Origin of the sequence: Embleya sp. NPDC127516, from assembly GCF_044765325.1 — a bacterium.
GTDB lineage: Bacteria > Actinomycetota > Actinomycetes > Streptomycetales > Streptomycetaceae > Embleya.
Genome location: NZ_JBIWJT010000037.1, coordinates 55,938 through 104,907, shown reverse-complemented (window position 1 = coordinate 104,907; position 48,970 = coordinate 55,938). Strand labels below are relative to the sequence as shown.

Annotated in this window: 46 protein-coding genes and 7 pseudogenes (1 of these 53 running past the window's edge); 31 read left to right on the top strand and 22 right to left on the bottom strand. The window is 69.9% G+C overall.

The genetic code is table 11. From position 1 onward, the window contains the following. Positions 1-528 precede the first annotated feature (528 nt). The 3 genes and pseudogenes from ACIRL2_RS43655 to ACIRL2_RS43645 all read right to left on the bottom strand — a co-directional run bounded on the left by ACIRL2_RS43655 (position 529) and on the right by ACIRL2_RS43645 (position 4,255). A complete protein-coding gene (locus ACIRL2_RS43655; RefSeq protein WP_402240141.1) occupies positions 529-1,221 on the bottom strand; it encodes a hypothetical protein in 693 nt (230 codons plus the stop codon). A gap of 419 nt (positions 1,222-1,640) precedes the next feature. After that, a pseudogene (locus ACIRL2_RS43650) lies at positions 1,641-2,087 on the bottom strand (Tn3 family transposase); the annotation flags it as partial. A gap of 725 nt (positions 2,088-2,812) precedes the next feature. Next, a complete protein-coding gene (locus tag ACIRL2_RS43645) occupies positions 2,813-4,255 on the bottom strand; it encodes an erythromycin esterase family protein (RefSeq protein ID WP_402240138.1) in 1,443 nt (480 codons plus the stop codon). A gap of 630 nt (positions 4,256-4,885) precedes the next feature. Here ACIRL2_RS43645 and ACIRL2_RS43640 point away from each other — a divergent pair. Continuing rightward, complete coding sequence (locus tag ACIRL2_RS43640; protein ID WP_395871110.1) at positions 4,886-5,176, top strand: hypothetical protein; 291 nt, start codon at positions 4,886-4,888, stop codon at positions 5,174-5,176. Positions 5,177-5,984: 808 nt separating this feature from the next. On the opposite strand, the gene ACIRL2_RS43635 is transcribed toward ACIRL2_RS43640, so the two are convergent. The 3 genes from ACIRL2_RS43635 to ACIRL2_RS43625 all read right to left on the bottom strand — a co-directional run bounded on the left by ACIRL2_RS43635 (position 5,985) and on the right by ACIRL2_RS43625 (position 9,687). Further along, a complete protein-coding gene (locus ACIRL2_RS43635) occupies positions 5,985-6,686 on the bottom strand; it encodes a DUF899 domain-containing protein (RefSeq protein WP_402240135.1) in 702 nt (233 codons plus the stop codon). Between the two features lie 958 nt (positions 6,687-7,644). Next, positions 7,645-8,013 carry a peptidase inhibitor family I36 protein gene (locus tag ACIRL2_RS43630; RefSeq protein ID WP_402240133.1) on the bottom strand — a complete coding sequence of 123 codons (369 nt, stop codon included), beginning with the start codon at positions 8,011-8,013 and terminating at the stop codon, positions 7,645-7,647. Between the two features lie 180 nt (positions 8,014-8,193). Further along, positions 8,194-9,687: a BTAD domain-containing putative transcriptional regulator gene (locus ACIRL2_RS43625; protein ID WP_395871116.1), complete on the bottom strand. Its 1,494-nt coding sequence runs from the start codon at positions 9,685-9,687 to the stop codon at positions 8,194-8,196. A gap of 133 nt (positions 9,688-9,820) precedes the next feature. Here ACIRL2_RS43625 and ACIRL2_RS43620 point away from each other — a divergent pair, with 133 nt between their 5' ends. Both ACIRL2_RS43620 and ACIRL2_RS43615 read left to right on the top strand, forming a co-directional pair. Then, positions 9,821-10,021, top strand: coding sequence for a hypothetical protein (locus ACIRL2_RS43620; protein WP_395871118.1), 201 nt, complete (start codon positions 9,821-9,823; stop codon positions 10,019-10,021). 440 nt (positions 10,022-10,461) lie between these two features. Then, on the top strand, positions 10,462-11,181 hold the full coding sequence (locus tag ACIRL2_RS43615; RefSeq protein WP_402240130.1) for a GGDEF domain-containing protein: 720 nt from the start codon (positions 10,462-10,464) through the stop codon (positions 11,179-11,181). Positions 11,182-11,288: 107 nt separating this feature from the next. Here the strand turns inward: ACIRL2_RS43615 and ACIRL2_RS43610 are convergent, their stop codons facing one another. Beyond that, positions 11,289-11,546, bottom strand: a complete 258-nt coding sequence (locus tag ACIRL2_RS43610; RefSeq protein ID WP_402240128.1) for a hypothetical protein — start codon at positions 11,544-11,546, stop codon at positions 11,289-11,291. A gap of 415 nt (positions 11,547-11,961) precedes the next feature. Between ACIRL2_RS43610 and ACIRL2_RS43605 the strand changes: the two genes are divergently transcribed. Beyond that, entirely contained in the window at positions 11,962-12,087 is a 126-nt protein-coding gene (locus ACIRL2_RS43605; RefSeq protein WP_402240125.1) for a hypothetical protein, read from the top strand. 482 nt (positions 12,088-12,569) lie between these two features. Here the strand turns inward: ACIRL2_RS43605 and ACIRL2_RS43600 are convergent, their stop codons facing one another. After that, positions 12,570-12,929, bottom strand: coding sequence for a hypothetical protein (locus tag ACIRL2_RS43600; protein ID WP_395871128.1), 360 nt, complete (start codon positions 12,927-12,929; stop codon positions 12,570-12,572). Between the two features lie 264 nt (positions 12,930-13,193). Then, a complete protein-coding gene (locus tag ACIRL2_RS43595) occupies positions 13,194-13,916 on the bottom strand; it encodes a DUF6193 family natural product biosynthesis protein (RefSeq protein ID WP_395871131.1) in 723 nt (240 codons plus the stop codon). A gap of 1,625 nt (positions 13,917-15,541) precedes the next feature. Between ACIRL2_RS43595 and ACIRL2_RS43590 the strand changes: the two are divergent. Next, a pseudogene (locus ACIRL2_RS43590) lies at positions 15,542-15,682 on the top strand (IS5/IS1182 family transposase); the annotation flags it as partial. A gap of 48 nt (positions 15,683-15,730) precedes the next feature. On the opposite strand, the gene ACIRL2_RS43585 reads toward ACIRL2_RS43590, so the two are convergent. Continuing rightward, positions 15,731-16,066, bottom strand: a complete 336-nt coding sequence (locus tag ACIRL2_RS43585; protein ID WP_395871135.1) for a hypothetical protein — start codon at positions 16,064-16,066, stop codon at positions 15,731-15,733. 277 nt (positions 16,067-16,343) lie between these two features. Between ACIRL2_RS43585 and ACIRL2_RS43580 the strand changes: the two genes are divergently transcribed. From ACIRL2_RS43580 to ACIRL2_RS43560, 5 genes and pseudogenes are all read left to right on the top strand, one after another. Further along, a complete protein-coding gene (locus ACIRL2_RS43580) occupies positions 16,344-16,547 on the top strand; it encodes a hypothetical protein (RefSeq protein ID WP_402240121.1) in 204 nt (67 codons plus the stop codon). Then, positions 16,544-17,035 carry a hypothetical protein gene (locus tag ACIRL2_RS43575; RefSeq protein WP_395871139.1) on the top strand — a complete coding sequence of 164 codons (492 nt, stop codon included), beginning with the start codon at positions 16,544-16,546 and terminating at the stop codon, positions 17,033-17,035. The genes ACIRL2_RS43580 and ACIRL2_RS43575 overlap by 4 nt, the downstream gene beginning before the upstream one ends. Continuing rightward, on the top strand, positions 17,028-17,249 hold the full coding sequence (locus ACIRL2_RS43570; RefSeq protein ID WP_402240118.1) for a hypothetical protein: 222 nt from the start codon (positions 17,028-17,030) through the stop codon (positions 17,247-17,249). Before ACIRL2_RS43575 ends, ACIRL2_RS43570 begins: the two co-directional genes overlap by 8 nt. A 163-nt stretch (positions 17,250-17,412) precedes the next feature. Beyond that, on the top strand, positions 17,413-18,504 hold the full coding sequence (locus ACIRL2_RS43565; protein WP_395871143.1) for a tyrosine-type recombinase/integrase: 1,092 nt from the start codon (positions 17,413-17,415) through the stop codon (positions 18,502-18,504). Positions 18,505-18,525: 21 nt separating this feature from the next. Next, positions 18,526-19,140, top strand: a pseudogene (locus ACIRL2_RS43560) (tyrosine-type recombinase/integrase); the annotation flags it as partial. A gap of 110 nt (positions 19,141-19,250) precedes the next feature. Here ACIRL2_RS43560 and ACIRL2_RS43555 read toward each other — a convergent pair. Further along, positions 19,251-19,841: a DUF6891 domain-containing protein gene (locus ACIRL2_RS43555; protein WP_395871145.1), complete on the bottom strand. Its 591-nt coding sequence runs from the start codon at positions 19,839-19,841 to the stop codon at positions 19,251-19,253. A gap of 216 nt (positions 19,842-20,057) precedes the next feature. On the opposite strand from ACIRL2_RS43555, the gene ACIRL2_RS43550 reads away from it, so the two are divergent. The 4 genes and pseudogenes from ACIRL2_RS43550 to ACIRL2_RS43535 form a co-directional block, all read left to right on the top strand. Beyond that, positions 20,058-20,258 carry a DUF5131 family protein gene (locus ACIRL2_RS43550; protein ID WP_395871286.1) on the top strand — a complete coding sequence of 67 codons (201 nt, stop codon included), beginning with the start codon at positions 20,058-20,060 and terminating at the stop codon, positions 20,256-20,258. Positions 20,259-20,750: 492 nt separating this feature from the next. Beyond that, positions 20,751-21,230: a hypothetical protein gene (locus tag ACIRL2_RS43545; protein WP_402240114.1), complete on the top strand. Its 480-nt coding sequence runs from the start codon at positions 20,751-20,753 to the stop codon at positions 21,228-21,230. Positions 21,231-21,317: 87 nt separating this feature from the next. Next, the gene (locus ACIRL2_RS43540; protein ID WP_402240111.1) at positions 21,318-21,740 is read left to right on the top strand and encodes a hypothetical protein; all 423 of its coding nucleotides are present in this window, start codon (positions 21,318-21,320) and stop codon (positions 21,738-21,740) included. 5 nt (positions 21,741-21,745) lie between these two features. Further along, positions 21,746-21,858: pseudogene (locus ACIRL2_RS43535) on the top strand (AAA family ATPase); the annotation flags it as partial. Positions 21,859-22,342: 484 nt separating this feature from the next. On the opposite strand, the gene ACIRL2_RS43530 reads toward ACIRL2_RS43535, so the two are convergent. Further along, positions 22,343-22,723 (bottom strand): hypothetical protein, encoded by a 381-nt coding sequence (locus tag ACIRL2_RS43530; RefSeq protein ID WP_402240109.1) that lies wholly within the window; start codon positions 22,721-22,723, stop codon positions 22,343-22,345. A gap of 189 nt (positions 22,724-22,912) precedes the next feature. Here ACIRL2_RS43530 and hisC point away from each other — a divergent pair, with 189 nt between their 5' ends. Continuing rightward, the gene (gene hisC, locus ACIRL2_RS43525; protein WP_402240107.1) at positions 22,913-24,082 is read left to right on the top strand and encodes a histidinol-phosphate transaminase; all 1,170 of its coding nucleotides are present in this window, start codon (positions 22,913-22,915) and stop codon (positions 24,080-24,082) included. 52 nt (positions 24,083-24,134) lie between these two features. Here the strand turns inward: hisC and ACIRL2_RS43520 are convergent. Then, positions 24,135-24,560: pseudogene (locus tag ACIRL2_RS43520) on the bottom strand (IS481 family transposase); the annotation flags it as partial. An 11-nt stretch (positions 24,561-24,571) separates the two neighbouring features. Here ACIRL2_RS43520 and ACIRL2_RS43515 point away from each other — a divergent pair. Further along, positions 24,572-25,309: pseudogene (locus ACIRL2_RS43515) on the top strand (serine/threonine-protein kinase); the annotation flags it as partial. Positions 25,310-25,558: 249 nt separating this feature from the next. Here the strand turns inward: ACIRL2_RS43515 and ACIRL2_RS43510 are convergent. Together ACIRL2_RS43510 and ACIRL2_RS43505 are read right to left on the bottom strand one after the other, a co-directional pair. Next, positions 25,559-26,608, bottom strand: coding sequence for a CU044_5270 family protein (locus tag ACIRL2_RS43510; protein ID WP_402240104.1), 1,050 nt, complete (start codon positions 26,606-26,608; stop codon positions 25,559-25,561). Then, a complete protein-coding gene (locus tag ACIRL2_RS43505) occupies positions 26,605-27,255 on the bottom strand; it encodes an RNA polymerase sigma factor (protein WP_395871155.1) in 651 nt (216 codons plus the stop codon). The genes ACIRL2_RS43510 and ACIRL2_RS43505 overlap by 4 nt, the downstream gene beginning before the upstream one ends. Before the next feature lie 142 nt (positions 27,256-27,397). Here ACIRL2_RS43505 and ACIRL2_RS43500 point away from each other — a divergent pair, with 142 nt between their 5' ends. Both ACIRL2_RS43500 and ACIRL2_RS43495 read left to right on the top strand, forming a co-directional pair. Then, positions 27,398-28,273 (top strand): hypothetical protein, encoded by an 876-nt coding sequence (locus tag ACIRL2_RS43500; RefSeq protein ID WP_402240101.1) that lies wholly within the window; start codon positions 27,398-27,400, stop codon positions 28,271-28,273. A gap of 42 nt (positions 28,274-28,315) precedes the next feature. Next, positions 28,316-29,005, top strand: a complete 690-nt coding sequence (locus tag ACIRL2_RS43495) for a TSUP family transporter (protein WP_402240099.1) — start codon at positions 28,316-28,318, stop codon at positions 29,003-29,005. A gap of 463 nt (positions 29,006-29,468) precedes the next feature. On the opposite strand, the gene speB is transcribed toward ACIRL2_RS43495, so the two are convergent. Beyond that, positions 29,469-30,536: an agmatinase gene (gene speB, locus ACIRL2_RS43490; protein WP_395871159.1), complete on the bottom strand. Its 1,068-nt coding sequence runs from the start codon at positions 30,534-30,536 to the stop codon at positions 29,469-29,471. 2,667 nt (positions 30,537-33,203) lie between these two features. Here speB and ACIRL2_RS43485 point away from each other — a divergent pair. Next, entirely contained in the window at positions 33,204-33,866 is a 663-nt protein-coding gene (locus ACIRL2_RS43485) for a ParA family protein (RefSeq protein WP_395871161.1), read from the top strand. Next, positions 33,866-34,918 (top strand): ParB/RepB/Spo0J family partition protein, encoded by a 1,053-nt coding sequence (locus tag ACIRL2_RS43480; protein WP_402240097.1) that lies wholly within the window; start codon positions 33,866-33,868, stop codon positions 34,916-34,918. The genes ACIRL2_RS43485 and ACIRL2_RS43480 overlap by 1 nt, the downstream gene beginning before the upstream one ends. Positions 34,919-35,819: 901 nt before the next feature. Here ACIRL2_RS43480 and ACIRL2_RS43475 read toward each other — a convergent pair. Beyond that, complete coding sequence (locus ACIRL2_RS43475; protein WP_402240149.1) at positions 35,820-36,029, bottom strand: 4a-hydroxytetrahydrobiopterin dehydratase; 210 nt, start codon at positions 36,027-36,029, stop codon at positions 35,820-35,822. Positions 36,030-36,231: 202 nt separating this feature from the next. Here ACIRL2_RS43475 and ACIRL2_RS43470 point away from each other — a divergent pair, with 202 nt between their 5' ends. The 6 genes and pseudogenes from ACIRL2_RS43470 (at position 36,232) to ACIRL2_RS43445 (ending at position 41,817) form a co-directional block, all read left to right on the top strand. Next, positions 36,232-36,795, top strand: coding sequence for a hypothetical protein (locus ACIRL2_RS43470; protein ID WP_402240095.1), 564 nt, complete (start codon positions 36,232-36,234; stop codon positions 36,793-36,795). A gap of 498 nt (positions 36,796-37,293) precedes the next feature. Beyond that, positions 37,294-38,271 (top strand): tyrosine-type recombinase/integrase, encoded by a 978-nt coding sequence (locus ACIRL2_RS43465; RefSeq protein ID WP_402240092.1) that lies wholly within the window; start codon positions 37,294-37,296, stop codon positions 38,269-38,271. Positions 38,272-38,405: 134 nt separating this feature from the next. Then, positions 38,406-38,734 (top strand): annotated as a pseudogene (locus tag ACIRL2_RS43460) (helix-turn-helix domain-containing protein). Between the two features lie 504 nt (positions 38,735-39,238). Next, positions 39,239-39,793, top strand: coding sequence for a hypothetical protein (locus ACIRL2_RS43455; RefSeq protein ID WP_402240090.1), 555 nt, complete (start codon positions 39,239-39,241; stop codon positions 39,791-39,793). Between the two features lie 786 nt (positions 39,794-40,579). Beyond that, positions 40,580-41,311: a hypothetical protein gene (locus ACIRL2_RS43450; protein WP_402240088.1), complete on the top strand. Its 732-nt coding sequence runs from the start codon at positions 40,580-40,582 to the stop codon at positions 41,309-41,311. A 344-nt stretch (positions 41,312-41,655) separates the two neighbouring features. Further along, positions 41,656-41,817 carry a hypothetical protein gene (locus tag ACIRL2_RS43445; protein ID WP_402240085.1) on the top strand — a complete coding sequence of 54 codons (162 nt, stop codon included), beginning with the start codon at positions 41,656-41,658 and terminating at the stop codon, positions 41,815-41,817. A gap of 517 nt (positions 41,818-42,334) precedes the next feature. Here the strand turns inward: ACIRL2_RS43445 and ACIRL2_RS43440 are convergent. Then, a complete protein-coding gene (locus ACIRL2_RS43440; RefSeq protein ID WP_395871180.1) occupies positions 42,335-42,592 on the bottom strand; it encodes a hypothetical protein in 258 nt (85 codons plus the stop codon). Positions 42,593-42,758: 166 nt separating this feature from the next. On the opposite strand from ACIRL2_RS43440, the gene ACIRL2_RS43435 reads away from it, so the two are divergent. Continuing rightward, complete coding sequence (locus tag ACIRL2_RS43435; protein WP_402240083.1) at positions 42,759-43,235, top strand: hypothetical protein; 477 nt, start codon at positions 42,759-42,761, stop codon at positions 43,233-43,235. A gap of 1,031 nt (positions 43,236-44,266) precedes the next feature. After that, on the top strand, positions 44,267-44,698 hold the full coding sequence (locus ACIRL2_RS43430; protein WP_402240081.1) for a GNAT family N-acetyltransferase: 432 nt from the start codon (positions 44,267-44,269) through the stop codon (positions 44,696-44,698). A gap of 7 nt (positions 44,699-44,705) precedes the next feature. On the opposite strand, the gene ACIRL2_RS43425 is transcribed toward ACIRL2_RS43430, so the two are convergent. Both ACIRL2_RS43425 and ACIRL2_RS43420 read right to left on the bottom strand, forming a co-directional pair. Further along, on the bottom strand, positions 44,706-44,843 hold the full coding sequence (locus ACIRL2_RS43425) for a hypothetical protein (RefSeq protein ID WP_395871294.1): 138 nt from the start codon (positions 44,841-44,843) through the stop codon (positions 44,706-44,708). Between the two features lie 397 nt (positions 44,844-45,240). After that, positions 45,241-45,780, bottom strand: a complete 540-nt coding sequence (locus tag ACIRL2_RS43420) for a hypothetical protein (protein WP_402240079.1) — start codon at positions 45,778-45,780, stop codon at positions 45,241-45,243. Between the two features lie 206 nt (positions 45,781-45,986). On the opposite strand from ACIRL2_RS43420, the gene ACIRL2_RS43415 reads away from it, so the two are divergent. Beyond that, positions 45,987-46,244, top strand: coding sequence for a hypothetical protein (locus ACIRL2_RS43415; RefSeq protein WP_402240076.1), 258 nt, complete (start codon positions 45,987-45,989; stop codon positions 46,242-46,244). 15 nt (positions 46,245-46,259) lie between these two features. On the opposite strand, the gene ACIRL2_RS43410 is transcribed toward ACIRL2_RS43415, so the two are convergent. After that, the gene (locus ACIRL2_RS43410; protein WP_402240073.1) at positions 46,260-46,406 is read right to left on the bottom strand and encodes a hypothetical protein; all 147 of its coding nucleotides are present in this window, start codon (positions 46,404-46,406) and stop codon (positions 46,260-46,262) included. Positions 46,407-46,667: 261 nt separating this feature from the next. Between ACIRL2_RS43410 and ACIRL2_RS43405 the strand changes: the two genes are divergently transcribed. After that, positions 46,668-46,790, top strand: a complete 123-nt coding sequence (locus ACIRL2_RS43405) for a hypothetical protein (protein ID WP_395871187.1) — start codon at positions 46,668-46,670, stop codon at positions 46,788-46,790. Positions 46,791-47,154: 364 nt separating this feature from the next. Here ACIRL2_RS43405 and ACIRL2_RS43400 read toward each other — a convergent pair whose 3' ends face one another. Further along, complete coding sequence (locus ACIRL2_RS43400; RefSeq protein WP_395871188.1) at positions 47,155-47,391, bottom strand: hypothetical protein; 237 nt, start codon at positions 47,389-47,391, stop codon at positions 47,155-47,157. A gap of 378 nt (positions 47,392-47,769) precedes the next feature. On the opposite strand from ACIRL2_RS43400, the gene ACIRL2_RS43395 reads away from it, so the two are divergent. Then, on the top strand, positions 47,770-48,970 hold the start of the coding sequence (locus tag ACIRL2_RS43395) for an NACHT domain-containing protein (protein ID WP_402240070.1). 1,292 nt of this gene lie beyond the right edge of the window; the window shows 1,201 of its 2,493 coding nt (coding positions 1-1,201); its start codon is at positions 47,770-47,772; its stop codon lies beyond the right edge, outside the window.

The window sequence follows — 48,970 nt, the reverse complement described above, 5'->3', positions numbered from 1 at the left end:
GCTCGAACAACTCCCACAACTCGTCCGGCACCAGCCGCTCCACAAGCGTCGTCACACCCGCCAGAATAGCGAACACCCCAAATGAAACGACTTCTTAAGGCCAAGGGGCGGGGCGTGCCGCACGAGGCCCACCACGCACCGGCTCGCCACATCGATCGCCGCGCCCAGGTACGGCCGCCCGACCGGGCGGGGCGGCTCGCCCCGGGTCCGCGTCTCGGCTAGCCCTCCCGGGGCGGTGAAAACCGGCACCGGGGAAGGGGGCCGGCCGCAGTCGGATCCCTCCGCAGGCGGCCCGGCGACCGCGCCCGGCAGCACCCCAATGCACGCACCAGGACCGGATAACTCCGGTCCTCGAAAAGTCACGCTGATCAATGCCGGACCAGATGCAAAGTCAAGCTGACCTTTGCAAGGTTCTGTCGGACGCGAAGAAATCGGCGATTCGGTCGGCATCCGCGATATACGCCGGCCGAGCCTGGCGGCAGGTGTGTCGTCGATCGAATGTCGGACACCGGCCCGCCCTGCCCGTGTTCACAGTCTTTCGCGCAACCGGGCTTCCAGAGACGAGTAATCCTCGTCCGGGAAGAGCCTCGGAAGCGTGTGCAGCATCGTGGTCAGACGTCGCCGGGTGTGCACGTGTGCCGGGTCGGCGAGGGAGACTTCGGCGAAGAGCAGCTGCCACCCGTAGACCCCTTTCGCGACGAGGAGATGATCGAAGTACTCGCAGTAGTCGATGTCCAGTTTGTTGAGTCCATGGGCGATGGAGAAGTACCACAGTTCCGGGATCGTCACGCCCGGGAACAGGCGGATCGCGGTGAAAGAGTTGCCCGCCCATCTCGATTGGTCCTCGATCAGGCGCAACTGGGAGAACACCTCGACCTCGTCGCTCGTCGCACTCGCGGGCGCATTCGTGGGCGCACCGGCGTCGATCGAGTCGAGCAGGTGACCCGTCCAGAACTCTCCGGTCAGGGGAACGGTGTCCCGGGTTTGCCAGGAGACTCCGAGCCCTAGGAAACGCGCAAAGCGGGGACCCAGTGACCCGCCCAGATCGAAGCCGTCGCCTTTCGCGATCTCTTCAAAAATCTCGGATGGTTCGCCCGCCCCGGTCGCCACCCCGTTTTCCTCGATATCGAGTATCGAGATGGCACTCGTGTGGGTCAGGTCGGCAACCATGGCGAGAAGCTTCCGCTCGTATGGTGTGAAACTCGGCACCGCGGTATCCATGGTCTACTCCCCGTTCGTTGGTCGTGTGGCCCGGCGATGTAACCGTGTCGCAGTCGGACCATGTACACCGCACACCGCGCGGGGGCGTCCGGCGCCGGGCCATCCGCACACGATCGCACCTCGTGATTCACCAAGAATGTTGGGGTGGTTCGGCACGAGCGGCTGATCGCCGAGGGTGCCGCCCGCCCGGAGTCGACCACTACCGAACCGACCCGCCGACCCGGCCGACTTCCTGTAAGCCGCCGGGGAGCGTGACCTTCCCGCACAGATGGAAGCCGGCTCGGCTGATCCCGACGTGAAGGTCGAAAGCCAAGCTGACGGGCTGTCACAAATCTCCCCGATCGGCCGGGTTGAAAGGCGTCCGGCGGGCACGCACCGCCGGGCGGCGCCGCCCTTCGGCGTGCCCGCCCGGCGGTTCCTCACCCGTGGTCGGCGTTCGGTTCGCGCAACGGCCGCAACTCGTCGGGCAGTTCGGGCAGGGCGAAGGAATACCGCCCGAGCATGTTCACGTGGTCACGCACGAACGGTGAAAGACGGGCCACGTCCACGTCCCGGACATCGAAACCGTCGGCCCGCAACCGCTTGACCGCGGCGTCCATGTAGCGGGTGTTGAACAGGACCAGGGCGTTGAGGACCAGGCCGAGCGCCCCGAGTTGGTCCTCCATGCCGTCCTGGTAGTTCTGGTAGAGCTGCCCGGCCTTGCCGTGGAAGATCTTCCGGGCGAGCGAGTGCCGGCCCTCCTGGAGGTTGGCCTGGGCCTTGATCTGTCGCCGGTAGCCGGGCTCGTCCGCGAGCCGCAGGATGTGCAGGGATTTGGAGATGCGGCCGTAGTGCGCGATCGCGTCGCCCAACGGTGCGGGAGCCCCTGCAGTTGCCGGCACCTGCACTCCGGTGGCAGAGAGGCCACACCGCCCCTTCGGCCAGGACGAGGGAACATCCCCGCGGACGCGCGGGAACCCCGTGCGACACCAAGGTGGTTCAACCGATGATCCCCTCGATGCCTCTCGAGCGGTGATCGATCCGGGCCGGCCGGGGAACGCAAGGATCGGCACCGCCTCGGCCCTCGATGGCATGGCCGGCATCGGCAGGTACCGGAGGCATCCCGCACTTCCTCGGAACGTGCAAAGCACCCACCGCCACGGCTCCACGGCGACGGAGGCGTGGTGGCGGTCGCCGCCTGTACGGATTCCGCTGGTGACGGCCCCAGCCCGGGCGATCCTGTCGATCGTCGACTCGACGGCCACCCTGCTGGGCCACGCGCCGACACGTCTGCGCGTTCCCCACGCGTCACCATCCGACCGCCCGGCCCGGTGTCCTCGAGTCGAGGCCACCGGGCGCGGACGCGGCATATCGGCGAAACACGTCTCACCGTCGTTGAGGTCGGTGCCGCCGATCACGACGACGCGCCGGCGCCGACGGCGGGAGCTGTCGGGATGCGCTCCCGTTGTGCCCGCGGCCTCGACGGGCTCGCCGGGCGGAGACCGGCGTCGCGGACGGGCACGGTCCCCGGCCCGGGCTGTTCGGCGTGGGCGACGGCACCGGACCGCAGGGTGAACGGGCGACGATGGGTCGCGGCATCCGGCGGTGTGGATCAGCGCCGGTGCGAGGCGCTGATGTTGTGGAGATGGATCACGATGTCGTAGGTGGAGCGCAGCCGGGTGTTCTCGTACGCGTCGACGGGCCAGGAGGCGCCGATGTTCCGGATGGGGTGTGCGGTGGTGAGCCAGTTGCGGGCGGTACCGGGGGCCGCGGTGCGCGTGTCGAGGTACCAATCGCGTCGGGACACCTTCTCCAGGGTGTTCTCCCCGCTGCCCTCGCGGGTGGGGCCGACGTCGACGCGGCGCCAGGTCGATCCGGAGGCGGTGGGGTCGATGGCGTTGAAGGATCCTCGGCCGAAGGTGAATCCGGCGTTGACGTAGCGTGTTCCGAGCCGTTCGCGCAGGAATTGCCCCTGCGTCTTCGGCTGGCTCTCGGGTGCCGCGCTCTCGCCGGCGACGTGGGAATTGTGGGCGGAGAGGAACACCTTGGTGCCGGTGTGCCGCTGCCACCAGGCGGTGTTGTCGGCCATGACCTGGTCGCGGTATGTCAACGCGGCGGCGGCGTCGTTGGCGATGTCGAACCCGAAGAGGGTGGCGTTCTGGGCGATGGCTCGGGCGTGTTGGAGCATGAGGTCGTGTTCCTTGGCGGTGATGCCCGCGGGACGGTGCTCCAGGAGGGACAGGACGCGCCGGGTGTCCTCGCGCATGCGTGTGCGGTCGGCGAGGGGCAGGGCCAGGCGCGCGTTGAAGGTTTCCTCCATGGAGGCCGTGGGTCGGGACTCGCGGTACAGCCGTCGGACCTCGGGCAGCAGGTCGGGACGTGTGCGGGCGACGTAGGACGTGACGGTGTCGAACAGGGCGGGCCCGGCGAACTCGGGGCCGTCCCCGGCGACGCGGACGGGGCTCTGGGGGTGGCGCAGGTTCCAGGCTCGTATCCACCGGAACAGGTCCCGGGTCTCGGTGGTGTTCCACAGGCTGCCGCCGGCCTGGAACTCCTCGTCCATGATCGTGTCCAGGTCGCCCCCGCCGTGGCGGACCCACTCGTCCAGGCGCACCCCGGCGCTCCACTGGATCTCCAGGACGAAGCTCCGGAAGCCTTGGCGCTCCACCAGGTGCCGGAAGAGGCGGTGTTTGACGGTGTAGAACTCGCTCGACCCGTGCGTGGCCTCGCCCACGCCGACCACGTCCGCGCCGCGGATCATCGTGTCGAACGCCCGCAGATCCGCGTCGGAGCCGCCCGGGACGGTGCTGCCCAGCGGGTGCGCGGTACGCGCCAAGGCGCGCGCGGGACCCTCCTGCGACGAGGAGGAGTCGGCGGACACCGCCGAAGAGGCCGGCGCGGCCTGAGCGGGCGTCCCCGAGACGGTTGCCGCCAGGCACAGCAACGGCAGGACGGGAAGCAGGATTCGGCTCAGCCGCCCCGACCTGGGCCCGCAACGGCGAGTGGCCACCGGGATGTCGGTGTCCCCGGACGAGTGCAAAAAGTGTGATCCCATGACTCAGACGCTAGGCAACCAACCACGCTCGGCGCCTCGTTCGCGAGGCCCAGGACTCCGGTACCACCCGATGCGACACCCCCAGTACCCACACCATCCGGAAGACCGCAGGCGACGACGGCCACCGAGGACAGGCCACCCGGCGCCGCGCTCCACCCGCATCGTGATTTCAAAGTGACAACCGATCCAATCCAGGAACATCCCCGCGCTCGCGGGGCCGACGCCTCCTCAAATGACCAGGTGGGCGGTTACTCGAGGAACATCCCCGCGTTCGCGGGGCCAACAACGCGGAACCTACGTCTACGAGACTCTGGAGAGGCTCATCCCCGCGTTCGCGTGGCCGACCACCCGCGCGCCCGGCGCGTCCTCGTGGCCATGGGCTCATCCCCGCATTCGCGGGGCCGACCCGTATCGGAGATACCTGAAAGCATCGCCGGAATGATGTTCAAGATTTCTGAAGATACTTGAGCTGGAACATGCGGGTCCAGTGGCCTCGTGAGGGGCCTCGGAGCGTGGGTTCGGGTCGGACTTCAGGTGGGGCTGGACGGCTCCCGTCGGTCACCAGAGCCATATCGTGAGCGCGTCCGGACCGAAACGTCCCGGACGATCACGAGAACGGAGAACCGTGAAGTGGCGACACATCAGGCGCGATTGGGCTACATCCGGGAGAGCGTGGCCGAGTTCCGAGAGGGAAAGACCTCCCTCCGCCGGCTCGTCGACGACATCGAGTACGCCGTGGAATCACTGGAGCCCGGACCTGTACGTGACGACTTGCGTCCACTGGCCGGAACACTGGAGACGATCTACGCGATCGCGCTCGACCGTGGGGAACTCGACGAACTTCCCACGAGCACGGTCACGACGCTCAACGAGCTGATATCCACGATCACCTCCCTTGTCGACGCAGAACCGAGCCCGTAGTCACACAGGGACGAGGCCGGGGCAACGTGGGCGGACACTGGCTGGCCGGTGGGCATCGACGCGGACGCCGACCGCTACCGACACATTCTGTGTCGCCATCGACTGACAAGCCCGTGTCGCCCGACACCAGTGGCCTTGTAAGGCGCCTCGGGGCGTGGGTTCGGCATTCGCAGGGGAGCATCCCCGCGTTCGCGGGGCCGACTTTCCGTCGATCTCGATTCCGAGTCGCCTCACAGGAGCATCCCCGCGCTCGCGGGGCCGACACTGGATGCCCTGGGCATCTACCAGCGGGTAACGCACTTTTCGTACGGTTGCATCCTGCTACCCATGCGTTAGCTTCCGCAAGATCGACTTCCCTCGTCTCCGAGGTAGTTCACCCGACGGACCTCCCACGTCGACGCCCGCCAAGACGGTGGCCGGTCCTCGAGCCGGCCGGGGACCGCCACGATCAACACCGACCCCCTCTCAACGCCGGCACCGGCAAGCAGCGGAAACACCCCATGTCCTCCCGGACCTACCCAAGCCATGAACGGCCGCAACTCCACGGCGACTCACACCGCCGACCGAGCAAAGTCCCCCGCGGACACCGAAGGGCCGGCCGGCCGGTCCGCCGCCGCGCCGGCTCTGCCCGGCCGCGAAGGCCGACACCCACGGCTTCATCGACTCGGTACCCATGAACGCGCCGGGAATGAGCAGCAAAGGAGGCGTCCCCGACGTACCGAGTTCGCCGTACACCTCGTGGTAGAGGCTCAGGCCGTTGATCGCCAGGTGCCCTTGGTGCGTGGGCTTCGTCGTCATCAGCGCGACCTCACGCCTCACGCCGTCGGCCGTAGAGCCGCGCGACATCGGGAGAGTCGAGCCACTTGGAGTAGGTGGGCGACTGCGGCCAGCCGTCGGGCGAATCCTGCCATTCCTCCTGGCGGCCCCACGGCAGGAATTCGACCAACGGGAAGGTGTGGCTGAGCTGTTCCGTACCGCGGCCGGAGGTGTGCCAGGTCCGGTATACGGTGTCCCCGTCCCGGAGGAACACGTTCACCGCGAACCCCCCACCGGGCGGCGCGTCCACGTCGGCCCCGAACGAGCTGTCCGACGACGAGTACCATTCCATGGTGTTCCCGACTTCGGCCTTGTACGCCAGCGCTTCCGCGATCGGCCCGTTGGTCACGATCACGAAGCGCGCATCGTAGTTGTCGAGGAATCCCAGCCGAACGTACTGAGACGTCAGGCTGGTGCACCCGCCGCACTGCCACTGCGCGCCGTCGGACCACATGTGGTTGTAGACAATGAGCTGCGAACGCCCGTCGAAGACCTCGACCAGCCGAACCGGCCCATCCGGCCCGATAAGCGTGTAATCCGGCAGCTTGACCATCGGCAACCTGCGACGCTGTGCCGCAACGGCGTCGAGCTCCCGCGTGGCGGCCTTCTCCCGCACCCGCAACTCGTCAACCGCCGCCTGCCACGTTTCCCGGTCGACAACAGGCGGCAGGGCCTTGGCAGTCTGCTCGGTCATGGTTCCTCCCGGCATCAGATGAACGTACCTCTGATGTGTAGACCGAACCCACCGCCCGAACTCATCGCTGCCGGGTCGGATTCATCAAACCGAGTTCCGCGGCCAGCCACCCAGCCGAGCGGTCCCCCGGCTCATGGGAGTGGCGCCATGGTCCTCAGGGCCACTAGAGATGTTCAACGCGGAACCATCCCCGCGGACGCGGGGCCGACCCCGCGCTGCGCCCGTCGGCGCTCCTCTCACCGGAACCATCCCCGCGGACGCGAGGCCGACACCGCCACCCCGGTGGGGATCCGGTTGCCCGGGAACCATCCCCGCGGACACGGGGCCAACGTGACTTCCCGGGTGCCGTTGCCGTGGCCGCCGAAACCATCTCCGCGCTCGCGGGGCCGACTCGGGGGTGGACGGATCCGGCTTCGGGGAGAGGAACATCCCCGCGCTCGCGAGGCCGACGCCTGCATGCTCACACCCACATTGCGTTCGCTCCCCCGCAGAGCAATCGCGGCACGTACGAATACTGCACCCCGCACGCCGAAGCGCTGGAGCGCGAGAACCAGCGCAAGCACCTCGGCTGCCTCGTGCCGTGGCTCTGACCGCCCGCTCGCCACGCCCGGGACACACGTGTCCGGGGCGCTCCCGTCCCGGATGTCCGGGCACCGAACCCCCGGGGCGGGCCAGCATCACGCCCGGCGGGTGGGGGCGAACGGCGAACCCGGCGGCGCGGAACGGTGGTTTCGTCCGGTCCGTCGACGAGGCGAGGCCGCCCTTCGCCGGTGGCGGGGGCGGCCTCGGTCGTGCGGCGGTGGTGCTTCGACGGTTTCGGGATACGGACATCGAAGACGTTCGCGCGCGTCGGTGGACGGTGCTGCTTCAAGGCCCGGCAGGAGGGTCGGAGGGATGACGCCGCCCACGATTGGGGGACGGTACCGACGTTGGTCGAACCGCCTCCGGGGGTTTTCGGCTAGACGGCGGTGACCTTGTAGGCGCTGACCCAGGCTCCGATGCTGTAGTAGCCGGATCCGTCGATCACGATCCCGCCACCCTCGCAGTTCCAGGTGTCCCACAGCTCCACCCTGGTGGTGGCGCTTGCGCTTTTGGCCGATCGGATTTTGTCGTTCCAGTTGTCGCCGACGTAGATGCACGAGCCGACTTCTCCGGACCACGTCCTGTCCAGACCACTGAAATTGGTACTGGCCCAGCCCGTCCAGCTCCCGGACGCGAGCCGCGCGGAGGACGACGGGGCGGATGCCGGTTGAGCGGATGCCGGTTGAGCGATGACGAACGTGCCGGCCAGAGCCGTGGCCGCGGCCGCGAGCAGAGTCTTGCGCATGGCAGGCATGGAATCTCCTTTTCGATTCGTGTCGTGTCCACCGGAGCGGGAGCCGAGGCTTCGCTCCCGTCGACACGTCCACCGGGTGGTCCGTCCGCGCCGGGCCGGGTGGGACCGACGGCGCGGAGCCCCGGTACATCGGGTGCGGCAAGACTCTGTCCGATCACGCTTACCGTTCGCTTACCGCTCGGCCGCGCCCGGGGGTTCGCCGTCAGCCGCGAGGATGTGCGCACGCGTACCCTCGACGAAGCGCCGGGCCGCGTCCCCTCCCCGGTCGGGTATCCAGGCCACTCCCGCCGTGCACGGCGGGAGTCCCGTGACGTCGACGTACGCGATGCCCGGCCTGGGGTACAACCGGCGGCTGGCGGCGGGTACGAACGCGACGCCGTTCCCGGCGGACACGGCGGCGAAGAGGGCCTCCACATTGGAGACACGGTCGTCGCTGTACACCACGCGCCCGCCGTCGGGGCGAGGGTCGACCGCCCAGAAGTCCCGCCACTCCCCCGGCACACGGGGATCGACGCTCACCACCGCGCGATCCGCGAGATCCGCGAGCGCGACCTCGGAGCGTGCCGCCAACGGATCCGTGGCGGCCACACACGCGACCCGTGGTTCCACGGCCAGGGGCTCCGCCCGAATCCCGGGTGCGACCGGCAGATAACACAGAACGACGTCGACCTCCCCGGACAGCAGAGCGGCGGTCTGTCCCACGAAGTCGAGATGACGAACCTCGACGACGACCTCGGGGCGGCGCTCCCGTGCCCCCGAGATCAACGCGCGCACGTGCGGCAGGGCCAGTTGGGCCTCGAACGAACCGAGTACCACGCGGCCCTCCCGCGCCGCCGACACGGAACCCCGGGCATCCGCCGGAGCATCCGCCCGAGACCTGGACCCCACCACCGGCGCGGGAGCGGAATCCCGCAACAGCTCCGCCTGCGCCTCGGCCAGGATCACGCCCGGTCCGACACCGAGTTCGTCGGCGAGCATCCGCCGCACGGACTCCAATCGGCGCAGCGCCTCCGCTCGCCGGCCGCCGAGTCGCAACCCGTCGAGCAGGGCCGCGTACACGCGCTCCTCGTACGGGTATTCCCTCGTCAGATTCTCGAGGCGCCCGACGACCGGATCCGTGGGATCACCGGCCTCGACCGTCGCCTCGGCGAGTTCCAGCGCCACCGCGATGCGGGACGTCTCCCATCGCACCACCAGCGGATCGTCGCGTAATCCGTGTGGTCCGTTCGCGAACAGGGGCCCGCGCCACAGGCCCAGGGCGCGATGCAGCAGCCGCGCCCGTTCTCGGGGATCGTCCGGGCGGGGCCCGTCCACCAGGCGCCGATATTCGCGGAGATCGCTGTCCGCGTGGACGTAGTCCAGGCGGTAGCCGCGCTCGTTCCTGCTGACGGTCACGGAATCACCACAGTGTTCCGCGAGCCATTCCCGTAATCGCGAGACGGTCGTGTGCAGTGTGCCCGGACTGCACCCTTCGGGGCCCCACACCACGGTGGACAGGCATTCGACGGAGAGCGTCTCCTCCGCGCTCAGGAGGGTCCCCAGGAGATTGCGTACAACCGGTCGCGTCAAGGTCATCGACGTCCCGTCGGACCGCACGTACAGGTCGCCCAGGATCCCGAAGTTCACATACGACCGGGCCACCGCGTCCTCCAGGCACTCGTCCATACCGCCGACCACCGCTCGCGCCCGCGCGAAGGTATCAACCGCCCGGCCGGGGCGCGGTGGATTTTTTCCGGCCATCACACGGCCCGCCGCCCTCACACAGGACACGAAACCGAGAACACGAAACGGAGAACACATGTACGCCACCCCCACGACCAGCTACGGCTTCGAGCTCACCATCGGCGACGAGTTCGACCCGGCAGACATCCCCCTGTGCTGCGACGCCGACATGACCGGGGTCGACGACGACGCCGACCACCTCACCCACAGGTGCGGCATCTGCGACACCACCGTCATGGTGACGCGCAGCGACGAATTGATCTTCGACATCAGCTGACCCGCCCCGGCCGCGTCGACCGACCCGGAAACCGACCCTGCCCCGGGCACCGGCCGCCGCACTCCACCAGGGAGCAGCGACCGGCGCCGCAGGCCCGGGACGGCGAGCAAACGAACAACCCGAACCACCACCACCACCATTACGACGACTGGTTGAACCCAAGGAAGACACCTGTGTCCAACGACCCCCGGTCCGACGACCGCATCCCACCGCCGCCCCCGCCCCTCGGACCCCTCGACGACGACGAGAGGAGGAGGAGATCGACATCACCCTCTGCCGATGTGCCGGCGAGGGGCGCGACGCCTGCGACAACACCGGTGTCGTCCACCCCTGACCTGTGACCGGATCCACGAATCAAACGACGAGGAGGCGCCCCCACGCCTGGACAGCCGGGTGCGCCTCCGTGACCCGCCCCACCACGAGACGGGATCGCCACCATCATGCTCATCCACACCCCGCAACGACAGCGCTCCCGCGCCCTGTTGCTCACGGCCGCCGCCCTACCGCCGGCCCTCGCGGTCGCCGACGACGTCCGCCTGCGCCGCCGCCTCGAGGCCGCCGGACGCGACGAACTCACCGGCATCCACCGCCGCCAGGCCCTCACCGACCGCGGCAACCGACTCCTCCTCACCGACCACCGTGCCGACGACGTCCTGGTCCTGCTCGTGGACTGCGACCGCTTCAAGCAGATCAACGACCGCCACGGACACGACGCCGGGGACCGGGTCCTGGTCGCACTCGCGGGGCGCCTGCACCGCTGGTGCGCCGCCCGCCGCGGCCTGGCCGCACGCCTGGGCGGCGACGAATTCGGCGCGATCGTCCGCGTACCGCGCACCGACACCGGCCGTGAACTCCTCGCCCTGCGCGCCCGGTTGAACAAGCCCGCCCCGCACGCCGAGATGCTCCTGGAGGTCTCCTCGTCCATCGGCGCCACGCACGCCGCCGACCTGCCCGGGAGGCCGTGGACCGCGCTGCTGCGCGCCGCCGACGTCGCGATGTACCGCGTCAAATCCGGCGAGACGAAGTTTCCGTACCTCGGCACGCAGGCCGACGCGACCGTCGCGTCGATCCACGGCCGCCGCCCCGGGCGCCCGGGCACGCACCTGGCCGTCCCACACATCGCCGCCGACCGGCATGACGGCCTCACCCGCTCCCCGTGATGCGTCGGGTCGCCTCCGTGCCGGTCAGGCCGCTGAAGACGAGGCGGGCTGCGGACAGGTGCGCGTAAGGCGAGGGCGAGGATCTCGGACGCGCCGGCTGCCGATCGCTACCCCTTGCGGGGCATGAGGCGGTCACACCAGGAGTATCCGAGGTCGTAAAGACTCGTGACCATGGCTGTTCTCTTGCCGCGGCGCAGAAAGTCGGCGACGGCTTTCGCGGAGCCGAAGACGCTCAACCACACAAGATCGTCCCTGTCGTACGTTCGTGTGTTGGGCAATTCACCCTGCCCTGGTCGAACGCAGTGAACGGTGCCGACGATCTGATACTTGATCTTGTTGCCCATCGGCGTCAGGAGAACCTTCACGCGTCCATCCACACAATCACCCCACCCATGGCGAACATGTCGACGACGTCGGCTCCGGACCACCTGTCGCGCCGGTGGGCGCACGTCGTGGAACAGACGCGCGATGGCGGCGCCTTCGTGGGCGTGCGGGTCGAACCCGGGTCGGTGCATGGGTGGTATCCAGGTGTTGCGGCTCCGGACCATCGTCGCGCGGCCCCATCGGCGGCCGACACATCGTCACCAACGGCCGCGTCGTCGCCTCTCATGACGTCCGCGCCCACACGGGGCCGAGCCGACCACGATCAACCTCGAGGTGCGGCTGCCCGCTTGGGCGAACCCGTCGCGGACAGGGATCTCACGGTGCCGTGCTCGGCGTCCGTCGGCGCTGCCCACGCCGCCAACCTGCCCGGCCGGCCCTGGGCCACGCGCCGCCGACGTGGCGATGTACCGGGTCAAGTCCGGCGGGAGCGCGAGCCCGGGCATGCAGGCCGACGCGGCCGTCGTCACCGTCAACGGCCGGCGCTCCGGTCGGGCCGGCACGCACCCGGCCCTCACCGCATAGCCGTCCGATGGCACGGCTGCTCCCCCAGAACCAGGGATCACACCGCCCGGGTCCTCGGAGGACGACCGACCGTCGCCCGCATCACCCGACCCACCGATCGAAGGGGCACATGATGACGATCATCGAACGCGCGACCTCCCACACGACCACCGGCGGCATGGCCGTGGTCCTCACACCCGGCGTCGACTTCGGCCGACTGGTCGTCGACGGCTGCTGCAACTGCTGCGACGCCGGACACACACCTGGGACTCCTCCGGCAGCGACACCCCCGAAAGCTTCTCCGCCGCCGCGCGGACCTGGGGGCGCGATCACGCCAGGGCCTGCCGCGTGCCCCGCCCCAACACCCTCGGGCTGTACCGGTAGCCGTGTGACCACCGCGCCGGCCGGGTCGGTGGTTCCACGAGCGACCCGATCTCCACCGGACCCGAGGAGGTTCGACGGCGACGATCGAGCACACCTGCGACGGTTCTCACCGCCCGTGATCAGGATCCGCCGGGGGCGTTCCGCGGTTCGAGGAGGAGGCGCAGGCGGCGGATCTCGGCGACGAGCCGCGGGACGTCACGGCGCGCGTGGGCGATGAACAGGGCGTTCTCGTCCCAGCGTCCGTCGGCGACGTCGACGTAGCGAGGGTGTTGGACCAGGGTCGCGGCCACGATCTCCCGGTGGTCGAAGTCCGGCCAACGCTCGCCGAGTCCGGTGTCGGGGACCGTGCCGACCGCGACCAGGCTCATGGCGTAGTCGTCGTCGAGTTGGCGCACGTGCCACGGCCCGGGGGTCGCGCCGGCGGCGAGTTCCTCGATCTCGTCGAGGTCTTCGTCGGTGAGGGGCTCGGGAGTGTCCATCGGGCAGTTGGGTCCTCGCGTTCGATCATGGTTGCCCGAATCATGCCCGGGCATGGCCCGCGTCCGCCGGCCGATTTGCGACGCGGACGACGTCGACGACGCGGGTCGGGTCTCCGCCGGGACGCCGGAAGCGAGGAACGATCCGGGGTCGGGGGCCGGAGCGATGGGACGACTTCCCGGACACGGTCCCGGCGGATCGACCGCCTCGCCGTGCCGGCTCACCCGGCTCCCGGACCACGCTGCGCCCTCACCGGGCCGGCGTGATCAGGCTCCGAACGCGACCGGGCACAGCCCGGAGGGCAGCCGTTGTACGGCTGTTGCCACGGCCTCCTGCGCCGTCGTCGTCTCGACGAGGACCTCCCCCATGTAGTGGGCGCTCACCGTGTACCGGCCGTCCGGGTGGGCGTCGAGACAGACCGGGACGACGGTGAGGCGGGGACGGGTACTGCCGGAGAACCGCAGCGTTCCATGGCTGGTGAACGGGTAGAGCCCGCGCAGCGCCGGCTCGGCGTAGGCCGCCTCGATCAGCGCGTGGTACCCGGGCCGCTCCTCCTCGCCGGCCTCCGTGCGCAGGTGCCGCCACTCGGACTCGGCCAGCCGCGCCGGATCCGGTTCCGTCACGTCGAGGCGACCGGTCAGGTGCACGAACGGCGCGGCCCGGTGAATGTCGTCCAGGGCGGTTCCGTCGTGCCAGGCCCGCGCTGCCCGCACGATCTGCGTCAGGTCCCCCGTACTTCCTTCGACGAGTGCCAGGCCCTGGAACGACTCACAGCCGCGGACCGACCAGCGCCGCTCCGCCGCCCAGGCACTGACGGTCAGAGCCGTCCGATGCGGAACCACGCTCGCGACCGCCGCCTGGCGCAACGGGTCGGATTCCGACTCGGCGAAAGGAGGCCCTTCGTCGGCTGCGACCGCTCGGAGGGTCGCGCCGAGGCTGCCTGCGGCTACGACGTCGGGATACAGGGCGGCGGGATCGGTGGTGGCCATGGCTCATGATCGCGCTTTCGCGGCCACCGACGCAGGGCACGCCCGGGACCTCGTTCGGCAGCGACGCCCGGGCCAGGGCCTCGGGTCCGTCCGGCCCGATGATCGCGCGGCCGGGCTCGAGTCCTGCGACTGCGATCCCGATGCCGCCTGGTGGTCGCGGACCGCGGCGAACTCACCGGTATGCCCCGCCGCCGAGCGCTCACCGACCCTTCCGGGCGGGCACCGCGTCGACGACGTCCCGGTCCTGGACGGCGCCGCGTTCAGGAGGATCAACGACCGCTGCGGCCACGAAGCCGGGGACCAGGACGTCGCAACCCTCGCCCGGCGCCTGCACGCCGGTGCACCAACCACGGCGGCGTGGCGCGGTTGGGCGGCGACGAATTCGGCGTGATCGCGCGCATCCCGCGCGCGACGTCCACCGGGAGCTCGCCGACCTGCGCGCTTGGACATGCCCACCGTGTACGCGGACACGGAACCGCCGTTTTCGGTGTCCCGTTGGAGCGGCCCACACCGCCGACCCGCCGGGCCGGCCCCGGGCCACGCTTCTGCGTGCTGCCGATGCAGTGATGTACCAGGTCAAGTCCGGCGGGACTCCGTGCCTGTTCGCGCAGGGAAGCAGCGGTCGCCACCGTCAACGGCCGCCGTCCGGCAGGCCCGGCTCCCAGCTGATCCCCGCCGCCACGGCCACTGCCCAACCACCCGACCTCCCCGCGTCCGGCACCTGAGCCCGGGGCTGCGGCGAACGGCCGCCCGAATGCCTTCGAAGCCATGGAGAAAACCTCGTGAGCACCCACCGCACCCTGACCGCGAGCACCGTCGGCCCGGTCTGCCCGGACATCACAACCACCCTCGGCAGCGTCGACATCATCGTCGAACAGCGCCGCCGCGCCCGGATCGACCTGCGTACGACCCAGGACACCGGTCCGCTCGCCGACGCCGTCCGCGCCGCGACAATCCGCGAATACACCGCCACCGGCGGAGCCCCGGTGCTAGAGATCCACATCCCCAAGCCCCGAAGCGGCACGAACACCGTCCACGGCGGTGGCGTCTCGTACGGCACGACCGTGATCGGGAACATCACCATCGGCGGCCGATACGTCGTCACCAACGGCCGCGTCGTCTCCGCCCACGGCGTCCGCGCCGACGGCGCCGAGTCGGCCACGATCACTCTCGAGGTGCGGCTGCCCGCGCGCTCGTCGTTGCGCACCACGACCGGGCGGCCGACCTGCGCGTGCGCGGCCACCTCCAGGTCCTGGGCGTGCGAACGATCTCGGGCGACGTCGTCGCCGACATCGCCGACACCCTCGCGGCCCACAGCACCAGTGGCGACATCCGCGCCGGGCACGTCACCGACCGCCTTCAGGCCACGACCGTCTCCGGCGACATCACCGTCGCCGCCTACACCGGCAACGCGTTCGCCGCCCGCACCACCTCCGGGCGACATCGCCGTCACTGCCCGGCCCACCGCACGCGGCGCGCTGTCCGCGACCACCGTCTCCGGCGACATCCACACCCGCCGGCGCCGCCCGCCTCGACGTCCGCGCCGACACCGTCCCGGCGACACCCGCCACCACTGAACCGAACCCCCGGCCGAGAACCGGGCGTTCACCACGCCGACGAAGGACCGCAAGGTCCGCGCCCGCGTCGAACACGTCTTCGCCCGCGTGAAGAACCGGAAGATCCTGTGCGACTGCCGCTGCAAAGGCGACGGCGTGTACCGGTCGGTCGGCGCGGTCGCCCGCATGCACAACCTCGCCACGATCGGATCACCGACAACGATCCGGGCCGGAGCCGTTCGCGAGCCACGTGGCCCTTTACGCGATCGTCAGGTATGCACGGATCTCCGCAATCAGCGCCGGGTGCATGGTGTCGTCGAGAGGTCCGCGAGTCACGAACTCGTCGATCGTCTGGACCCCGATCGTGTAACCCCCACCGAAGCCGACGTCCGAACACCACCCCAGATAGCGCACTCCCCCGCCCTCGTACACCAGCGAGCTGTCCGGCGGGCAGGTGGCGCAGCACCGGTGATCGCTTTCCCACCGCCACGTCTTCGCCACGTCACGCTCCCGGTCCGACGGCCCCACCGATCCGGTCCGGTCCGGGCGAGGCATTCGCTTCTCCCAGTAGAGCACGGCCGCGGCGATGACCACTGCGATGCACTATCTCGTCACAACCGGACGGCGAACGCGCCTTCAGGGCACAGCCGTTCACGAGTGCAGAGACAACCTTTGGTGATCGTCGCCGTGGGGCCCGATGGCCTCGTCGACGACATCACCGGCTGAGCGACGCCGCGAGCGCGCCGTTGAACCGCACGACGACGCGCAGCGAACACTCCCGGTCTCCGGGGCGGCCACCACCCTTCACAGCGCGGCCGCCCCGGAACCCCACCCACATCCGATCCGTCGATCGAGAAAGGGCCTCCTCATCGTGAGCGCCATAGCCCCCGCACGTCCAGACCCCACCACCGCCACCACACGCGCCGACCTCGCCCGCCGCCTCGAACTCGCCGCCTGGCGCGGCGACACCGACGAACACGCCCTGATCCTCACCGGCCTGCGCACCGCCGGCCTGGGCACTCTCGCGGCCGACCTCGCCGCCGCCGTCCCGGCCGGCAAGGGAGCCGGTCGATGACCACGCCCCGCGACGCCGACAAGCGTGTCGACCACGTCCTGGGCGCCCACGGCGCAGCCGCGCTCGTCAACGCCTGGATCACCTCCCTGATGCTCGACGACCACCTGCCGCGCCTGGTCGCCACCCGCATCGCGTGCGAACGCGTCGCCGACCTGTCTCCCTGGCTGATCGCCGCCTCCGGGCAGATCTGGCGCCTGCGTGAGGAGTTCGAGCCCACCTGCGACTTCACTCCCGAGCTGGTCCGGATCGTCGCCGCCCGTCGCCCGCACGGCCTCGACGCACGCGCCGGCCAGGCCGCGGTCCTGATGGCCGACGCCGAACACGACCCGCGCGGCACCGTCGGCGGCTGGCTCGACATGGACGACTTCGCGATCTTCTACGCCCTCGAGGACTGGCCCCATTCACGCGTACGCCGCGTCCGCGACGACGGGATCGTCATCGCCGTCTCCCAACGACGCCCCACGACGGACGCGGACGGCGATGGCTGACGAGTTCAGGGCCGACCTGTACATCACCGACACCGGCGGCAAGGAACGCCTCGTCGACCGCGTGTACTTCCAGGGCCGGGACTGGGACGACGCCTGGGACCGCACCGAGGTCCACCTCAAGCTCCTGCGCCTCGCCGACGGCGAGGCATGCCACGGCGAGTTCTACCGCGGCAACGCCGGCCTCGAGGAATACGGCGACACCGTCTCGCTGTGACCCGTGTTCATGAGGATGTTCGAAGGCGCGGTGCGCGAGGTCGAGTCGATCCGGCTGCCGCAGTGGGGCCGGGTCGTTCCCGCCGAGGGTGTGGTGCCGTGGCTGGTGGTCGGCCCGGACAGCGTGCCGGTGGAGCCGGTCCGGCCGGTACTTGGTGGACTTCGTGGCCCGGGACAACCGGTTCGGTTCGGTGCGGAGTTACGCGTATGCGCTGCTGAGGTGGTGGCGGTGGCTTCGCGCGGTGGGCGTGGAGTGGAATCGGGCGACGCCGGCCGAGGCCCGAGACCTGGTGCTGTGGCTGAAGCAGGCGGCGAAGTATCGCCGGGCGAGGCGTACGAAGTCGGCTGAGACAGCGGGCACGATCAATCCGGTCACGCGCAAGCCGCATCTCAACGACCGGTACCAGGCGAACACCATTCGGCATTCGAACGCGGTCGTGCGTTCCTTCTACGAGTTCTGGATCGAGTCGGGCGAGGGGCCGCTGATCAATCCGGTGCAGTTGGCCCGGCGTGGTCAGCGGCCCCACGCGCATCACAATCCACTGCGGCCGTTTCGGAACGAGGGAAAGCTCCGCTACAACCCGAAAGTCCCCAAGCCCAGGCCTCGGGAGATGCCGGAGCAGCGGTGGCGTGAGCTGTTCGCCGCTCTGAAGTCGAACCGGGACAGGGCGATCCTGTCGATCGGGGTCAGCAACGGCGCCCGTGCGTCCGAGATCCTCGGCATCCGGGCCGAGGACCTGGACTGGGGCGATCAGCTGGTGCGCGTGGTCCGCAAGGGCACGCAGGCCCGGCAATGGCTCCCGACCAGCCCGGACGCGTTCGTCTGGCTTGGGCTCTACCTCGCCGAGCTCTGCGAACCGCTCCGTCCCACCGACAGGGTCTGGCAGACCCTGCGGCGCCGTGACCACGGCCACGGGCTGCGCCGGCATCCACTGAACTATGAGGCCCTGCGGGCGGTATTCCGGCGAGTCAACGCGCTGCTCGGCGCTAACTGGTCGATGCACGACCTGCGGCACACCGCCGCACTTCGGATGGCCCGCGACGAGGCGCTCTCGCTCAGAGACGTCCAGGAGATCCTCGGCCACGCCGACCTGTCGACCACGGAGATCTACCTGGTCGAGGACCAGGCTGCGGTGATCCGCCGGGTCCAGCAGCACCTCGTCGAACGCCAACATCGTGCCCAGCAGCCTCCTGCACCCGTCGCCGCTGGCTACGACTCCACCGACCTCGAGGTGCTGTTCGGAGGGACCCTGTGACTATCGACCAGCTCGACCCCCAACCTGACCCTTGAGCGCGCAGGACTGCGGAACGTAGTCGGCGAGGTGCTGCGCTTCACGCCACACGACTTCCGGCGGATCTTCGCCACCGAGGCGGTCACCGGCGGCCTGCCGGTCCATATCGTCGCCAAGCTGCTGGGCCACGCCGACATCAACACCACACAGGCCTACATGGCCGTCTTCGACGAAGACCTCGTCCGCTCCTACCGATCCTTCCTCGACCGACGCCGGACCTTGCGACCGGAAGCCGAGTACCGCGAGCCCACCGAAGAGGAATGGCGCGAATTCCAGCAGCATTTCCACGCCCGCAAGCTCGAACTCGGCGAGTGCGGCCGCGCCTACGGCACCGCGTGCAAGCACGAACACGCTTGCATTCGTTGTCCCAGCCTGCGCTTGGACGTCAGAGCGCGCCCTCGACTGGCCGAGATCATCGCCAACCTCAACGACCGCATCCAGGAAGCCAAGCTCAACGGCTGGCTCGGCGAGGTCGAAGGACTCCAGACCAGCCGCGACGCGGCTGCCCGAAAGCTCGTCATCCTCGACCGGATGCGTGAACGTCGGCCTGCCCTTCCACCAGGGGCCATCGGCCTCCCCATCATCGGAGAGCCCGGATAGTCAGAATCCTTGGGATCGGCCGGACCTGCTCATGTTCCTATTCGTTGGCGGTCCAACAAGGAACGCCCGCCGACGCTGCAGCCGACGTCGGCGGGCTGCATCCACCGAGGCTAGGGAGCGGTGGTCCAGCGGCGTTTGCGCCAGGCGAAGGGGAGAATCTCGATGCGGCTGTGGACGGCGCCATCCCATTTCACGCGGACGCCGTGACCCGTCAGGGCGTCGCATACCTCCCGGGCGACTGCAGCGCTGGCCGCGTCGGGTTTCGCGAGGTCGTCCTCGAAAGCACCGAACGCCAGCATCAGGCCTCCGCCTGCGACGCCGGACTCGAGATCCTGGCCGTGGTAGAAGACCGCTCCGCGTGCGGGAGTCGGCCGGGCCGAGGCGGCTTCGTGGGCTTCGGTCCAGCCGTCAGAGAGGGTTTCGCCCGCGTTCTGGAGCGCGATGATCCCGCGTTTGTTCAGCTCGTCGAAGGCCCGGTCGAGGGCGTCGTTTGCCGTGGGTTTGCGCCAGCGGGTCTCGCGTCGACGGTGCTCACGGAACAGTTGCGCAACGTAGGCCTTCAGCTCATCCCGAAGGGCTTGGTCGTCCGCTCCGAGCTGGCGTTCCACCCATGCCTTGACTTGATCTTCGTCCTTGAAGCCGCCCCAGACCGCCAGCGCGACGTGCTCCCGCATGCATTGGATGTCGTATTCGTCAAGCATCGCGGAAGCTTACAGGGAGCCTCTGTTCATCACCTGCCGCGTTGCGTGATGGGGCTACACGGCCAGCGCGCTCACCTGTTCGTGTGGCGGCTGCGCGATGCCGGGCCTGGTTGGCTCCAAGCGGGTGAGGAATTCCGGCGAGCAACTCTGTCCTTCTCGTGAGCCGGAGATGGGGACAGCTCATTTGATCCTTGCCACCACGATGAACGGGCTTACCTGCAATTTCGTAGTCCGGGAAACGGGCCGGAGGCCCGCCCGATGCACCCCGACTGGGCCCGCTCACTACGCGACCAATACCAAACCGCGAAGGTGCCGTTCTTCTTCAAACAGTGGGGCGGCCGCACCCCCACGGCCAACGGCCGCGAACTCGACGGCCGGACATGGGACGACCACCCCCGCGCCGGAGGCCGACCATGACCCGCACCCACACCCCGAGGAGGACGAACACCCACGGCCCCACGACCGGCTGCACCCAGCACTACCGAGGCCGCCGCACCTGCCGACACTGCCGCGCCCCACACACCACGACCCCCGCAGCCCGGGCCGGCGACGGCCGGGTTCGGGCTCGCCCCTCCCCTGGTCCGCACCCTGCGATCGATCCTCACCGAACACACCACCCCCGACGGCGACCACCTCGTCTGGCACTGCCCCGGCACCGTGCCGCCACCGCACGTGTCCTGGCAGGGCCGACGCCTGAGCATCCTCACCGTCTCCTGGCTCGTCCACCGCCGGCGACCACCCCAAGGACTCCTGCGCCGCGCCTGCAGACGACGCGACTGCGTCGCCCCCACACATCACCGACCGCCACGACCGGAACGTCCAAGACGCCGTCCTCGGCACCCCGATCCGCAACCTCGACCCCGACAGCGTCATGCCGAACACCCACCGTCCCCACCGGTGGACCCCCTGATGGGAACCGACCGGCCACCCGCCTACACCCTCCCCACCACCTACGAACGCGGCTCCGGACGCATCACCCCACCGCGTGATCGACTCGCCATGGGCGAGGCCGCCTGGTTCTGCAACGACTGCGGCGCCGAACAATCCATCACCACCCGCAGCCCCGACGAGAGCGCCGCACTCACCGCCCAATGGCACGCCCACACCTGCGACCCGCTCCCCGAACGGTGGATGGTCGCCCCCAGCGACATGCCCTGCGACCTGTGCGGCCGATACACACGGGCCCGATCCGCACGCGACGGAAGGCCATGCCACCCGATCTGTGCCGAACGCCGAACGGCCCGACACACGGCCACGGTTGCCGCGCCCCCGCGGGCGGCACCCGAACGCCGGGCGAATCGACAGCCCGGCAGAACACCCGAACCGGCCCGACCCCCACGCGGCGACCGCGCGGGCACCCGAGCCGGGACCGCACGAACACCCTGGTAGACCGGCCGACCCCAAGGGCCCTCGCCCCGCGCGACAGCGCGGGGCGAGGGCCCTCTTTTGTTGTCCGGCAGCTCCTTCGACACGCTCATGAAGCAGGAGGCCCACAAGCTCCAAGGACTCACCGCCACCGCCGGGGCGCACATCAACTGCGAACCCCTGCGCCCCGACGGCGACAAGACGTTCTCCCGGGTCGTCGCCAAGGAGGTCGGGGCGATCAGCGTCATGGCACGGATCACCGACCACACCCAGGGACTGGCGACCCCGGTCCTCTACGGCGTCGAGGTGGACACCGTGATCCAGTCCACCGTCGACGAACCCGACGTCTTCGCCCGCCGGATCACCCACATGCGCTCCTACCTCGGCGCATACACCGGGGCGTTCCGCAAGGGCGACACCGTGTACCTGTCCGGGAGGCTCGTCCACATGCAGGGCAGCGAACACAGCGGCTTCGGCATCGAACTCACCCCGTGGACCGCCACCGAGTCCTACCTCGCCAACCTCGCCCGATGATTCGGACCAAGACGTTTACCGACCCCGGTTCCGCGCGGCCATCGTCGACCGCCTCACCTTCGGCGGCAACCTCATCGAGCCCGGCACCGACTCCTACTGCCTCGCCACCACCCGCGCCAGTCGTGGACACGGTGGCCGCGACCCGACACGGTTGCGGATTTCGGCCGAGAAGCCTGTTGTTCCAGGCCGGCTCTCCCCCTGTGCCGGACGCTTGGGTCCGAACGTTCCCGGGCGACTTCCGGCGGCCCGACAGCACGTCTCCGCAATACACGCGAGCACTGCCGGACACGTGACGGCCGACACGGGCCACGCCTTCCGCCCAACGGGGGAAGCTCACACCGAAACACTGTGACCCAAGGGGCGACCCGGCCCAGGACAACTGGGCCGGCCACCTCGCGGCCCTTGATGCCGAGACACGGACCCTCCGCGCAGACCGACCACTTCGCCATGTGTCAGATGACAACACGGCGCTCGGCCCGGTGAACGCGGCGCCGATCACAAGAATTTCGGTAGAGCCGGACCGTATGACCGACGACACGGCTTTGAAGTTTGGCGGATCCTCGTCACGGTGTGAGTCGCCATTCGAGGTGCCTTGGCCTGGGCTATTGCATGATCGTACGCGGCAGGTGCGACGGCGTGCCGACGCAGCTGTAGACCTGCAGGGTGTAGCCCCGTCCGATGGTCATCATGGTGGGATTGTGCAGGCTCCGGTAGGAATCCCCACCGAGCTTCGCCATGTCCGAGGCCGTCTCGGCCGGCCGCCAGCTGCCACTGGCCCCGTCCCACTCACTGCTGTCGATGGTGAGCTCCGGCGCCGCCGCCTGTGTCCATCCGGGCCACGTGCAGCCCTGGCTGCGCGCTTGGACGAGCTGCTCTCGGCTGCCGCCGGCCTGGCCGGTCAGCGCGAACTCCGCCCTGCCGCCCGGCGTCGGCGCGAGCTTGCAGAACACCTGCCAAGTCGTGTGCTGGGATCGCAACTTCATGAACCCGACGGGGGTGAACCCCCGACAGCTCCACCGCCGTCCTGTCCAGGACACGCGGCCCCGCGGTCGTGAGGCTCTCGCTCATCGGATAGCTGCGCCCCGAAACGCCGGCTAGCCTCTGTCACGACCGGAATGTGATCTTCCGATTTCTCGCCCGCGCGGGCGACGACCCATTCCGAAGGGGCAGCGATGAACGAGGTCCTGCGGCTGGCCCGCCCCGACATCCTGGCACTCGAGACGTACGTCACCGGCCGCGACGACGCGGACGTGGCAGGGGTGTCGGTGTATCTCGACGCGAACGAGAGTCCCTACCCCCCGTTCGCGCACGGCGGCGAGTCCGGGGGCGACGGCCCATGGCCCTCGAATCGCTATCCGGAACCCCAACCGGCATGGCTCCTGGAACGGTTCGCGTCCCACTACGAAACGTCCCCGGCCCGGCTGCTGGTCAGCCGCGGCGCGGAGGAGGCCATCTCCCTGCTGGTCCGGGCGTTCTGCGAGGCACGCGTCGACCATGTGGTGGTCAATCCGCCGACGTTCGGGATGTACGAGGTCGCCGCACGCATCCACGGAGCCGGCGTCCGTGCCGTGCCGCTGCTCACCGGCGACGGGTTCCGGCTCGATGTGGACGGCATCCTGGATGCCGCGTCCTCGGGTGTCAAGCTGGTCTTCGTGTGCACCCCCAACAACCCCACAGGCACCCCTGTGCCGGGCGAGGACGTCATGCGCCTGGCCGAAGCCCTGCGCGGCAAGGCGCTGGTGGTCGCCGACGAGACCTACCTGGAGTTCCACGGCGCCGCCTCGCTCGGCGGACTCGTCGGCCGCCGGCCCAACCTGGTCGTCCTGCGCACGCTGTCGAAGGCGTACGGGCTGGCGGGCGAACGCTGCGGCGTCACCATCGCCCACCCCCAGGTGATCGCGATCCTGCGCAAAGTCCTCGCCCCCTACCCGCTCACGCAGTCGTCCCTGCGGGTCCTCTCCCGCGCTTTGTCACCGGAGGGCATCACCCACGCCCACGAGAACATCCTCCGCGTCCGCGCCGAACGCACGCGCATGGAAGCCGCGTTGGCCCGGACGCCGGCGGTGCTGCGAGTCCACCCGAGCGTGACGAACTTCGTGCTGTTCGAGACCCGGGACCCCACCCTCCTGGTCAAACACCTGCACGCCGCAGGCGTGAAGGTCCGCGACCGCAGCGACCAACCCGGCCTCGACCGATGCGTACGCGTCACCATCGGAACGCCCGCCGAGAACAACGCCATGCTGGCCGCCGTGCACCGGTTCAGCCCCACCGGCGAGCACATCTCTTCTGCCGCACGTCCCGAACCAGCGGCGGGGGCCATCAGCGTCCGCGACCCGCACTAGGAGCCGTCCGGTCGATGTTGTGACTGTCGGATGGTCGGATCGTTGTTCCGGCGACGGCGCGGTGTAGGCCACTTGCTGCGGTGAGGGCGGTCTCGTGTACCTCGATGTAGGCAACGCGGGAGTGGTCGTCGAGGACGTTGTGGACGAAGGCGTAGCCCATCTTCGGGCTGCTCCCCTTGTTCTTCGGCGTCCCGGGTGTCGCCGCTCGATTCCGCTCGCCCTGCTTGCACCCGACATAGCGCCGGCCGCCGTCGGGGATGTTCCCGAGCTTTTTCACATCGACGTGCACCAGCGCCCGTGGGCGCAGGGGCTCGTGCCGGCGGATCGGTTCACCGGTCGCGGTCGACATGCGACAGTTCAGTCGGGCAGCGGCAAGGACGCGGTGCACAATTGACGGCGCAATTCCGAGCCAGGCAGCAAGCGGAACCGGCCCTTCCCGTGCTCGGATTCCCAGGCTGAGGCATCGCCTGGTCACCGCCAGCACGTGACATGTTTACGGAGCAGGCCCGATGTCTTGGTGGTTGGGTAGGGGTGCGTGGTGTCGGAGGGCGCGTGTTCTGGTGGAAGGGGGTTCATGCCCGGCTGGGGGCGGGCGGAATGGGCCAGGTGTTCCTGGGCCTGTCGCCGGGTGGGCGCGCGGTGGCCGTGAAGGTCGTACATCCGCACCTGGCGCACCACGAGGAGTTCCGGCGTCGCTTCCGGCGGGAGGTGACCGCCGCGCGAACGGTCAGCGGGGCGTTCACCGCACCGGTGGTCGCCGCCGGCCCGGATGACGCACCCCCGTGGATCGCGACCGTCTACGTTCCCGGGCCGACGCTGGCCGAGGCTGTCGCCAGGGCCGGGCGGTTGCCGGAAGACTCGGTGTGGCCGCTGGTGGCCGGGTTGGTCGAGGCGCTGCGGGCGATCCACGCCGTGGGCCTGTTCCATCGTGATCTCAAGCCGTCGAACGTGCTGCTCGCGGCGGACGGCCCGAGGGTGATCGACTTCGGGATCGCCCGGACGACGGACGCCACCGCGCTGACGAGAACCGGGGCCGCGATGGGAACGTGCGGCTTCATGTCTCCGGAGCAAGCCGAGGGCGGCGAGGTCGGGCAGGCCGGCGACGTCTTAGCCCTCGGCGCTGTGCTCGCCTTCGCCGCCACTGGAACCGAGCCCTTCGACCACGGACCGCCCCTGGCGGTCATGCACCGCGTTGCGGATGGCCCACCAATGCCACGGCTTCCAGGCAGACTTGCTGTATGCCAAATCCTCTCGGCAAGCGCGGATGAGGTCGATGAATCTCGGTGGTAGGTCAGGTGGACTGTGGTTCTCAGCCCCCGGTCTGCCGGACGGCGGTCACCGACGCACCCGCCGCACACGCGGCCTCGACGGTGACCGCGCCCGACGCGTAGCCGATCGGCCTGCCGGCGGCGGAAACGACGGCCGTGCCCCGGCGCGGGGGGCGTCGGGGCACGGCCGTGAGGTGGTGGGCGTCGGTCAGGTGGTGGGCGTGATCGGTGCGGTGGGGATGGTGTCGACGATGCTGCGCTTGAGGGCTGCGCTGTGGCCGGTGACCGTGCCGGCGGGGAGTTTCTCGAGGGGGCGGATCAACACCGTGCGTTCGCCCAGGAACTCGTAGGTGTTGCGGTCGAAGATCCACTCCGTTCGGTCACCGGCGACCTCGTCGGTGCGGGCCAGGGCGATGCCGGTACGGCCGATGGCGTCGGTGGACTCGGGCACCACGACCACGCCGGGGATCCGGGCCGCCGTTCGGTACAGCACGTCGGCCAGGCCCGGCGGCAGCACCTGGTTACGGATCAGGTCGCCGATCGTCTTGAACGCCTGGGCGTCGGCGCCGTTGCCCTGGCCTTCGGTGTCCGCGTGGATTCGGGCGAGGAGGGCGTCGGGGTCGCGGGGCAGGGAGGCGAGGAAGTTGTAGGTGGGCGCGCCCATGTGGGGGTCGGGGGTCGGCGGTTCCGCAGCCTGCCAGGTGCCGTTGATGGTCCACGTCCGGCTGCCGTCCGGGGAGGCCCAGGACCGGCGGGTGCTCGGCTCGTCGACGCGGGTGTTGTCGCCGTCGATTATGGCGTGGGCGGATCGGGTCTCGGTGTAGAGGTACTGGTCCGGCCCGGGCGTCTGCGCGGACGCGCCGGCGGCGAACGAGATCCGGTCGACCACCGCGGCCAGATCCTTGGCGCTGCCGGGGACGACCTTGATCACCGTGAGCGGCGATTTGCCGTCCGGGGTTGCCCGAGTGGCGGAATCGTCGTTGCCGCCCAGGGGGTTCAGCGCGATGGTCGCGGCGACCGCGAGCGCGGTGACCGGTACGGCGATCCACGCCAGGCGGCGGTAGGGACTACGGCGCGGACGTGGCGCGGGGTGGGGGTCCGGCGCGCCCTGCGGGCGTGCCATCGCGTCGATCTCGCTCATCAGGTGTCCTTCGAGAAGTCGGTGGCTGCCCGCGGACAGGACGGGGTCGCCGGCTGCCTCGAAGAGGTCGGCGTCGTCGGCGTTTTGCTCGGGGCGCCGGGGTACTTCACGGTTCATCGGCTTTCCTTTCTCACGGGCCCGACCGCGGCGATGCGGCTGCCCTGTTGTTGTCCCGGGCGGGGAGAACGTTGCGGGTTTTCGGGAGCCGGTGGGGACAGCGCGAGCAGTTCGGCGGCGGCGAGCTTGCGCATCCGGACCCGGGCGCGGGAGAGCCGGGCGCGGACCGTTCCCTCCGCCACGTCCAGGGCCCGGGCCGCCTCGGCGGAGGTCAGTCCGGACCAGACGCACAGCATGAACACCTCGCGGTCGATGCGTCGCAGCTTGCCCAGGGCCGTCTTGGCGGCGGCCAGGCGCTGCGCGTCGGCCATGCGGCCGACGAGTTCGTCGGCGAAGTCGGGGACGTCGTCCTTGGCCGGCAACCTGGCCATCGCCTCGCGGTGCCGGCGGGTGGCGCGGCCGCGGTTGCGCAGGACGTTGATCGCGATCCCCATCAACCACGGCCTGGGGCCGGAGCCCTCGTCGCGCAGTCGCTCCCGCAGCCGCCAGGCCTCCAGGAAGGTCAACGACACGATGTCCTCGGCTGCGGCCCAGTCGCCGGTGACGCGAAAGGCGTGAGCGTAGACAACTCGCGCGTGCTCGGTGAACAACTGTCGGAAGGCCGCCGGATCACCGGCTCGCAGTTTCGCGTGCATCGAATAGTCCACGCTGGTGCTTGTCCTCCCGACCCGCCGCCGTTGCGTGACCTGGGTCACACGATCACGGCGACGGCCTGCCGCCCGCACGTTACGCCCGGCGCGACCCGGGGCGGCGGTTCACCGTTCGGCGTCGATCTCTCGGATCACCGGGGTGCGCATCGCCACGAGGGCGGGGATCACCGTTGCCGACGTCGACCCGCTGCCGGCCGACGCCCTCCACCATCTCGGTGTCCGGGACCGACCGCGCCCATTGACCGAGGACCACGACAACGCGTGGCGCGCCGGCCAGTGGAAGATCAAGACCGCCGCCCCCGCCGAGCGACCCGGCCGGCCGGCTCCTGCACGAGGCGGACGCCGTCGGACTCCTCCACGCGGGCGGGCTGTACCCGTCGACGGCGCGCACGGACACCGCGGGAACGGCGTGTGGAACGCGATCGGATGGCTCCCCGGATACACCCTGTGGCAGGTGTTCGCCCCCGCTTGCGAAGGCCACCTCCCGGCAGACCACGCAGGACGACTGCTCGACATCGCCAACACCGCGTTCGCCGAACTGCGCCGCCTGCACGCCGCCGGATGGCGCCACGGCGACGTCACACCGTTCAAAACCCTCGTCACCGCGAACGACGAGGTCGTCTTCATCGATTGGGACCGCGCCCACCACCGGGACCTGCTCCCGCTGCCCTTCCCCTACCGGGGCGGCACGGACCACGCCACCGCCCCCGAGATCGACCGCGTCCTCGCCGACACCCACGTTGACCTGACCGAGGAAGCCGAGACCTATAGCCTCGGCGCCGCGATCCGCTGGGCCTTCACCGGCGAAACCCCCGCCACCACCAGACGCGTCGGCCCCACCGTCAGCCCCGACGAACTCCTCGACGACATCGCAACCGGCCGCCACCGCCGACCTGGCCACACCCGAACTCGAGACTCTCATCGAACACACCACCCGCCACGTTCCCCGACACCGCGCCGAAACCCGACTTTCCACGCCATCCGACGCGCAGACCCGACGACCTCTGTGCGCTGACCGGCCGACCGGGCTGTTCGAGGGTCCTCCGCGCCAAACGACATGCTGCGCCCGAACCCTGCGTGGTCCGGCGCCCGGTCGCAGCACCGGGGCGCAGCCCTCACCCGCGCCACCGGAAGGCTGGCTGCGGCGGTCGGCGTCGTCGGCGGGATCTACGGGATCGGCGGCGGCTCCCTGCTCGGCCCGATCCTGGTCGGACGTGGCACGCCCGTCGCCACGGTCGCACCCGCGGCACTGGCCTCCACCTTCGTCACCTCGGTGGTCGGCGCCGCGACGTTGGCGCTGCTCTCCCTCACCGCGACCGGCGACGTCGCCCCCGACTGGCCGACCGGCCTGGCCTGCGGACTGGGCGGACTGGCCGGCGGATACCTCGGCGCCGCCCTCCAACCCCGCCTGCCCGAAACCCCCTGCGCCACCTGCTGGGCGCCGTCGCCGCAGGGGTCGGCATGCTCTACGCCTTCCAAGGCCTGCGCTGAGAACGCCCGCACGGAGGCGCCGCCCAACCTCACGGCCATTCCGACGCTGACACCAGGGCTCATTGCCTCCCGAACCGATGTCGAAGTGCCGCCCGAGCTCATGGACGAAGCCAAGGTCACCACCGTTTCGGGACCGGCCGCTGTCGACGGCATTCCGGCGTCGACGGCATCCATGCCGACCGGTGTGCGCGTTCCCCTTCACGTCCGGGGCTTGCGCCACCCGATGCCCGCCTCTCCCCCAGCCCGACGAACTTGACGGCCGTAAAGTCCGGCCCGGACTGCCGAGGGCGTCGATCCACGCAGGACGCGCGTCCGGGTGAGACGATGCGGCCGCAGTCGCCCGTTACCGAGGCCGAGGCGACAGCCGCAGAACTTGACGGCCGTAAAGTCCCGGCGCGGCGGACACCCCGAGGGGAAAGCGCATGGCGACGAACTCGGTGGGAGGGAACCGGGCGACGCGATGATCCACGGCGGCGGCGGCGCGCTCGGCTTCGGGGGCGACCGCGTGTTGCCGCTTGCGGAGCGCTTCGGCGATACCGTCCGACTCACCGTCGAGACGCGGGCCTCTTTTCATCGAGCACGAGGCCACCCTCGTCGGCTTCGAGCCGAATTCGAGCGTTCGCCGAACTCGGCCGCCACCACGTTCGGCAGGGCCCGTACCCGGTCGACGTTCACGGGCGGCTTGACGCCCCTGAGGCACGGGGTGTCCGACGGAGGTCCTAGCGACCGTGTGTGCGGCCGTTGTCGATGTGCCGGAGTTGTTCGTCGGCGTCTCGTCCGTGCAGCAGCGGTTCGCGGCGGTCCCAGGTGGTGCCGTCGCGATGGTCCTTGCGGCGTCGGGCGATGGCGGACAGCGCCTCGAGGACGACCCGGTTGCCGAGCAGGGCGGTGACGTCGGCGTGGTCGTAGGGCGGCGAGACCTCGACCAGGTCCAGGCCGACCACGGGTAGTTCGTAGCACAGGCGCCGGACCGCGTCGAGGAGCTGCCGCGGTGAGAGCCCACCGGGTTCGGGTGTGCCGGTGCCGGGTGCAGAGCCGGGGTCGACGACGTCGACGTCGACCGAGAGGAACACTCCTTCGCAGTCGTCGAGGGCGATGCCGGCCGCTTCGGACAGGCAGTCGTCGAGTCCTCGCTCGACGATTTCGGTCATCTCGAAGGAGCGGAGCCCGTGTTGCGCCATCCACTGCAGAATCGGCGGGTCCGGCCAGTAGCCGCGGAGTCCGATCTGGAGGAAACGGTCGCCACGCAGGGCGCCGGATTCGATCAGGCGGCGCATGGGGGTACCGTGGGCCACGAGGGAGCCGAACTGGGTATCGGCGGTGTCGGCGTGGGCATCGAAATGGATCATGGACACCCTGCCGAAGCCGAGGTGTCGGGCGACGCCGGTGTGGTCCGGCCAGGCGATGGTGTGATCGCCGCCCAGGACGATCGGGATGGCGCCCGAGGAGGCGATCTTGAAGACGGCCGCTTCGATGCGCTTGACCGATTCCTCCATGTCGCCGTTGTAGACGGCCACGTCTCCGGCGTCGTAGACCTTCAGGTCCCGCAGGGCGTCGACGCGCAATGCCAGGCTCGGCCGTGATCCGGTCTGTGGCAGGTAGCACGCCTGGCGGACCGCGGACGGGCCGAATCGTGCGCCGGAACGGTGGGAGGTGCCACCGTCGAGCGGGGCGCCGAGGACCACGACGTCCGCATCGGCGTAGCCGGCCGGCGCGTCGAGGTCGCATGCCTGAACCCCGAGGAAGGTGATCGGGGGGCCGAACATCGTGACGGGAGGGTTCTGCATGGTGGTGCCTCTCGAGGACGTCCCGGTGCGATGTGCTGTCACGACCGGGTGATCGAAGCATTCGGATGGATCCACGCGGAGGACCTCGCGATTCCTCATTCGTGTTGCGAGATGCTCCCCGGGGAGGGCGCCCGGACCACGAATGCGGCGCATCGTCCGAGAGTGAGCGGTGGCACGGACGGCCCCGGACATCCGTTCCGGACTTGGATCCTGTTGAACGACCGTCCCGGTGGCAACCGCGGAGTCTCCGACGTTCAGTGGCCGGGCAGACCGAGTACCCCGTGCTCACGGTCGTCGAACTGCGACGCGCCGGACGGACGATCGGCGATGAGGTCTGCCCTCCACGCCTGCGACTGCCGCCGATGCGGGGCGGCCGCTGACGACATTCCGCCGTCGAAGACAACCCGGCCGACAGGTGTGCGCGTTCCTCCTTCGCGTCCGGGCCCTACGTCACCGGACGCCCGCCTCCTGCGGCCCGACGAACTTGACGGCCGTAAAGCCTGAGTCCGGGACCGCCAGGGAGCGTTGGCCCGCGGAGGACCACGCCTGGAGAGACGATCCTGCCGTGGCCTCGCTCGCTCTCGAGGCCGAGGCAACGAGTGCGGAAATTGACGGCCGTAAAGTCCGAAGTCGAGACCCCGGCGGAGTCCGCCTCGGAGAATCCGAGGGGTCGATCTGCGGTTTCGCTCGCACAGAGGAACTTGGCCGCCAGCACGTCCCTGCTCCAGAGGCAGAAAGCCCCCGAGCTCACGATCCAGGACGTGTCGACCCACTCCCCCACATGTGCCGGAACCTCCAGCGAACCTCGCGGACCCGAACCGAACGTCCAGCGCGCCGGCGGCGATCGCACCGGGTCCGCACACGGACAGGCCGGGCCCTGCACGTCCGGCATCCACAACGACCTTCGCCGGCAACTCGCACGGCCGAGGGACGCGACCTGCAGCGGCCGGCATCCGATCGTCGGCCCCGTTCAAGACGCGACGCCGGTCGTGGCGGCGACCTGCGCGAAGCGTGCACCCGACACGAAGTGTCGCCCCACCGGCACGAGCGTGTCGGGTCACCCGACAACGGCTTCGCGACCATGTCGGCCGACATCATGACCGCTCCATGCACCCGACACGACTGTCGGGTGCCGGTGTCGGGTTGTTCGGAGCCGACACCACCCGACAAGCCCCTCGTGTCGGCCCTGCGGATACGAGGCGCCACGAACGTGTCGGCCGACATGACGGCTTCCCGCCCGATCCATGTGTCGGGTCGGGAGCAGGCGCTGCCTGCCGTAGTCGTCCCGACCCGCTTCGCCTGGTGGGCAGGCCGGACAGCAGAACGTTGCACGAGGTTGCGCTGCACGGCGTGGGGCCCTGTCGGTGGGTGACGGCCGCGCGAGTGTGGCGTGAAGTCTCGATCCGCCGTGTGTGCCGGGCGAGCTCACCCGGTCGGACATGGCGGAGCGACGCGAGGCGGTCTCGACGACGGCCCCGCTCGGACGGTGGCACGGGTCGTCCCGGCAGGCGTGTCGCCTTCGTGTCGGGCGGCGCAGGCTCTCGGATGTCGCCCACAGGGTTTCGTGTCCGGTGGAGGGGCGGGCCACCCGACACGAGCCGGCGGCCCCGTAAGGGTTCCGCCGCCACCTACCGACAACACGGGAGCGATTCGGTCGTCGTGTCGTGTCTGCTGAGCTCAGGCTTCGCCAACGGATCGGCAGGGCAAGGGCCTCGTTGCCTCGGCGGGCAGCGGCGTCCCCAAGGACATCTTCGATCCACGGCGAGATATTCGCTCCGACAACGCGTGTGGGTCGCGCCTCGGGGCCCGACCCACACCCGTCCTTCCCGGGGCCCGACGGACTTGACGGCCGTAAAGTTCGAATCCCGGGCCCGCCGAGCAGCCGCCTGTTGGTTCCGAGCACGCGCCCGGAGAGCGAGTCGAGCCGGAGTTCCACTCCGGAGCCAAGGCGACGACGGCCGCGGAGACTTGACGGCCGTAAAGTCCGGGGCCGGATCATCGCGGAGTCCGACCCGCCCGAGGAGTCCCCGAAGAGGACCGGGTCGAGGTCGCGTTCGCACCGGCAGGAACTTGACGGCCGTAAAGTCCACGCCTCCGGAGACCGGGGGGCTGTGCCGACACGCCTGTTGTGGCTGTCCGTCGTCGACGCCCTGCCGTGGCGTTCGGTGCCAACGGGGCAGTGCCGCACGGCACTCGATCCCGACGAGCGGACAAGGGACAAGGCAGCCGAGAGGGATCCGATCCACCTGAGGGCCCCACGCATCGGCATCTCCCCTCATACGCGGCCCGATCCCCGGTGACAGAAGTCCCGGATCCCGTGCAGGTGATCCTGCGTGCCAGTCACCGGCATCCGCAGATACCTGCACCGTCGTGGCCGACCCGGCCGGTACCTGCGAAAGGGGGACGACAGCGGGACGCCGCCGCAGCTGGTCCATCGAGGGCGATGACGCCCGGGAATGCCCGGAACCGAGTCGCCCCGTTCACCTGCCGGCGGCGCGAATCGGCCCACCGAAACGAGAACTTGACGGCCGTAAAGTCCTCGTCCCGGACCGGCCGACCGTGTGAGATCTCGCGGTTAACGCCGGGTCCCGCACGATCACGACCCAGTTGTCTGGAAAACTGCTCCCTGCCCGAAGTACCGGAACCCACGGGAAGCAAACGGAGCAGATGGCCAGCGTCTATGTCGTATCGCTCGACCCCCAGGCATCAAGTGTCTGGTGGGCGAACCGCATCACCAACCTGCCCTTCGATTTTTCGCAGGAGCACGAGACCCCGGAGAACCTCGAAGTCCTGAGGGGGACCGGCGCGAAGGTCCACGTCATCGCGAACCAGAAGGGCGGCGTCGGCAAGACCACGACGACCCTGAACCTGGGGGCCGTGTGCGCGGACGTCCTGGGGGAGAGCGACAAGGGTCTCCAGCACGTGTTCATCGACACCCCGGGCAGCCTGCAGGACGAGGAACTCCTCCGGAAGGCCCTCGAGGTCGCGCACGATGTGATCGTGCCGCTTCCTCCGGAGGCGCTCGCGTTCGACCCGACCGCCCGCACCATCGCGAAGGTCATCGAACCGACCGGGCTGCCGTTCCGGGTGGTCATCAACAACTGGGATCCCCGCGACGGCCTGGTCGACCTCGACCAGACCAAGGAGTACGTCGCGGCCCAGGGCTGGCCCGGCACCAAGACGGTGATTCGCCGCTACAAGGTCCACACGAGGGCCGCCGCCGAGGGCCAGGTCGTGACCCAGTACGCGAAGAACAGGGTCGCGATGGAAGCCCGCGAGGACTTCTTCCGTCTCGCCCTGGAACTCGGATACGGCGGGGGGAGCAACTGATGGCAGGGCAACGCACCAGCCTGGCTTCCCTCGCCGGACAAAAGGTCGAGGACATCCCCGGCCGCACCATGCCGACGCTGGTCAGCCTCGAACTCGGCAGGATCGTCCCCACGCCGCTCAACCCGCGGACCGAGTTCGGCGGCACGGAAACACTGCGCGAGCTCGGCGAGAGCATGCGGCGCCGGCAACTCCAGCCGATCGTCGTGGTCTCGCGGACCCTGTACCTCAAGCTCTTCCCCGAACACACGGACAGGATCGGCACGACCACCTACGTCATCGCCAACGGCGAGCGCCGCTACCGCGCCGCGACCCAGGTGGGACTCGGCACGATCGAGGCCGTCATCCGGGAAGGCATCGCCTCCTCCCGGAAGGAATTCCTGGACGCGGTGCTCTCCGAGAACCTCGACCGGATGAACTTCGACCCGATCGAGGAGGCCCGCGCGGTCGAGCAGATGGTCGTCGAGTTCGGCAGCGCCCGCGCGGTCGCGGAACACCGCGGCAAGCACGAGGCATGGGTCTCCCAACGCCGTTCCCTCCTGCGGCTGTCGCCCGCCATGCAGGCCCTGGTCAGCTCGCGGCAGATGCCGGTCGAGAAGGCCCGCAACCTGGCCAAGGCCATCAAGGACCTCGGGCTCGACGACGCGAGCCAAGTCGCGTGGTGGGACGAAGAGCGGGCAGCCCGCGCTTCCGTGCCCAGGGGCCGGAAGGAACTTGCCGCTCCCTCGCCGGCGAGCGTCGAACAGCCGGAGGACTTGACGGCCGTAAAGCCTCAGGTTTTGCCCCCGGTTCGCGAAGCCGTCGATCTCCCCCGGGCGTCGACGAGTTCCCCCGGCCGGCCGCCGGCCGCGTCGCCCGTGGCGGCGAGTCCCGTCACACCGCCCGCGACGGGAGTCCGCGAGAGCGGGAACTTGACGGCCGTAAAGTCCTCCCCGCCAGAACCGGCGCCCGCGCTGCCGTGGGACTCGCCCGAGGAACTGGACCGGATACTCCGCGAGTACATGACTCCCGAGAGCCGAACGGCCCTGGCGAAGCTCCTCAGCATCGCGGACTGACCCTGTACCACCGGCCCCGGCGAACCACGGTTCGCCGGGGCCTTTCCACAGCCTGCCATCCGCCTCGAGAACCCGACGGCCGGACCGTCTACGGTGCTCCACGCCGAACCGCCGGTGCCTCGCCGGTTCCCGGCCCCCACGGCTTGTCGGCACAGGTGAAGCGCTGCGAACACCGGGGGAGAGGGCCGGGGTTGTCCTGGAGGCACATCCCTTGACGTCGCTTGCGGACTTGACGGCCGTAAAGTTCCCCCGCCCGGAGAGCCGGTGTCTCGCGTCGAGGATCCCCTGAGCACTCGATGCCCCGTACCTTCCGGGTGATCGATGCCTTGCCTTGGGCGCGTATGTGCGAAGACTTGACGGCCGTAAAGTCCGACAGGACCCCGGGGACCCCGTGTTCCCAACCGCCGCATCCCGCCGTTGGCGAGCCGGACGACACTGCGGCGCATCCGCAGCCACGAACCTCGTACATCCCCGGTCGTGATACCGCTCCCGTCCATGCGTGCCCCAGGACCGCGCCGGATGCGGGCTGCCCCCGCCGGAAGGACACGCAATTGCGAGTCGGCGGCCCGGTACCACCGTTCACCGACATCGCGCGCGATCAGCGACCCCTGTCGGCTCGCCCCTGCGCTGTCGCAATTACGCAGATCGACATGCCCACTCGAACCTGCTTCGGTCTCTGTTGCGGCGTTCGCGACCCTGAGCTCGCGACGACTTGCTCGCCAACGGAGGCATCGGGTGGTGGTCGACGGGATGGGTACGTCGGGAGACGGGGACGGGGGAGGGGAGTGGCGCTCGACGAGAACGCGCATCACCCATCATCGGCGAGACTTGACGGCCGTAAAGCGTCGCCCCATCGGAGAACCGACTCCCACGTGAGGTCGGCGATGACGTGCTCGGGCGGTCAGTCGATCGGTACGGCGCCGTGTGCCGGTGCGGCGGCTTCGATTCGGCGGGCGAGTTCGAGGTCGTGCTCGGCGACGCATCCACCGAGGTCGCTGGAACTGATGCTGATGTGCACCGTCTTGTAGCCGAGGGCCGCGTCCCAGTGGTGGCCCCTGGCGTGAATTACCGAGACACGTTTCGTCGCTCTCGGAGAAATCCGGAGAAACACCACCGATTCGGAGAAGCAGCCGGCCTTACGGTGCGTGTTGTGGCCTCGTTCCACTCCGGCTCACCGCGAGGCGCGGCCGGGCACCGGCTGTCGACCCGACGGGGAAGCCACCCGTTGTCGTCGCAGCGCATCGAGCGGCCCCGGGGCCCTTGTCGGCCGACTTCGAGGCAACCACTCGCGCTCACCCACGATGGGAGGTCTCGTGACCGACAGCGAGGCGGCGGTCGAGACCGTCACCCTGCCCGCCTGGAGCATCCACCTCGTGCCCGTGGAGCACCCGCGGCCGTGGCGCCTCACGGTCGTCTCGGCGGGGATGCACGCACCGGCCGTGCAGCTCGACCGCGTCGCCGTGCACCTCACCGAGGCCGAGGTGGCCGCGCTCGCGCAGACCCTGCTGTGTCCTCGGCACCCCCAGGAGCCGCAGCCCGGCCGGGCGCGCGTGGTCCGGGACGGATTCGGCCTTCTCCTGCGGGTCGTCGTCCACCCGATCGACCGTGAACCGGGCGTGGTTGCGCATATCGGGGAACACCACCGCCGGGTCCTCCTGGACGACATCGGCCGACACCGCCCCGACCTGATCCCCGCCACCACACCGCCCGAGCCTCGGCTGTGCCTCGACCCGACACCGGTGACCGGCCTGACCATCGACCAGGTCGCCGAGCTGCACGGGCGCCTCGGTCGAGGGCTCGCCAGCGACGGCATCCGCGCCGCCATCGCCGACCGCATCGTCCGCCGCCGGATCCACGACCAGGAGACCAACAGATGACCGGCGACATCGACGACCGGTTCACCGCCGAGCGGGCCGGATGACTGGGCGGTGACTGACGGTGCGAAGTCGGCGCGCACTGCGGGAGAGCGATCACCGGGACGTGGGGGCACCACCCGGATACAACCGGCGCCGGCACCGAGGAAGGCCCGGCCGGCCTGGAGATGCCCGCTTGAGCGAGCCGGTCGCGATGCCACGGGGTGGCCGAGACACACGATCAGAGCGCAAACCCGACGCGCCTGTCCGATGCTGGCACGAACCGTGATCGGCATGAGTTCGCCCGGTGCGATTGAGGATGGTCCTCGGGCGGCTTGAGGTTTGCGGACAGCACTATGCTTCGAGCTCGAATCACTTCTCCAGGAACGAACGTGCGAGTAAGAGCGATTCGGTTCATGAACGCTCGACGGTCCCGGTTCGCGCGTGTTCCGAGACGGGCCAGACGCTGTTGCTCCGCGCGCTCTCCGACTGCGGTATGCCCACCCGTGGTAGAGGCTGCCCATGACGATCACGGTCCCATCCGATTCGATACTGGCCACCCCAGTCGAATCCCTACCGCACGCGGGGGTGTTCGAGCCGAAGTGGAACGGCTTCCGTTCCTGGGTGGCCCGCCCGACCGGTGGCCCGGCGCGGGTCGTGTCCCGCCGGGGGACCAACCTGTCGGACGCGTTCGCGGACATCGCCCGGGCCGCCGACCGGGATCTGCCGGACGTGGACGTGCTTCTGGACGGCGAGCTCGTGGTCTGGCACGACGGGAAGCTCGCGTTCGATCTGCTCCAGCGGCGGATGAACCGCACCCGTGCCGAGTTCCTGGAGTTCGTCACCGACCCGCGCTACGGGTGGCCGGAGACTTGCCGGGAGCGGGTGGGTGCGGTGCCGAGGCAGTTGCTGCACGAGTGGAACACCGTGCGGCACGGTTCGGATTTCGAGGGGCGTCCGGAGCGGCGGCCGTTGTCCTACGACGAGGTGCAGGCGTTGTTCGACGCTGCGGACGGACGGGTGGAGTCCATTCGCGCGACCGGTCGCAAGGGCGCGTTGGCCGCGCACCGGGACGCGGCGTTGTTGAAGGTGATCTACGCGTTCGGGCTCCGGCGTCGTGAGGCCGCCCGGCTGGAGCTGGTCGATCTTCGGCGCAATCCGCGGATTCCCGCGTTCGGGCGGTGCGGGACGTTGTTCGTGCGCTGGGGCAAGGCGTCTCGGGGTGGTCCGCCGCGGCGGCGCACGGTGTTGACGGTGCCGGAGATGGATTGGGTGGTGCCGTTGATCGAGCAGTGGGTCGAGGAGTTGCGGCCGCGGTTCTCCCCGGGCGCGTTGGGCGCGTTGTGGGTGACCGAGCGGCGGAGTCGGATCAGTCTGCGCGGTGTGGACGAGGCGTTCGCCAGGGCGCGTAGCGCGGCGGGGCTGGCACCGGAGCTCGAGTTGCACTGTCTTCGGCACAGTTACGTGACCCATCTGATCGAGTTCGGGTATCCGGCGTAATTCGTCCAGTCCCAGGTCGGGCACGCCTACGCGTCCACGACGGCCTTGTACACGGGCGTCTCGGACGAGTACCGCAACCGGCTGCTGGCGCGCTCGTTGCGTGAGCGACACCCGAATCTGTGGGAGGAGCCCGAGTGATCCGCAAGATGGGCTACGCATGGCACTTGAGGCTGCGCATGGCGGAGCGGGGCATGTTCGCGACGTCGGACTTGGTGCCCCTTCTCGCGGAGCGTGGCGTGCATCTGTCTCGTGAGCAGGTGTTCCGCCTGGTCACACAGCCGCCCCAGCGGCTCTGTCGATGGACACGTTGGCCGCGCTCTGCGACATCCTCGCCTGTGGGCCGGGCGACCTGATCGAGGTTCAGGTCGCCAACGCGCAGGTCCGCAAGGCGTCCGGCGGCGGGGTGGTCGAGCCGCCGACTCCGGTGCGCCGCACGACGATCGGCCGTCCGGGGGCGACGTGACCACGGCGCACGGTCCGCTGTGGCGGGCCGAGATCGTCGACGCGCTGTGTGCGTGTTTGCCCACACTGACTCGCGAGCGGGCCGACCAGATCGTCACCGCCGCCCGCGCGGACAGGCAGAAGGACGCAGCGCACTACCTGCGGGAGAACCACGACGTGCTGGCCGGGGAGTGTCCGTTGCAGGTCCCCATCTCGGTCGTCCGGATCGCCTGGCACCTTCGGGCCGCGGGACACACGCAGGTGTGGCGGCCGCGCTGTCGCCGTTGTGATCGGGAAGCCCCGGCCCTGCCGAAGACGACCCCGGGGGGCATATCTGCGGCACATGCAGTACCCATGACCAGGCGGGGACGTGCGTGCGATGCCGCGAACACCGGCGGCTGGTCGCTCGCCGCCCCGAGAGGCGGATTTGCGGCCGGTGCTACGCCCGGGACAAGCCCCCGGAGACCTGTGGAACGTGCGGCCGGCTCGCCGAGGTGGTCACTCGGGACGCGCTCGGGGCGGCGGGGTGCAGCACGGCAGACTGGAGACGTGGCTGAGGCGCTACCTGGCGACCCTCCCGAGTGCCCACACCGCCGTCGTGGCGCCGTTCGCCCACTGGGACCTGATCCACCGCCGCCGTCGCAAACTACGCGGGCAACCGTTCGGCAGGAACGCCGCCCTGGTCGTGCGTGGCCAGGTCAAGGCCGCGGCGAGCTTCCTCACCTGGCTCGACGAACAGGACATACCCCTGGCGCGGGTGGGGCAGGGCGACCTCGATCGTCTGCTGGACGGCTGCAGCATCCACGTCCGGGACAGACTCCGGGCGTTCGTCCGCTTCGCCGTCGCGCGCCGACTGGCGCCGCCCCTGGCCATCCCGGGCACGCCGCGCTCCGAACCGTCGGTGTTCATCGAGGAGATCGATCGCGCCGCACAGCTTCACATCTGCCTGACCGCGACGACGATGTCCCACGCCGCTCGAATCATCGGCGCGTTGGCACTGCTGGTGGGCGTCCCTGTCGACCGTTCTCTGCGATTGGCCCGGACGCAAGTTGGCGTCTCCGGCGACGGCGAGGTCGCCTGACGATCGGGGACAAGCCGCTGCGGCTGCCTCCGCGATTGGCCGCTCTGGTCGTCGAGGCGCTGCGACACGAGCCCGAGCGTCGGTCCCTGAGCCGAGTCGATACCGAACCCTTCTGGTTGTTCCTCGGGTGGTCCGGTCTCAGGCCTCCCAGTCAGTCCCGGATCCGAGATGAGTTGGCCGCACACGGCATCATGATCCGGGCGGTCGCAACGGGGCGCTCGAGTCGTTGGCCTGCGATCTCCCGGCCGCGGTTCCGGCGGACCTCACAGGGATGACCATCGAGAGCGCGACTCGGTGGACCTGCCGCAGCCGCGGCCACTGGCACGACTACCTTGCCGAACGTCGACACGAGAACTTGCGCTCGGTCGAGTCGGGTGGGCTGGGGCGCAGGCGTTGCCGGACGAGTAGACGCAGGTGTGCGGTGATCGTCTGAGACCGGATGATGATCTTGGCGACAAGTGCCGTGTGGATCCGGCGGGAGACCTGCCCGCGCTGCTTTGGAGCCGCGATCGACCGCGCGAGGTCGGTGATCCATAGGATTTCTTCGGTGCCTGGGAGGCACTGGGTTCGACATGAGGGGGATGCGTGCGGGCTGCCATCGAGATCACGAAGGTCTGGCGTCCGCCTGTCGCGGACGTGTGGGCCGGGCGTCGTACCTTGTGGTGGAGTGTCGGGCCGACAGGGGAGCTTGTCGTTCTGCAAGTCCATCGGCGGCATCTGACCGAAAGCCGATACGTCAAAGGCTGGGTCGGATGGGGTCCGAAGGTTCCCTTCGACGGCGTGCTGGTGACCCGCCACACCGACGGTTCCCTCGACCGTCGACCGCTCGGGGACCTGTACATACGTCCCGGTCACATCGCGATCCTTCCGGACTCTCGACTTCTCGTGGCCGGCGGTGGCGCGGACCGCAGCGGGGCGGGCGTATGGGAGCCGAACGCCGTGGTGTATTCGCCGGAAGGCGAACCCGAGCGCGGCTTCTGCCTGGGCGATGACATCACCGTGCTGGCGACCGACCGCAGCGGGGGGATCTGGACGGCGTACGGCGACCGGGGTATCTACGGAGGCCACCTCGAGTCGGCGGCCGGGCTTGCGGGTTGGAGTTCCGCCGGACAGGCCGTCTGGGCACCGGGAGCGGAACTTCCCGACGTACCCCTGCACGGGTGCACCGCCGCCACCGACGGTGACAACGTATGGCTGGTCTGGTACGCCGGCACCCGCCCCGGCGGCACGTTCCTCACACGTGTCACCCCGTCCACCGGCGAGGTGACCAGTTGGCCCAGTCCGGTGGGCGACCCGGACGGATTGGCCGTGCGCGACCAGCGGGCGGTTCTGACGAGTCGGGACCACAATCGGCGATCAACGCAAGTGACACGCGCCGAACTGGTCGGCGACGCGTGGAACATCACCGACCAGCGCAGGATCCGGGTCCCCGGCCGCATGGTTCTCCACTGCGGTCAGGGCCGCGACGGCACCCTGTGGCTTCGCGCCGGCGACGCCTGGCTCCGCATCGAAGCGTGACTGAGATCAAACAAGTTGCACAGGGGCTCGATCTACGGGTGGTCGAGTCGGACGGCCCGAAGCCGAGGAATAGCGCACCTCGGGAATAACGTCCCTCCGCCAGTAACGCGGGACACGACGGAGGCGGTGGTCGGAGCGGTCGCCGGAAGCCTGGCGAATCCGACCACGGTCCTGTTTGGCCGGTTTGACACCACCGAGTCGCTGCGGTTCGTGGGCCGCAGTACAGTCCTGGACCGCCGCGTCCACGCCGCCCTGGTGCAGCGCGGCTGACCGCGGCCGCGCCCGACCACCCTTGGCACGGGCGTACGTTCTCGCCTTCCTGGGGCTCTCGCGAGAGACACCCGATGATCCCGGTCGCCCCGGAACTCGTCGCGGAGATCGCGGTCGACTCCGCGTTCGAGCACGGGAAATGGCGCCATCCGATCCGTCTGCTGCGCCTGCGGGATGACCTGGACCCGGCGGACGTGGCCCTCTTCGGCGAGGGAGTTCGGCCGGCCGCCAACTGACGGCGTCCGGGCCGCGGCCTGGGGGTTCACCCGATCGGGTGCGTGCGGTCGGCTGCCGGCGGGGCAGGGATGAGGCGCGGTTCCTCCCCTTCCAGGGGCTCCGGAGGATCGCGGTGGTGGGTGGGCGTCTCCTCCAGACCGAAGGGGGAGACGCCCGACCGCGTGCTCGGCGCCCGCGCCCACGGCGCTTCGCCGCAGGGCAGGGCGTTCAGGAGGGTTCGCGACCGCGGAGTTGCGAGACCCTGCCGGCGGAGGCGATCACGACGAACGGGTGGCCGTCGGCCGGGCTCTTCTCGTCCGGGCGCAGGACCCCTTCGGTGCCCTCGGGCAGGGGCGGGCCGTCGTCGACGACCGCGGTCCAGGCCCCCGGTATGGCGCTGCGCGGGTCGGGCCAGTCGAAGAGGTCAGGGTGACCCCGGCGCTCGTGCCGTCGGCGAGTTCGAGGTAGGCGTGTACTCCGGCCCTGTCCACCCGTCGATCTGCGACGAGCGCCCGCGTCCCGCGCGCGGCGGTTCGATCAGGTCGAGGCGCTCTCGTCGGCGAGGACGGCCATGGCGGCCTTCTTGAGGGCGTCGCGGTCCTCGGCGCCGGCGGCGCCCGCTTCCTCGCGGGCGGCGATCAGCGCCCACATGGCGTTCGTCCGCGCGGCTCGCGCCCGCTCCAGGGCCTCGGCGTCGTCGGTGGCCGCGACCCGTAGGCATTCGAGGTGGGCGCGTTCGAACGCGAGCTGGTGGTCGAGCAGGGGACGCAGACGTTCGGGCAATGCTTCGGACATGCGTTCGATGGTATGTACGGCGCCCCGCTCGCTGCCGCGACGCCCCGGCGGGCCGGCTTGATTTCGCTCGGACGGATCACCCGGCGGGCACCGTCGGCATTGGTGAGGCGGGAGAGGACACGCCGACGGCGTGCCTTTTCGGCCGGCGAAACCGATAATCGAACATATGTACGGTGGCGATGATGACGATGGCGACGACTCCCCGGCGTGGGAGCGCCCGAGTCGTTTCGCCCGCGTCCTCGCCGAGCAGGGAGCCCCGGCGAAGCCGCAGGGCCGGGTCGGCGTTGCCCCGCCGGGGTGGCCGCCCGCGGTGCGGCCGCCGGGTGTCGAGGGCTGGGAGGCGACGGCTGTGACCTGGTTGTTCGACCTGTGCCCGCCCGGCTATCGGGGGCACGCTCTGCTGCGCAGGTATCCGGTGGTGCTGGCGCGGATGGCGCGTCAACATGTGTCGGCGGCGTTGGCGGCGGCGCGTCACGGGTACGGAACCGCCCGCGAGGAGTTGGGCCCTGTTGTGCCGGACTCGGTGGTGGGGGCGGTGTTGCGGATGTACGAGGTCGAGGGTGCGCGTGCGGCGGCGACCGAGCGCGCGGTGCGCCTGGTGGAGGAGGCCTTGGTCGGAGAGCGGTGGGAGCCGCGTTTGTGATGCCGAACGCGGGATCGGCCGACGTGCTCGAGGCGCCTCGTCGAGCGTGGTGCGGCCGGCGCGTGGAGGAAGACCCGGGCCGAGCGGCGACGGATCGGCGTTCGCGGTCGGGGTGGTCGGCGCCGGTGTCGCGCAACCGGCGCCGACCGTTCCCGTTTCCCGGTGGCTTCGGGGGAGGGGCCGCCGGGTGTGGTGCGAGCCGGCGACGGGGGGACACCGGACCTTTACGGTCGGCACAACGAGCGATGCGGCCCCGGGTGACGGCACGCGCCGCCGACCCGACAGGCGGATTGCCTGCACTGTGGAGCAGGTGCCACGCCTGTCGGTTCCCCCCGCCGGCGCCCCGACGGGGGTCTCCTGTCGGGGCGGGCGGGTAGTGTTCGCGGCCACCGGCGGCCTTTCCTCCCCGAGAGGTGTCTGGTGGTTGTGGTCGGCCCGCCCTTCCCCACGCGGCACCCCCCTCGGGTGGGCGGGCTGCCCAACGTTGCCGTGCGGCCCACGCGGGGGTGGGGCCGCGCGGCCGCCCTCCGGTCGTGCCCGCCGCGACCGGGACCGCGGGCGCGGCTCGGCGGGGAATGATTCCGGGTCGGGGCCGGTTGTGCTTCTCGTCGGTGAGGGTGTGCCCCCGGGCCCAACCATTGCCTCCGTGGAATACCAGTCCGGCTGGAGCCACGGTGTGCCTTCCGCCGTGAGGCGGCCACGCTCACCGACCTTCGACTTGTCGCGGCGCCACCCCGAACCTTCGGGGCGGCGCCGTTTCGCATGTCTTGTGACCGGGACTGCGCGCGAGTAACCCCGGACCCGGCCGTGGCCTCGGCCCGACGTGTCCGCCGGAATCGGAGTGTTGGGTGTGGTGCGGGTCGTTACGGTGATGGGGTGAGCGCCGAGCAGCTGTCGAGTCCCCCGGTCCGATTCTCTCGTTCGGTTCGGGTGTCGGGTCGTGGTGTGGTCCTGCGTGATCTCGTTCCCGGCGATGTCCGTGCGGTGGGGGAGGGGTCCGACGCGGAGGTGGTGCGGTCCTGGGGTTCGGGGTGCGTGACGAGGCGGCGACCCGCGCCTATGTGGAGGAGAACATCGAACTCGCCCGGCGCGAACCGCGGACGAAGTACCTGCTGGTGATCGAGTCCGCCGAGGACGCTTCGGTGGTGGGGACGATCGCGTTGGTGATCGAGTCGCCGGGCGTGGGCAGCGTCGGGTTCGCAGTGCGGCGGTCGGCGTGGGGCCGCGGCTACGCGGGCGCCGCCCTGGAGGCGTTGCTCGGCTACGCGTTCACGACGTTGGGTCTGCATCGGGTGTGGGCCGGTCACGAGCCGGACAACACGGCGTCGGGCCGGGTGTTGAAACGGCCCGGGATGTACCTGGAGGGGACGCGCCGTCAGGACGTGTTCCTGCGGGGCGCGTGGCGGGACACGATCTTGTACGCGGCGCTGGCCCCCGAGTGGTCGCCGGACACGGCGCGTTGAGTCCTCGTCAGGCGGTGCGCAGGGCGGGGCTGGTGCGGGCCTTGTCGAGGTAGTCGCGCACGGCGGGCACGCCTCGGTGGGGTGCGAGGAGGGTGACGGTGTCGCGGACGTGGTCGAGTCCGCGGCCGGACGGGAGGTTCTTCAAGCGGACCGGCGGCGCCGACCTGCGCGAGGAGGCGCGATTCCAGCGCCGGATCGGCGAACTCGGCTATCCCGTCCCGCGCGTCGTGGACGAGGGCACCAAGGCCGGCCGGTCGTACTTCGTCGAGGAGTCCCTGGGGTCGGCTGTTCGCCGAGAACCCCGACCTCGACACCCCGCGCGTGCGCGCGCTGACCGGCAGGGCCCTGGACCGGCTGGGGTCGGTTCCGCTGGTGTGGTCGCACTTCGACTACGGGCTGCCGAACGCTTTCCGCGCCGGGGTCATCGACTGGCAGCACCACGGCCCGACGCCGCTCGGGTACGACGTCGTCCCGGCGCTGGAGATCATCGCGTTCAACGGCGGCAGCAAGGGCTACACCGCCGGCGCCGCCCAACGCTCCCGCTACCTTGCCGCCCTGGACGCGGTGTCGCTCCCGGCCACCGGCCACCGGGTGAGCGAGCACCTGGGCGAGTTCCTGCTCGTCAAGTCCCTGTTCTTCCTGGCCCTCATGAAGCCGGCCGACCCGACCCGCACCGACAAGCTCCGGCCGCCGCGGGCCGGGTCGGTGGAGGCGACCGAGCGGGCCACCAGCGGGCCCAGGTCCAGGCGGCGCATCCGCTCGTACTGTTCGACGGTGGGATCGATCAACCGCCGCGAATCCGGCAACCACAAGACGCAGTGCCCGGTGAACTCGGTGCCCGCCGCGTTCCACGACGGTCGCGGGGAACCGTGCACCACGACCGCGCCCGAGGCGTCCTCGATCGTCAGGTCGACCGGCTGGAGCAGGCTCTCGATCCCGAACTGCCCGAACGCGAAACTCAACGTGATGCACGCGTCCACGCACACGTTCGCCGGGAACCCGTCCGCGAGGGCCAACCACAACTGCGGCAGCAACTGCTCCACCAGGCGATCCGGCGGCGCCTGCGCCAACACGCCCGCCACCCGCTCCTCGTCCGCCCGCGTTGTCGCCTGCGGACTCCGGATACCCGGACCGGGCCAACGCCCGCGCCCGAGCCGCAGCCGTCGGCATCTTCGCCTTGCGCCCCCGCGATTTCCCCATCCCACGGCGGTAGGGCGCGCGCCCCGAGCCCCACAGGACCGGAACCGGCCGGCTTCCCTCCCGCGTCCACACCCTGGCGGTCTGCACGGTGGTCACGCTGCCGGAGGCGTTCGGCCGCCCGCCCGCCCTGGAGCGGCTCGACGAACAGGCAGTGGAGTACGAGCGGACGGGTCACGGCGGTGTGTTCGGGCGCCTCGGTCGCGGTCAGGAACGGGGCAAAAACTCCGACGAGGCGGGCGAGTTTGCCCATCTCGAGGAATGCGGCGGTGGGTCCCCCCAGGAGTTCGGCGTCCTTGGCGCCCTCGGCGCGGCCCTGGGTGATGTACCTGCAGAGCAGGTGAAGTAGCCGGTGTAGCCCAACTCAGTCAGCCCCCGGCGCGAGCAGCGGCCCGCGCCGGCTCTCGTTCGGCTTGTCCCAGCCGGGACGCCGCCGGGCGACTCGCCGGCCGATCCCGGTACCGCGGTGCGCGACGTCCAGGCCGGCGCCGTCGAGCCGGCCGTTGCGCACGACTTGCGTTTCCTCAAGCACGGCCCGCGCCGGACGACCGTGGGGGCGGATTGCGTCCGGGTTGTCTTCCGGTGCCCGACGGGCACCTGCCGATGGTCCGCTGCGAGCCCCCACATCGACAGCCGGCGAAATATTGCCCGTGGTGGTCGCGTTCGTCGACCTCCGTGCGGCAGGTCGCCCACCGTGTTGCCGACACGATCCCACCGGCATGTTCCCCCGAATCCCGCCCACGCCCCGGCTGTGCCGGCTACGGTCGGTTCCATGACGATGGACGACACCCTCGAGGGCCTGCGGACCTGGTACGGCCACGATCCCTGTATGCCCGACCTCGACCCCGGCCGGGCCGGGAGCCGGCTGACCGGCGGACCCCTGGACGGTGAGTGACCGGCCCTGATCGACGATCACGACCCGCCGTACCCGGGTGGGGACGCGCCCGAAGCCGACGGCGGTGTCCGGGAGTACGGCCGCTCCCACTACGAACACGCCGATCCCCGGACGGCCGGCTGCACCGGGTACACGGCACGTTTGACCACTCGCCCGGTTCAAACAGATCAACAAGACGAAGCTGTATCTACCGTGCCGGGGCGAGGACTTCTCCCATCCGTTGCTCGGACCGGCGCTGGCCCCTCGCAACCCGCCGACGGGAGGTCCTGGTTGGTTGGATCAGGCTGTCGAAGTTCCGTGACACCCTTCAGGACCCGGTGATGGGTCGCGGTGATCATGTACCTCCGCGACCCTCACATGGGCCCTATCGGCGACGCGTGTCCGTGCGTTCGGAGCCGCGCCGGTGCTTGATCGTGCTCCGTGCCATGTGGAGCAGGCACTCGGCGAAGCTGCTGAGCAGCGCCGGCCGCTCACCGGGATCGCTGCCGCGCAGCACCAGTGCAAGCGCCGCCACCATCATCAGACGCAGCAGCACGGTGCGGACCAGACCCAGAGTCACTACCGCCAGGAGATACGTCTCATACGGACTGAGGACATCCACGATTCTCGCCCTTTCGAGGTCGGGGGTAAGGGTTCGGCCGGCCGGTGTCCTCAGTTGTAGAGCGTGCGGAACCCGCCCGGTAAGGGGTTCCGACCAGCAGTGAATGCCAGTGAATGAACGATCGACGCCGCCAACCGGCAAGAGGGGGAAGCGCAGATGGCGCGTGGTGGAAGGCGCAATCCGGGAGTCGCTCGTCCTGATCCCGGTGCCGGGCCGTGGGCTGAACTCGCCTGCAGGTTGCACGACGAGTTGTACGTTCCGGCCGACCGTCCGGGGGTCGCAAAGATCGCCGGCAGGACCGGCATATCCGCAGGGCATGTACACAACATCCTCACCGGCAAGGGACGTTCGCGATGGATGCCCACGGGGGAGGCGCTGGTGACGTTTCTCGGCGGGGATATCGGCGAATGGGAGCAGCACTGGGCCGTCGCCGAACAGCGCCAGCAGGAGATCGAAGCCAACGGCGGGGTCGAGCCGCTCCCCTGGGTCGACGAGGACGACGAAGACGGCGCCCGGAACAGGGCAGTGGCCGACTGGGGAGTAAGACGAGCTCTGGCCCCCCGCATGCTGCGCCGGGTGGTCGACATCGTCGCTGCCATGGCTGCGATGGCTGCCGCGTTACGGGGCCGTTTCAACAAGAAGATAGGCGTTGCCCAACGGCGCCATCAGGTGATGCTGAAGCGGGTTCGGGGTGACGCGCAGCAGACCCTCGCCCATGCCGAGACCGGCTACTACATACCGCCCTCCTTCACCCTGCTGAAGGAGCGCCCCACCACCGCGCGCCCACGCCGCGGAAGAGGCAAGCGCGAGCACAAAGACGCGCCGGGTGTAGTCTTCCTGCCCTTCGACGGAAGCATCCGGGAGCTGTTCGACCGGGCGGCCGACGATCTTGTGCTGATCGGTGACGCGGGAATGGGAAAGTCAACCCAGTTGGCCAAGCTGGCCGAGGCGCTCACCACCGACGCGCTGGATGAACTCAACCGACGCGGACGCGTCGACAATCATGACGGGCTGCCGCCGATACCTGTACTGCTGAGCTTGTCCAACTACCAGGGACAGCCCCTGGAAGACTGGCTCGTAGACCAGATCAAGAACACTTACGACGTCGCGGAGCAGCTGAGCAGAGCCTGGCTTGCGGGGGGCCTGATCCTTCCGCTGCTCGACGGCCTGGACCGGGTTGCCACGGAGCATCGCCGGGAATGCACGAGACAGATCCGACGGCACCGCACCGCATGTTCGGGCATCGTCGTCACCTGCCGCGATCGCGACTTGGCGCTGACCTTGAAGATCGGCGGCACCCTGGCGAGCCTGGAACCGCCGACCCGGCGCAATGTCCAGGATTACCTGGCCGGGGACCCAGCGACCGGAACCGACGCCTATGCGGACGTGCGCGCGGCCTTGGAGGCCGACAAGAATCTCTGGAAGCTGCTGCGCTCGCCGCTGATGCTCAACATCATTCACCACACGTACGCGGGCCGAACCGCACACGAACTCCACCCAACATCCGGCATGTCGATCGAACAGCGTCAACGTCGGATCTTCGACGCGTATCTGAACCGCATGCTCGCAGCGCCAAGCC

What these genes read in the sequence shown, in the direction of transcription:
- ACIRL2_RS43655 (WP_402240141.1), bottom strand. Translation starts at nt 1,221, where the DNA reads ATGGATACCGCGGTGCCGAGTTTCACACCATACGAGCGGAAGCTTCTC.
- ACIRL2_RS43645 (WP_402240138.1), bottom strand. Translation starts at nt 4,255, where the DNA reads ATGGGATCACACTTTTTGCACTCGTCCGGGGACACCGACATCCCGGTG.
- ACIRL2_RS43635 (WP_402240135.1), bottom strand. Translation starts at nt 6,686, where the DNA reads ATGACCGAGCAGACTGCCAAGGCCCTGCCGCCTGTTGTCGACCGGGAA.
- ACIRL2_RS43630 (WP_402240133.1), bottom strand. Translation starts at nt 8,013, where the DNA reads ATGCGCAAGACTCTGCTCGCGGCCGCGGCCACGGCTCTGGCCGGCACG.
- ACIRL2_RS43625 (WP_395871116.1), bottom strand. Translation starts at nt 9,687, where the DNA reads ATGGACGAGTGCCTGGAGGACGCGGTGGCCCGGTCGTATGTGAACTTC.
- ACIRL2_RS43620 (WP_395871118.1), top strand. Translation starts at nt 9,821, where the DNA reads ATGTACGCCACCCCCACGACCAGCTACGGCTTCGAGCTCACCATCGGC.
- ACIRL2_RS43615 (WP_402240130.1), top strand. Translation starts at nt 10,462, where the DNA reads ATGCTCATCCACACCCCGCAACGACAGCGCTCCCGCGCCCTGTTGCTC.
- ACIRL2_RS43600 (WP_395871128.1), bottom strand. Translation starts at nt 12,929, where the DNA reads ATGGACACTCCCGAGCCCCTCACCGACGAAGACCTCGACGAGATCGAG.
- ACIRL2_RS43595 (WP_395871131.1), bottom strand. Translation starts at nt 13,916, where the DNA reads ATGGCCACCACCGATCCCGCCGCCCTGTATCCCGACGTCGTAGCCGCA.
- ACIRL2_RS43575 (WP_395871139.1), top strand. Translation starts at nt 16,544, where the DNA reads ATGACCACGCCCCGCGACGCCGACAAGCGTGTCGACCACGTCCTGGGC.
- ACIRL2_RS43570 (WP_402240118.1), top strand. Translation starts at nt 17,028, where the DNA reads ATGGCTGACGAGTTCAGGGCCGACCTGTACATCACCGACACCGGCGGC.
- ACIRL2_RS43555 (WP_395871145.1), bottom strand. Translation starts at nt 19,841, where the DNA reads ATGCTTGACGAATACGACATCCAATGCATGCGGGAGCACGTCGCGCTG.
- ACIRL2_RS43545 (WP_402240114.1), top strand. Translation starts at nt 20,751, where the DNA reads ATGGGAACCGACCGGCCACCCGCCTACACCCTCCCCACCACCTACGAA.
- ACIRL2_RS43540 (WP_402240111.1), top strand. Translation starts at nt 21,318, where the DNA reads ATGAAGCAGGAGGCCCACAAGCTCCAAGGACTCACCGCCACCGCCGGG.
- ACIRL2_RS43530 (WP_402240109.1), bottom strand. Translation starts at nt 22,723, where the DNA reads ATGAAGTTGCGATCCCAGCACACGACTTGGCAGGTGTTCTGCAAGCTC.
- hisC (WP_402240107.1), top strand. Translation starts at nt 22,913, where the DNA reads ATGAACGAGGTCCTGCGGCTGGCCCGCCCCGACATCCTGGCACTCGAG.
- ACIRL2_RS43510 (WP_402240104.1), bottom strand. Translation starts at nt 26,608, where the DNA reads ATGAACCGTGAAGTACCCCGGCGCCCCGAGCAAAACGCCGACGACGCC.
- ACIRL2_RS43495 (WP_402240099.1), top strand. Translation starts at nt 28,316, where the DNA reads ATGCTGCGCCCGAACCCTGCGTGGTCCGGCGCCCGGTCGCAGCACCGG.
- speB (WP_395871159.1), bottom strand. Translation starts at nt 30,536, where the DNA reads ATGCAGAACCCTCCCGTCACGATGTTCGGCCCCCCGATCACCTTCCTC.
- ACIRL2_RS43485 (WP_395871161.1), top strand. Translation starts at nt 33,204, where the DNA reads ATGGCCAGCGTCTATGTCGTATCGCTCGACCCCCAGGCATCAAGTGTC.
- ACIRL2_RS43480 (WP_402240097.1), top strand. Translation starts at nt 33,866, where the DNA reads ATGGCAGGGCAACGCACCAGCCTGGCTTCCCTCGCCGGACAAAAGGTC.
- ACIRL2_RS43465 (WP_402240092.1), top strand. Translation starts at nt 37,294, where the DNA reads ATGACGATCACGGTCCCATCCGATTCGATACTGGCCACCCCAGTCGAA.
- ACIRL2_RS43445 (WP_402240085.1), top strand. Translation starts at nt 41,656, where the DNA reads ATGATCCCGGTCGCCCCGGAACTCGTCGCGGAGATCGCGGTCGACTCC.
- ACIRL2_RS43440 (WP_395871180.1), bottom strand. Translation starts at nt 42,592, where the DNA reads ATGTCCGAAGCATTGCCCGAACGTCTGCGTCCCCTGCTCGACCACCAG.
- ACIRL2_RS43435 (WP_402240083.1), top strand. Translation starts at nt 42,759, where the DNA reads ATGTACGGTGGCGATGATGACGATGGCGACGACTCCCCGGCGTGGGAG.
- ACIRL2_RS43405 (WP_395871187.1), top strand. Translation starts at nt 46,668, where the DNA reads ATGACGATGGACGACACCCTCGAGGGCCTGCGGACCTGGTACGGCCAC.